Below are 57671 nucleotides of genomic sequence, written 5' to 3' on the forward strand. Positions count from 1 at the left end.
ATTTTCATTGACAATCAACAGGTGTTTCCTCTTTTGTCTACAAGCTGCAGCGCTGAGGTTATCCTCAGCGCTTCTCTTTTTGCTTAAAAAACTCTGGTTGTCGTCAAAAAGAGCTAATCAAAAACATAAAAACACCGCAATCCCTTGCGGTGTCTATGTTTTCTTATGGAGCGGACGACGAGATTCGAACTCGCGATCCTCGGCTTGGGAAGCCAGTTTGAGGTCACAATCCCTCAAATCCTCCTGTACCAACAGTCTACACGTTTTACGACATTTTTTTCGGCTTTAACAAGCTGTGCGGAATACCAACGCACAAGCAGGCCATTGTTAGACATTTCGTACTTTTAGACAATTTGAGGGAAATTAGTTTTCAAGTTTTGGTAATAGGTAGTTACTCTTCGTAAAGTTCTTCTTGTCTCTTAATACATTCTTCTTGATCATTTAAATATTGAATTAAATAACTTAATAGAATTAAATCCATTACAGGTTCATTGGTTGATATATCTAATAACTTATGTGTAACACCATGATATTGTCTTAGATGAATATTTTCTTGTATTAGCATTGAAGTAATAAAGAATTTTTCCTTAAACATCTCTCCAACTTCCCAAGCTACAACCAATCCAATATCATTTGAATTTTTAACACCACTCTGTATATCTTCAACTAAACCATCTAAAGAAAATTTATATTCTAGCACTTTAGGGTGGGAATGAAACCCGTCAGGATATTTATTAATTATTTCCGTAACATACTCTTTTTCAATGCCTAATGGATTTGTATTCTTATCATATGTATGGTTTTCTCCAGGCTCTTCGATTGATACTTTATATAACCCATCATATGTGAATCTTTCATTTGTAGACATTATCTGTATTCCCCTAATAACTCCACCAGCAATTAATTGATTAAACAATGCTATTACATCTTGCTCTCTTGTAGGTATTGAAGTTATTGAAATTTTTCTTAATGGGACAAAGAAATTATCATTGGCTAAAACCAAAGGATTATTATCCTCATGTTGAATCATTATCTTCTTCCAATTATCCAGGTTCTGTTCTCTCATTAAGTCTGGAGCCACACCTGTATTACTTCTAAAACACTTTTTCATTTTTTGTATTGGACCGTCTAAGATTTTTTTAGAAATACTTTTAGAAAAATCGGTAATATCCTTTTGGAAACCCTTTCGTCCTAAATCAGCACTACAATTATCAAAATGAACGACAACATGAGCTTGATACTGACGTCCAGTATTTCTATTAAGGGGAATCTGAACTAATTCACCTTGAGTCATATTATTAGCCGCTAACTGTACCCCCCCGTATAAAGCATTTACCCCGTTCCTTAACCCAATTTGTTCATTAATTTTTTGCCATATTTTTAATGAATATACATAACAAAAGTATACTATAGGCTTATAATTATTTAAAATGTCCATTTCATCTTTTTCTAATGTTATTTCATTTTCCAATCGAGTATAATCCCATTTATCATAAATTGCATTTAGATTCAAATATTTAGCAGGTAATTTATAATCCGATCCTTTCTTTTTATATAACTCATCACATTTAATTTCTATATCTGTAAATTTTTGTGTCTTATCAACAATATCATTTATCCATAAATACTTTATACCTTGCATTTCTGTATTAGTTATATGATTATTTTTATCTATAACAGTAACCATAACCTTAATCTTATCATTTTCTTTTATTGCCCCTAGCCCAGTCTTAATACGCAACATTTTTAACCAACTATCTGCTTTGTCTATCTTCATCCAAGACAAATCTTTCGGATATGTTGAAGAATCGTATTTTATGCAAATTGAAACCCCTCTATCGATCCCATGAAAAAAGGTATCAACCGTATCATCTTTATCAGGCAATACTGTTGGATTTCCTGCCGGATTTTCATCATCAAGCCATTTTCTTGCATTTAGCATTTTACCGATTGCCTCAAATGTTGGAGACTTCGTGCTTATTTGAATATAATTATAACCATATGCTAAATAAGTTGATCCAACACCTTTATGTCCACGCGTTTTTCCGCTTTTAAACGAAAAGTTCGGAGCAAGAAATTTTCTGTATTGTTGTTCTTCAAACCCTATACCATTGTCAGTTACTGCAATACAATTTTCTTTCATGTTTATTAAAATATTTATCATAGGTATATATTGGGTATTTTCATTTTTTGATCTTTCTTCTACCGCGTCTAATCCATTCTGTATCAGTTCACAGAACGGATCAAACCATCCAAAATATGAACTAAGAATATTTAAAATCTCTCTTTTTAAAGATTTAATTACAACTTCTTCTTTGCCATCATATTTTGCATTTAAGGGATCAAACCCTGTTTCAAACATATTTTATTCCACCCTTATTTATTATTTTTAGAGCATTTTTTTCCCGTAATCGCTCAGTTTTTAGAATTTTTCGTTATCCCTGCTGTATCAGTATTAATAATATTAACTTTCAACATGATTCCTTAATAATCCTGCTATAGTTACATTTCTATTAAAATTAGCTCTAAACTTTCAGAACGTCCGGACTCCCTACGTAAGTGTGACATTCGAATGGTGGCTAATTGTCTATCAAAATAGCACGCTTGCTTTAGTATAGTAAAGTGAGTAAGCAGTCGATAACTAGAAGTAATTACCCAGGTCGGTTGCTAGTCATATCTTGGGCATTGTTCAAAATTACTCCTAGTTAGTGATATTAATTCATAACCAATAAAATCTGGTCATTTGGCTGGTGATTACATCTGATAAATGTCTAAACTAAACCCACTGATCCAGTATAGTTAAATGTATTTATCACCCTGTCTCTAATAATATGGAAATACTTTTAAGATAGTTGCTTTGACTTTCAAGAAAATCAGGTAACACCACTACATTTTGAAGGAGGATTTTAATATTTTATAGAGAATTGAAACTAATCAAAGTAAAAAATTCTATGAAATGTATTGAAGGTGGATTAAATGGTAACTAATTCTAGTAACGGCTTTTTTCCTAATTTTTATCCAAATTCGTGTCCACCCACTGATGCAAGGGAAGAAAATTTCAAAGTCTATAGGTTAATTGAATCAAATATCATTCGAGAAAAGGATTTTATCCCGAAAGCAATTAGACGTAGGCTCTACACCCAAAGCACTTGTGAAGAACTAGCATTGTCTATTCTTGGAAGACCGGAAGACACACACATTGCGAGAAAATTTTTCTCGTTAATTGGAATGAAAAAATTAGATAAAGTAGCAGTTGGTTATATAACAAAACAAAGCGGAAGAATTAAGATGGATCCAAGTACTAATGTAGGTCAGTCTCATATTAACTGGTGGACATATATGGGGGTTCATCCTCATACCCTATTTAACGAGGTTTTGAGAATAGGGGTGGACATATAATGAATGGAGCACTTTTTACACCTCTAGGAAAATTAGAGATTATTGATATTCTTTTTAACTATGATGGCCCTAGAATTTTCACTTGTCACAATAGTGCTAATAAGTTCCTCGCTTTTTTAGTGGACGAATTAGAAGAAACCGACCTTTGGCTGTTTATTCCAGTTAATTACATGAGAGTTTCTGAAATCAAGAAGGGTTTACTATCTATCAGAGATGCGATTCGTAATGCTGAAGATGGGTATGTCTATGAAATACATCTACCCGTAGCAGAAAGTTTAACTTCAAGCGTTAAAATTTTGTCATGTATAGATATACCTGAGGAATATCTGCCTCAAGAAGATTCTATTATTACCATTAATAACAGAATAGAATGTAATAGAAATTTTACAGAGTTACCGGATCGACCTTTAATAACTCAGGAAGAAGCTTTAGATACGGGCAGAGATGTTTTAGACATTGCCATAATTGGTGAAAACCACTGTGAGATAAGTTGCCAAATCTTTGCTGATACTCTTTCAGCTATACAACATACTATATTCGCATTTGATCCGAGATGGCGGTCTATCAACGGTCGTCCGCCGATAAATGTTATTGAAGATAATACTTTACATGTTACATCATTATATAAATCTTCTTTTGGAATACGAATAAAGTCAAAAGAAACTGCTAACCTTTTCAGATATACTCCCGCAACTGCTACAATCAAACAATTGGCCGAATTATTTGGAGATAGTAAAGAAAGAGAACTTTTATCCGATAAACTAAAAACTATTAACAGTAAAGCAATTTTGAACTATAAAAAGTTCTTAGGAATCTTTCAAAACACCGAGACAGAACTTAATGTCGAATGGGCATCTCCCAACAAAGAGAAATTATCTGTTTTATTAACACATAAGCAAATAAGAGATGCATATGAATTTATCGACCAAACATTAGAGACAACTAGAATTATTAAGGTAGTAGGCACATTAGTTGCAGTTAACTTAAAAAGGAAAACATTTTATATTGAATCTGAAGATGGTAATGATTACTCAGGCGGTTTATCTAATGAAATAGTCAAATACGTTTCAAAAGGTTACAAATTCGAGGTCCCGATGCTAATTACGGCGGAAATAGAGAGCACGATTAGAACAAATATTAATACTTCTGAAGAAACAGTTGTTTATACACTCCAAGAGGTCTTTGCTAAAGAAGAATAAAGTGAAGAACGGAAAATTACAAGTGTCGTATAAATTGAGTTATACGACACTCAATGTTATAATAAAGCCCTAAACGTTGCAAAAGAGGTGCTCTAATGGACGAAAAAAGTGTCGTAAAAGTCATTGATGATTTTCTGGTTTACATTTTGGACAAAGGCAAGAGTCAATTGACGGCCAAAAACTATAGGCACTCACTAAAAATGTTCAACGATTGGCTCATCGACAACGATGGAAATCTGGCTAAACTTACTCGATTAGATGTTCAACTATTTGTCCAATACTTAGAGTCAAAGGGCAACAGTGCCAGTACGATCAATAACAGATTTGCTGCCATATCTCAATTTTCTCGTTTTATCGGAAGCTCCAATATAATCGAGAATATTCGATCACCACAAAGCCGACAAGCTAGGAATATTGCTCCTAAATCGTTAGAACATACTGAACGAAATAACCTTCTTCATGGAGTTGAGAGGAACGATAATCCCCGCGACATTGCCATAGTGAACCTACTTATTCGAACTGGCATACGTGTATCTGAGCTTGTTGCACTTAATCGATCAGATGTGGTAACGGGAGAACGGTCTGGTTCTTTCACAGTCCGTAACGGTAAGGGAAATGTATCCAGACGTGTTCCACTCTCAGCAGCGACCCGTTTATACTTGTCTAAATACCTCGATACTAGAGATGATAATGATCCAGCATTGTTTCTCTCGAATTTCCGCCAGAGGATCAGTGTGAGAGCGGTCCAACATATGCTGAGTAATTACGGTGTGCACCCTCATGCTCTAAGACATACCTTTGCACGGGAACTGGTTAACAAAGGAATTGATCTCTCCACTGTAGCTGATCTGTGTGGACATGCTGATATAAATGTTACCCGACGATATTCTAAGCCAACTGAAGAGGATTTAGAAGAGGCAATCGATAAGGCATTCTCGTAAAAGGAATGTCTTTTTCATTGAGGGGAATGCCACCCCAAGCTAAGAATTACCCCTACCCTTATAATACCCTGCGCCTATTGTACTCTGGAACGATGCACCACGATAAATAAATAAGGAGCGATAAGATAAGTCTTTACCTCATTCGATTTAACATGCGCATAATTGACGATGTGGATAGGCAAGAGAATGTGAGAAGGGACGTTTCATTCGTCGATACAGTTGTTAAGACGTTATAGGTTTTATTTTACGTGCCAACAATAAACACTAATGTTACTTATTGGTTATTACTGTGGGTACGTAAAACTTATAAAGACAATATCTATAATATGATAACTGATCAAATAATTGATTGCTACCCACACATTAATCTGGTAGAAGCCACCTAAGCTAAGAAATACCGCTATTCCATTTAGCGTATGCCTAGTGCAAAGGAAAAACTGATGTAGATTCTAAATATCACAGTGTTACCATCCGCGGTATCTATGGTTTATAACGGTACATGCCACCCTATTTATGTAAAAGTTACGTAAAGAATGTAACCAAACGGTTTTATGAATTTTTTAGCTCTTAAGATCGGACCCTCTGGTTATGATTAAAGTTGATTGAGTTAGTTGTATTCTAAAACTGAACAGCAAAATTAGGTCTTGTAATTAATGAATTTTCGGCTTATTTAAAAACACCAGGATTTACAAGTCACATTAAATAACAAATATTTTATCAGCGAACAATCCCCGAATCAAATAGGATAAGAATAATATTTTATACAAAGGACTTAGAAATACCGCCCCTCTCGCTGTGAACACGGTTCTTTCTGTATCATCCGATAACGTAAAGTTAATTAATTTATTTCTCATACAACTCTAGAGTCTTTTTTACTAGATATTGATTAAAGTCTCTATGTTCTATTACAAATATAAGTTCTTCTATACCTAAAAATTTCTGCTTCAAAATACTATAGAATTGCTCTCGTTCAAATTTATTTCGATTATTATTAAGACTACCAATAATTCCATTAACAATACCATAAACTCTCCTTTTGCTTTCAATTTCTAAATGCCAATTATCTATAATATTTTTTAGTATAGTTCTTGAATCGCGCTTATCTTCAATATTAAGTTTAAGGTCAAAAGAAGTTTTAAAATACCACCATTTTATTTGTAGATTTTTATCTTCGTATTTACCTGAGTCTTGGCAATATTCATTATACCAATTATCTAAATTCTCTAGTCTAGGAGGATATACATATGTTTCAAGCGATGTTAAGTAATCATAAGTTTCTGTTGGTTTAAATAATATTTTCATAATATATCCAGATGGTAATTTATCTAACAATAATCTTAAGCTAAAAGCAATACTATAGTTTTGCATATTAATTATTTCATTTAAAACTTTAGATAACTTATATTTTTCTAGATATTTACGAATACAGCTATCTATCACTTCTTCATCCAATATATCTTTATAGAAGAACCAATAAACATTTAAAATTTCATGCTCAATAAATCCATTTTGCAAAGAATTGAACGATACCCATTCAAGGTCGTCCTTTAGAAATACTGGTTGTAGTGTATCACCTGATTTTCTTTGATAATAATCCTCAATTTTATTTTCTAAATAAATTATAAAACCCTTAGGTAAAACGTTTATTAAGTTATATACTGCAGCTGAAAATGATACTTGGGCTTGTTCGCATATTATATTGATTAATCTTTTCATGTCAATTATATTCGTCTTCATGTTGACTAATTCTCTGAGCCAAGATTGAGGCATTAAGAGCTCAGCAGCAAATGTGTCCGCTTCTCTTTCCATTTGATAGTATTTACTTGAATCAATTCTTACGCCATCATTTGTGTGACATGATAACATTCCTGTATGATAAGGTATTTGAATATGTCCTAACTCGTGGGCTAGGGTAAATCTTTTCCTATTTTCAGAGACATTTTTTCTCAATATAATCAATGGTCTACCTTCACGATTTATACAGATAGCATCACCATCATAAGGAATGTAGTCTTCCTCTATATCTGCATATTCTTTAACAATCTTTTCAATATCAACTGGTAATGATAAATTTTTTACTTGGAAAAATCTCCTTGCACGTTTTCTCGCTATTTCTTCGTCATACATATACTAGTTTTCCTCAATTCTCCCTGTTCTTACCAACCAGTTATAAATAAACTTCGCTTCGCCAGGGGTTTTTGCCCTAGCTACCATTTTCAATCCACCATTATACTCTTGAGACAATACATCGTCTATATCCTTGTTTTCAACATGAGCAGTAAAAATATATTTAAGTATCTTATCATTTTCGACCCACATTCTATATTCTTTCTGACTCATACCTAAAAATTCATAAATTGTGGCTTCAATATCATTATCATGCCAAAAATCAATGTAGTCATCAATTTCTTCTAATAACGCATCTGCATTTATACAATCCTGTATAAAACTTTTCTTAGACATATAACTTCCTTCCTCTCACTGCATCTTTAATTATTTCACCAGTTATCTTGTCGGCAGATCCTAAATGTTTTCCACGTGCGTTAAATACCTCTATTTCCCCATGCAATTCATCCCATGTATATAGTCTCGTCCCATCTGTAGATTTCCATACTTTTCTCCCAGAAACAACCTTCCAGTATACACAATATTCTAAATAGTTCGGCTTAGTTAAAACTTCGTGCGTCAAACTATGTCCCCTCCTTCAATAATGTTAAATTCTACATAGTTCTCATAAATTCCTTCTATAATACAAATTTAGTATATAATTACCAAATCGCAGCTATCAATTCTTTGAGTTTGATCTCGTCTATTTCTCTTACCCTTGGCTCTTCTCTATGTTGTGGAATGCCATCAACTGGGTTTGCGCTCAATATGCCTTCTTGTACTGTCCAAGTGAAAAAGCACTTTAGATATTTACGTCTTATATTGTGTGTAACTGGAGCTAAATGATTTCCATTGGCAAAATAACGAATGACTGCCTTCTTGACTATGGCATAATCCACCCACCCCTCAGGAAACTCCTTAAAGAAATGCCCTAGGTGCCAATCGTAATCTTTTATCGTGCGTTCAGAAACACCCTGAGCTAATTTGAATAACGTAAAGTCCTTTATACACTCTTCTCGCGTTAAAAACTTCATTCCATCAAGTCTGAGCCCTGCCATTTAACATCACTCCTGCAAAATATTTATTGCAAGAAATGGGCGTTAACTGAGCCTCGGCGTAGTCAAAATCGCCTAGTCCGAGATACCACGTTCAGAGCCTCGGCCTAAACAAAAAAGCCTCACGTTTTCATTCGCTGAAAATCGTGAGACCCTTGCTATTACTGTTTGGAGCGGACGACGAGATTCGAACTCGCGATCCTCGGCTTGGGAAGCCAATGCTCTACCGCTGAGCCACGTCCGCCTGATTTATCAAGGGTTTCCGATATCACGAATATTTTAAGACCATCGGCTACCCCGCCTGTACATCTATATTAAAACATTAGATTACTTTAGTCAAGGCTGAGAAGAAATTCTTAACCCCTACACTTCATTGATAATCCTACAGGGTATTTTATCCAGAAAGTTATAGGAGAGTCTTGTTCAATCTAAGTCATGGCATCTTCACTAAGTAACCGTTCTTAAGATAATGGGACTCCTCGTAAGTTCGGTTATCTTCCATGACGCCTACACTTTTGATGGACGAACTAAACGGTTCTGAAGTTATCCCTTTACCTAATCAAATTTACTATGCTCTACACTTTCTACAACCTGGCAATGTCCTTCATGAATTCTTGGGTTATCAATTTACAACTGTAAGTTATGTTACTTCAGAACACCGTGTTCATATGCTGATGAAAGCTACTTAACTTCTAAACTTAGTGGGCCTACTTTTTCTCTGCTAAGAACAACCCCTCCTTCTGTAGATTTAATTACAGAATAAACTGGGAGAATTGCCTTTGGATTCTCCGAAAGTTGGGCTACTATGAGATTTTCTCCATAAATCCGTAGAACTACTTTATCTGGCTTACCGTGAATAACCAAGAACTCCTGTTGTTTAAAAGCCGATGCTTTTCCAGCACCATATGCAAAAAATAATATGAATGCAATAAAGAATGCTATCTTTAACGCTCCCACACCAATTAATTTAACCAATGGGTCAAGCATAGATGGAAACTTTTTGTCTATATTTTTTTGTGCTTCTAGCTTATTTAGATATCCCTTAGTTTTTCTTTGAGTTAATAACGGAAAGACAAGCACAAAGAACACAACACCTGCTAGCACCAGTAAAATCATAATCCATTCTTTCCAGTTAGCCCCAAACATTTTAACGTATATGATTAGAAGAAAGAATATCGGGAATAACCATTTTAGTTGCATTGCAAGAAGTCCGTTATTATTAGGGATAAATGTGTAAATGGCATCTCCTATTACAAAAACAGACAAAAGTATCCCTAATAGAATTAACCCAGCTGTAAAAATAGTCGTGATGTCTGGAGAAATAAGTTGAATTGGCATTCCAAAGTAATCTGCAAAGCCTTTCTCGTAGGTTAATGTGACTGCATATACAAACACGGGTGCAGTCCCTACAATAATACCCTCTGAAACCCAGTTCCTGTCTCTACCGCCAATGTTACTATTTGCCACAATCTTATTCCTTTCTTTTGAAAATCTACACATCGATTCCATGACATATAAAGGTATTTGAATGGCGCTCTTAAAATGGGGTATATACTTAACAACCTTTTCATAAGTCAAAGACCCTTCCCAATTTTGCCCATACTCTTTTTTGATTTTTGACTGGAAATTCCTTGTGGTAACTATATACACACCAACATCAATTCGGTCTAGACCTGAATACTAAGCCACTTGGAATTTAAGTAGGTCTATGCCTATGAACGAAGCATGTCCAAATTGAACCTCTATTCCAATCTTGTCTTTTAGAAAATCCAACTTTGCTGAAGGGTCATTTGGCTCGTTAAAGACAGATGGTTCGCTTTCCCACCCTTTGGCAGTAAATAATTCTTCAAGGACTTTATTGAAACGTGGTCTGGAAAGGTTTTTTTGCATCAATACTAGGACTGATAAGAATATCTTCATTTCTTGCTTAAGATTTAGACGACTAATTAATACCTGTTCTGCTAAACGATAGGAAAATTTATTTGCCCTTATCATTAAAACAATTCTTCTTAAATATTTCTTTGTTCCCTATTCCTTCGACAGATGGAATTAGTTTCCTCCCACAAATTGCGGAACTAACAAATGTTTACCAAGATGATACACAACTTTTCGTATAGCCTAGCAATACAAAAAACATATAACAGAACACCTTCAGGTTGAAACTACTGTACGCCATGGGAGCAGAATGCAATAATTTCAATGTAAAATGCCTTCTCCCTAAGGTAAAAAAACACTTAGTTGTGTATATTGTTTGGAAAACGTATTACATTGAAATTACTCTTCGTCTGCATTTGCTCTAATGAAGAATTCGTATAAATCATAGTTTTCTAGTTGACCTATGCCCGCTTGATTAGCAAATTCTGCCACACAATAACCCGCTTCAAGAGCATTATACTAACTTGATAAGCGTTTAGTTAGACTAGGTCATGATTATGTACAAAGAAGGCTTATCTTCCATTCTTAGCTTCGTATTCTTTTACCTTTCTGTAGAAGGTTGCCTTGCATAATCCGCTCAAATCCATTGCTTTAACTGCGGTAATCTCTTCTGCTCTCCATTGTTTATAAGCGTCTACGAACTTGTCTGAGAGTACTATTGTTACTGGTCTTCCTATGCCCTTACCGTTATTCCTTGCCTTCAATCTTGCAATGCCTTCAGCTTGTCTGGATTTAATCTTGTCCCTTTCCTTTTGAGCCATATACGATAGTAATTCAAACACTATGTTGCTTATCAAATTCTTCTCCAATGTATCCTTGCCCTTGGTGTTTAGAATTGGAGTATCTATCACGATAATTTCAATACCCATTTTAAGCAAGCTGTTCCATTCCTCTTTAATCATGGTCATATCTCTACCTAGTCTATCTAGTTCTTTGATAACGAGTGTATCGCCTTCTCTAAGTAAAGTATCCCTTAGTGACATATATCCAGTTCTATTGAAGTCTTTACCGCTTGCCTTGTCAACAATAATATCTCTCTCATTAGCAACGTACTCCTCTAACTCTATCAACTGCCTGTCTAAGTTTTGCTCCTTTGTACTTACTCTTGCATACCCATAAACCTTATTCATAACTCAATCCCCTCCAAAACATACAATTATTGTAGATGATAGTATCACATGTGTATCATAAGGTCAATGATAATAGTGAGGCGTTTAAGAAGCGTCTTTATTACCTTATGAGACGAATCGTGCGTTCTTAGAAGTGTTGGTAACGCTATATTCTCAAATGTGCCACATGTGTATCATATGGCATACCAATTGATACTGTTAATATTGAAAAAAAAATTACCCCCGTAAGGGGGGCAAAAATGAGTTATCTTATTTCTCTTCCTTCGTTATTAAATCTTTTGTTGCATGACCTGTCTTATTGAGATGGGGCTAGTTTACTCTTTTTTAGCATACATCAAACCTATTTCGGGGCGGGAGTAGTCATGAATCAAGCTCTAATAATTCAAATCACTACGGAGATAACAACGGACATAGGGGGCATATTCACTCTATACACCCGCAAACAGCTATATAATACCATTCGAGCGTAAAAATAGATGGCAACCTTATTTAAACCTGCTCGTATGTACTCTTCAACATCAAATTTTACATTAGCTTAGTTTCAAGGGGTACAATCATACCAGACTAACCCCAGACAGGCTCAAAACCCCCTTGTAGGACTCCAGTATCGATAATTTAAAGCTCTATACTTCCCATATTCGACTAAAGAAGTCTCTCTATACCCTTTCCATACTTGCTTTGCCTAGCTAAACAAACACAAACTATACAAACGAGTGTCCATGAGTGGCGTAGGCAGAAAAACACTATCGACTGAGGTAATTGAACTAGAATCTCCTTGAAATCTATCTCCTATGTCTTTCTAAATTATCCGTAAAAAAGTTTGGGTCATAGGTTGTAAAAGTCAGGGGTTATCGACATATAAGATGAGTGATATTAAAGCTTTGCTTCGGCAGGGCTTTTTTTATTTTCCTCAATAGTCTATAAAAATCCACTATTAGGAGGTGAAAATATGACAACAATGCTTCGTAATCGATTAAACGAGTATATGAGAACACACGGAACAACAAATGTATTCATAGCTAGGTCTATTGGTGTATCTGATAGTTTAATCTCACGTTTTAGAAAAGGTGAGCGGAACTTAGGGGAAAAACGAGCGCAGGCTCTTGAAAAACTATTAGAATCTTTAACCTAATAAGCAACTATAACCATTCAAGGACTAGGACTAACTCCTAGTCCTTTTTGTATTTAAGGAGGACTAACAATGAAAATCAAAGCCATATTTGACAGCAAGTGCTATTCTTCAAAGCCAAATGATGCAGGAAGAATTATGAATAATACATCTATCGAAAAAATGCAGGAGTATTCCATCAAAGAGATTAAAGAGAATATTCTTCAAGGAAAAACAATCAGACCGTCCAATTGTGGAAGCAAAGAAGAATCTTGGTTATCACAACAAATGTTCATGATAGATGTTGATGATAATTTAACAATTGAGCAAGCCATCGTGAGATGCGATGAGTTGGATATTACTCCAAACTTTATTTATACTACATTTTCTCATACAGAAGAACACCACAAATTTAGATTAGCGTTTGTCATAGATAGAGAAATCACAGATTTTCAAACAGCAAAAAGGATTCATTTGTATCTAATGAGATGTATTGGTGAGTCGGATGCCAGTTGTAAGAATCTAAACAAAATCTACTTTGCAGGTAAAAGCATACCATTTGATAGTGGTAATGTCTTAGATGCTTCTAGGCTTATCGAGCTATCTATGGATATTAGGGTAGAAAACATGAAAAGGTCTACGACTAAACCATATATAATTCCTGCTGTTAATTCTAATATGAGCCTTGCTACGCAAGCCATTGAGGAAACGGTGGCTAATAAATTAAGTGATATTCATATATCAACTAATATATTGTCCACCCAAAGCAACGAAGTTGCTCATATACCCGATAGACCAACCTACAACATAAAAGCAATTGCTGATAGAGATGTAGCATATCTAAAAGAAAAGATTAATAATAAGCCTATTGTATTTGAAAATGCGTCTGAGTTTTGGAGCTATGTATACCGTGAAATTGACATGGCTAACTTATTAGAGTTAAAAAAACCTTCGTCATTCAAATGTATATTTCATAAAGACAATAACCCGAGTGCGAGTATATTCCGTAACGATGAGGGAATCTGGCTTTATAGATGCAATAGTAGTTGTTGTAAATTAACTTTGAATGTGAAACAACTCATTGAAAAACTTGGCAATTTCAAAAGTGAGTATCGAGCTGTTGATTTCATCAAGAACATTTATAACCTATCTATTAAAGAAACCAATTGGAGTATCGAGCAAAAGGCTAACTTAGATAGCATCCTACAAAGCCTTACTTTAAACAAATTCGAAGAATTATGTCCACAGACTCATAAAAATATTCGTCATGTGAAAGAACTGTTCGTGGTAATGATTGGAATAGCAAAAGATAATGTCTATGGTGAGAATTACTCGAATTCTGACGGTGATGCGGTTTTCTTTGTTTCATTAAGCGAGCTTGCAAGAATCACTAAAGTATCATTTAGCCACTTAAATAGAATTAGTCAAAGGCTTACTGTATTAGCTTATCACGACTTAATTCGAAAACTCGATGACGATAAAATTCCTGCAACTATGCTTAAAAGAGCGCAGGCTATCTCTATTGATAAAGGAATTGAAAAAAGAGTGAACTTCTACTCAATTCCTTCTTGGGTATTTCAACATCTGAAGAATGTTGAAAATCAGGGTGAAAACTGGAAGAAATACGGATATACCATCAAAGCAACTTCCTATGAAGCATTCTTTCGTGCCGAGGGATTAACAGTAGCACAAAAGATGTACCCACAGCACAAGAAAACTAAATATAAATCTGTTGACTATGAAACAGGTGAAATTATCACAACCACACTTGATAGGACAACAAGTAAAGCCAGTAACCAAAGAGTCGAAAAGATTGTTAGCTCAATTAAGCATCTGATAACAGATAAGGGATGGACAACCGAAAAGGAATTAGCTTATTCATTATCAAAGGAATATAGATGGCAAGTAGTAGAAATTCAACTGCGGAAAATTCGTGGGGAGCTAGAAAATCTAGGATTTAAGAGAGTTCGGGCCAACAAAGAAATAAAGAATCTATTTGGGATAACCACTAAGGGTTATCCCTTTATTATTGTCAAAAATCAATAGCCTTTTATTTCAAGCCCTGAAAGGGGCTTATTTTTGTTTCTTGAGCTTTTAATAACGATAGGAGTGTAGTAAATGATAAAGAACCATAAATGCCTTGTGTGTGGAAATTCGCTTACTGGAAGACAAAAGAAATATTGTTCGCAAAAGTGTAAAGACACACAACGGACAATTTATTATCATGTTTGTGAGTATTGTCATCAAGATTTCACTAGTAACGAAAAAACCCAAAGATTTTGTAGTCATTCATGCGCATCATTCTATTTAATGCAATCTAGAGATGTATCTGGTTCTAATAATCCGAACTGGAAAGCCAATAGAGACGGTAGATACCCAACTAATAACGGTTATATAATTTTATTTAAGCCAGGACATCCCCTTGCAGACAAAAACGGAAGAGTTCTTGAGCATCGTTATATTGCTTATCAAACAGACCCCTTCCCTAAAAGTTGGGATGTCCATCATATTGATGGCAATAAGACAAATAACAGTCCTAAGAACCTTTTACCGATGCCCAAAAGTAAACACGCACAACTACACAATGAAAAAAGGCAGGAAGAAAAGTCCTGCCTTTAGTTATCTATTAGGGGATGTATGTCACTCTAGCCCTAAACATATGAACACTGGGTTCATATGTTTAGGGAATTATATCTGATTAAGTAACTCAACCTTTTTTCTTTGATACTCCTGCTCCGTTATTAAATCACCATTCCTAAGCTTCTTTAAATCAGAAAGTTTTTGATGAAGGTCAGATGAAGATTGACATTTTTCCTGAATTCGGTTGTAGTTTTTATTGGGGATTATTCCCATTAACTGGTCGTACATATCCCCAGCAAAATAGATATTAATTTCATTATCATCTTCAGAATAATGAATTTCGGTTATTCGCTTATCAAGAAGAGTATTCGTACTCTTAATGCTATCCATATCCTTTCTGCTTCCAATAATCGCTCCTGCCCCACCTGCCAGCATACCACCAATTATTGCTCCTGACAGTGAACTTCCACCACCGCCACCACCTGTAATCTCTAATTGATTGAACATTTCTCCTTCTACTCTAAAGCTAACAATATTGTCCAGAAGCAAGTAATGCTTACCAATATCATCTACTGGATTACCCGGACAATCTTGACAAAGAATAATCTTGTTATCTTCTATCCACATATAGAAACTACTATTTACATTTGAAAAACTTTTGGAGAATCCTATCCACTGACTTAAAAACCTTTCTAAAGCAGTATCAATAGGGGGATACCCAAAGTAATAATCTACCTTTGGAGCTGTAATACTATACTCCCATACATCATTACTTTCAAAAGTTCCCTCTCTACAAGGAATCCCGAATTCCTTTATAAAGGCTTTCCACACTTCAGTTCTTTCTTCCTTGAAACGTTCCTCTTTGCTTTTGAAGAAAAAGCCCATATATTAACTCTCCTTTTAAGACCATATTAAGGATAACATTCTCTTCATTTCCCCATTATCCTTCTGCATTCTATATTTTTCTTACTCTTTTACTCTTAGGAATAAGTCCATTCAATGGTGAAGCAAACGCATGCTGAGAACGCAAATCATCCTGAGATAAATTAACATACCTTTTAGTAATGGTTAAATCCGTATGCCCCATTGTTCTTTGCAAGGCAAATGCGTGTCCACCATTTCGTAAGAATAATAATGCAAAGGCGTGTCGTAAATCGTATGATGAAATTTTAAACCCTAACTTCTTTCCGTAACAATTCTCTAATCGATGAGTCCATGCACTTGTACTCATTGGTTTTCCTTCTGCTGTCGCAAATAAGGGAACAGTTCCCCAACTCTCTGGTCTAACTGATATTAGCTTCCTTACTCCTTCAGAAGTGAGCGGGGTAATGGGGAGCGTTCTACTTATACGTGTTTTAGCGACACTCGCAGGAATGTTTACCTCAAGTGACCGTAAATTAAAGTTTGCTGGATACAGCGACAAGGCTTCTTTTGGTCTAATTCCAGTATCTATGCTAAGACACAATAAGACATAATCCCTTAGTCCTGAATAGGTAGACTTATCTGGTGCATTTAACAAAGCCTGAAGCTTTTGCTCATCAATATTCCGTATTCTTGGCTCTTCTCTACGCTGAGGGATACTTTCAATTGGATTGACCGATATGATACCTTCTAATACAGCCCAATTTAAGAAGCAATTAAGGTACTTACGTCTTATATTGTGGGTGGCAGGTGCAAGCTTATTACCATTTGCAAAATATTGTAGTATTGCTTTCTGAAGAAGTATATCATCACCCCAACAGTCTGGAAATTCCTTTGTGAAATGAGTAATATGCCATTCGTAGTCCTTTATTGTACGTTCCGACACACCCTGAGCCTGCTTAAATATACTAAAATGCTCTAGACAACTTTCCAATGATAGACCTTTGTACCCTTGAATCTTCTTAATTCTTGCCATAAAAAAACCTCCTGCTATTGATTCAGGAGGGCAATTCGGGAACATCGGACTAACCAATATTCCATGTCCGATGGTCTATATTAGGAACATCGGACTAACAAAAAGAACTTCATTTTTTCCATTGATGGAAATCCTGAAGTCCTTGATATATCTAGGTTTGTTCGGTCAAACAGTTTAAAAAGAGCATCTCGGCTTGGGAAGCCAATGCTCTACCGCTGAGCCACGTCCGCATTATATGGAGAGTTTGTCCTTTTTATCATTGGACACCTTTTTCCTGACAAAGAGAATTATAAGCCGAAAGCTCACATATGTCAACTTCTAATGCCACAGGTTATTATACTACCGGGAAGCCGATATATTCCGATATGTATCCGATTTGCTGATCCGAAAGAGAATCAAACTCGGAGTTTTTAGCTGCAGTAAATACGCAAGTTCCCATGACCCAACCTAGCCGGTCATCGTAGAAATTCCTTCCTAGTTCTTGGCTTTCACCTTTCTCATTACAGATACACACAATGTTGTCTGTAATAGGTACGATTTCAATAGACTCTCCAACTATTTCTTGGAAGTCTTCAAAGGTACCTTCAATTTCCTTCAACTGTAAAGGCTGATTGATCGGTTCTCTTACTAATACTCTCAATCTAACTACCTCCTCTATTTTTTCTATGGACTTAGATATAAAGTCACTTCAGGTAAGAATACCTCAATATTTATAAATATTCCACCCTTAGTATAATAAAAGAACCTCTGGAACCTTAGTTAACCTTGGAAGGAGTCTGCCCAATTTGCGAGCTCCCCTCTAAAATTCTTGGATAATGTTAAGATCTTACAATAGGGTTGACTTCTGAAATGCTCCATGTACGGTACAAAACCGCTTTTAGCTGCTGGAATATCAATCTGGCCTGAATGTCCGATACATATAACCTTGCATGAATCATGTACTCGAGTAAATATCTTTCTTAGTTCTTGCACGGTGAAATTTTGGCATTCATCTATAATAATCGTCATATCCTTAAGATTAGTTCCTCTAAGAAAAAGCGGGGTTTTAGGATAACACCAAATGCTATCCATTACACGCTTCATACTTACTTTTCTACGTATAGCTTCGTTCACTAGCGCCTCTTCATTATATACACATTGAGCTGGGTTCTCATTTATTTCTAATAAAGCATCTATTAAGGGTTGATGATAAATGCTTTCCTTCTCAGACTGAGTCCCCGGTCTAAAACCCATTGCGGATTCTTGGACTGGATTAAAAATATATGTAAGGGGCTGCTTAAAAAGCTTAGCACATGCAACAGCCAAAGTTGTTTTTCCAGTTCCCGCCTTAGCATTAACCATTACTAATTGATAATCGAATATTGCATCAACATACTCACGTTGTTCCGCCGTCAGTCTAGGTGCAAACCCAAACAGCAAATTATTTTCCGCTAATGGCATAATCCCCACCATCCTTTTATGAATCCTTAAGTCCTTGTTCCTATTATTGTTATTGTTAATTCACCCACAATAACTGACAATTTATTTTCTAGTATTTCTAAAAATGTTAACTTAATTCAATAGCATTTGCAATCTATAACTCTTAGACAACTTTCACAAATAATAGATACACAAAAAAAGTCCTGATATTTCCTCTCAGGAAATTTACAGAACCTTAGGTTTCTCTATTTAATTATCACCTTAATTAACTACATCCATATGATGGTGCCTCAGGACGGAATCGAACCGCCGACACGAGGATTTTCAGTCCTCTGCTCTACCGACTGAGCTACCGAGGCAAACAAAATGGTGACCCGTACGGGATTCGAACCCGTGTAACCGCCGTGAAAGGGCGGTGTCTTAGACCGCTTGACCAACGGGCCATTATAGTTTGTGAGGCATTTAAAAGGCGCTCACAAATATGAATATTACACTAAGTATCTACTTTTGTCAACACTAATTCTTTAATTCTTATAGTTTATTTGGCAAATTTCTTACGCTTAGCAATGTCTCTTTATTTTAAAGATAAAACTATCAAATTTATTATACCTTTATAGGCTTTCAGACTACCAATTTAGGAAGTCTCTTGCATTTAAGAGGGTTTATTCCATTTAGGTAATCATTAAAAGCAACCACGTTGGGTATAAAGAAAGGCAAACTTCAAGTCAACATGACGCCCCCACTATAGATATAGAATGGGGGCGCTAAAAGGCTAGGTAAGCTTACAACTCATTTCACTAACACTTATTAGTCGACGCTAAATTTCTTCAAAGTTTCTTGCAGCTCTTCCGCCATATTAGCTAACACCTGGCTGGAAGAGGCAATTTCCTCCACTGAGGCTGATTGTTCCTCTGTGGCTGCCGATACGGTTTGAGTTTGTCCCGTGATTTCTTTACTCGTTTCATAGATCTCCGAAACGGATGCGACTATTCTTTCACTGCCTACAGCCATTTGTTGAATCTCTTCAGAGATTTCTTCAATCTGAGCGGTTACTACATTAATTAAGCCCGTTATTTCGCTAAAGGCTTGTCCTGCAGTTTCTGCTACCTCTGTTCCCAATTTGACTTGATGGGTACCTTCATTAATCGATAACACAGCCTTCTGTGTATCTTGCTGGATACCCGTAATCAGTGTGGCAATTTGCTTTGAGGCTTCTTGAGACTGTTCTGCTAACTTCCTCACCTCGTCTGCAACCACCGCAAAACCTCGGCCTTGTTCGCCGGCTCGTGCTGCTTCAATGGCTGCATTCAAGGCGAGAAGATTGGTCTGGGCTGCAATACCGGAAATGGTATCAACAATTTGTCCGATCTCCTTGGAGCGCTCTCCTAAGTTCGTAACCATATCGGCTGATCCGGTAACCGTTCTTTCAATGTTCATCATTTGCTGAATCGTCTTATCGATCGCCTGACTTCCTTCAGACGCTGAGTGTGCAGTCTTTTCCGATGACTTTACCACTGTTTTCGCATTCTCCAACATATGTTGGATTCCTGCTGACATCTCTTCTACGCTTGCTGAAGTCTCATTGACTGCAGTAAGCTGTTTCTCGGCACCTAAGGATACTTCCGTTATGGCTACAGCCACTTGGTGGGAGGCTTGGGCAGATTGCTCCGCTCCCAAACTCAACTGCTGAGATGAAGCAGCAACTTGCTTGGAAGACGATGATATATGTTCAACCAGCTCAATTAAGTTTTCCGTCATTGTTTTGAAGGCTTTGCCCAGTTGACCTAACTCATCCTTAGAATTAATACTAAGGTTCTCAACCTTAAGGTTTCCTTTAGCAATTTCATCGGCATTTTTGGCGATTGCTACAATATTATTTGTAATCTTCTTACTTAACATAGTCCCTAACATGAGTGATATTCCTATAGCAACGAACATGGATACTAGGGTAAAAATTATGTCTTGTCTAGCCTTTTGTTCTAATTCAAGTTGTTTGGCTTCAACAAGTATATCGATATTATCTACCCAATTCCCAGTTCCGATTACCCAATTATAGGGTTCAAATAGCAAGGTATAACTTCTCTTTGGCAAAGGCTCTGTTTCATTAGGCTTAGCAAATGTATAATCTGTATAACCACCACCAACTTGAGTTCCATTCTTTATGAACTCCTGAACAAAGGATACTCCGGCGCTATCTTTGGCTTCATAGCGAGATTTTCCTTCAGTATCTCTTCCCAGCAGAACAACGTTTATCCCCTCTGTGGTATCAATCCAAAAATAATTTCCTCCATCAAAGCGCAAATTTCTTACTAAATCCGCCGCTTTCTTCTTCGCTTCTTCCGGAGTCAATTCTCCTTTTTGCTGACTATTGTAGACATCCTGTACTAGGCTGTGGGCAGTCTGTACCTGCAGCATAATCGTCCGATCGAATTGATCGTACAAAGTATCGTGATACTGCTCAAGATTAGCTTTTTCCGCAACAACCAAATTATAAATGCTGTATCCACCGAGAATAGAACCCATAATAAGTGCTAATGTTACTAACATAGTAATAATTCGGTATTTAATTTTTGTCATCTCTTATATGTCCCCTTCATCCAAATAATTTGAGTCCCTTATGATAAAAAACGTTGCAAGAATTATTTAATTTTTAAAAACGAAAAAACCGCCCCCTTTAGACAAGGCGCGTTATAATCATAATTGGTAACTCGGCCATCTTTACCCCTAAGAGTAGAAGATCCGTAGCTTTGCGTCCTGAGCTTTCACTCAGTTTGCCTTGTCAATAACTTTATATAATTTAAAAAATCTTCTTCATATTTGCTTTTATTTGACTATAACATACAAAAAGCAAATATTATATATATTTTTTCAATTTTCATCAAATTTCTGTTATTACTTTTACGTTTCAACCTTGTCTTTACTATAATTAGATTAAATATGTATAATATAAAAAGACAGAGATCTAAAATTTTAATTTAGTCCCTGTCTTTTTATGAGCGCTATTTTAGGGTCGTAAACCCTTTTGAATGCCTTTTTTACCACTAAAATCATTATTTGGTGAGCCATCCGCGACTCGAACGCGGGACACCCTGATTAAAAGTCAGGTGCTCTACCGACTGAGCTAATGGCTCGTATTGGTACCACGAATTATGATTTTACACGTAATTACCAAATGTGTCAAGATATTTTTTGTCAAAATTCTAGGTATAGGTTTTCTATAAAAAACATGAACCCTTGCTATATCGTGAATTTCTTCAAAGTTTCTTGCAGCTCTTCCGCCATATTAGCTAACACCTGGCTGGAAGAGGCAATTTCCTCCACTGAGGCTGATTGTTCCTCTGTGGCTGCCGATACGGTTTGGGTCTGTCCCGTGATTTCTTTACTCGTCTCATAGATCTCCGAAACGGATGCGACTATTCTTTCACTGCCTACAGCCATTTGTTGAATCTCTTCAGAGATTTCTTCAATCTGAGCGGTTACTACATTAATTAAGCCCGTTATTTCGCTAAAGGCTTGTCCTGCAGTTTCTGCTACCTCTGTTCCCAATTTGACTTGATGGGTACCTTCATTAATCGATAACACGACCTTTTGTGTATCTTGCTGGATACCCGTAATTAGTGTCGCAATTTGCTTTGAGGCTTCTTGAGACTGTTCTGCTAACTTTCTCACCTCGTCTGCAACCACCGCAAAACCTCGACCTTGTTCGCCGGCTCGTGCTGCTTCAATGGCTGCATTCAAGGCGAGAAGATTGGTCTGGGCTGCAATACCGGAAATGGTATCAACAATTTGTCCGATCTCCTTGGAGCGCTCTCCTAAGTTCGTAACCATATCGGCTGATCCGGTAACCGTTCTTTCGATGTTCATCATTTGCTGAATCGTCTTATCGATCGCCTGACTTCCTTCAGACGCTGAGTGTGCAGTCTTTTCCGATGACTTTACCACTGTTTTCGCATTCTCCAACATATGTTGGATTCCTGCTGACATCTCTTCTACGCTTGCTGAAGTCTCATTGACTGCAGTAAGCTGTTTCTCAGCACCTAAGGATACCTCTGTTATGGCTACCGCCACTTGGTGCGAGGCTTGGGCAGATTGCTCCGCTCCCAGACTCAACTGCTGAGATGAAGCAGCAACTTGCTTGGAAGACGATGATATATGGTCAACCAGCTCAATTAAGTTTTCCGTCATTGTTTTAAAGGCTTTGCCCAGTTGACCTAACTCATCTTTAGAATTAATACTAAGATTCTCAACCCTAAGGTTTCCTTTAGCAATTTCATTGGCATTTATGGCGATTGCTACTATATTATTTGTAATCTTCTTACTTAACATAGTCCCTAACATGAGTGATATTCCTATAGCAACGAACATGGATACTAGCGTAAAAATTATGTCGTGTTTAGCCTTTTGTTCTAATTCAAGTTCTTTGGCTTCAACAAGTTTATCGATATTATCTACCCAATTCCCAGTTCCGATTACCCAATTATAGGGTTCAAATAGCAAGGTATAACTTCTCTTTGGCAAAGGCTCTGTTTCATTAGGCTTAGGAAAACTATAGCCCGTAAAACCTCCGCCATCCTGGGCTCCATTAGCAATCATCTCTTGGATAAAAAGGTTTCCGGCGCTATCTTTGGCTTCATAACGGGATTTACCTTCAGTATCTCTCCCCAGTAGAACAACGTTTATCCCCTCTGTGGTATCAATCCAAAAGTAATTGCCATCATCAAAGCGCAAATTTCTTACTAAATCCGCCGCTTTCTTCTTCGCTTCTTCCGGAGTCAATTCTCCTTTTTGCTGACTATTGTAGACATCCTGTACCAGGCTGTGAGCAGTCTGTACCTGCAGCATAATCGTCCGATCAAATTGATCGTACAGGGTAGTTCGATACTGCTCAAGATTAGCTTTTTCAGCAACTATTAAGTTATAAATGCTGTACCCACCGAGAATCGAACCCATAATAAGGGCTAATGTTATTAACATAAGAATAATTCGGTACTTAATTTTTGTCATTTCTGTATATCCCCTTCTGTCAAATACTTACTAGCTGCGGAACAATGACAAAACCTATCCAAGGCTACATATACAACTGTACCTAACTTACATGACTTAGCTATAAAACTAGTCATCTAGTCAGTGTTCTCTCCAATATAGCGATTTCGATAGTGTCATATTTCTCTTATGAATATATCACATAAAGTGCCAATATTATATACATATCGCCAATTTAATCCTAGTTTCGACACACTGTAACTATTTCCTTAATTTCAAAAATTTAGCTTGACTGTCTCTCAATTACTTACCTTGCTCCTCGAAATATCTTATTGTATCCTGTATCCTCACTAAGACAGCAAAAAGAGAAGCATATCAATGACACGCTTCCCTTTTCTAATTATTATTATAAAATTGAGCCAGTAGTAGTACTCCTAGAAAATCTCTCCGCGGACAATAGTTTGCTCACGCCCAGGTCCTACTGCTACTAAGGTTGCCTGCACTCCAGACAATTCTTCAATCCGCAGAATATAGTTTTGAGCTGCCTGAGGCAGTTCTTCAAAGTGTCGAACTTGAGTAATATCTTCGTTCCACCCGGGCATTTCCTCATAAACAGGCTGACATAGCTTGAATATCTTTTGGCTTTGGGGGAATTCACGGATAATCTGTCCATCAACACTATAGCCCACGCAAATTTTAAGTTTCTCAAACCCTGTTAGAACATCAAGTTTGGTCACTGCAAAATCTGAAATTCCACTTACTCGAACAGCATAACGAGCTATGACCGCATCAAACCAACCGCATCGTCGTGCCCGACCAGTCGTAGTTCCAAACTCGTGTCCATTCTTCCGCATTTCTTCCCCAACTTCATCTAATAACTCAGTAGGGAAAGGTCCTTCTCCGACACGAGTGGTATAGGCTTTAATAACCCCAATTACACGATTGATACGAGTAGGTCCTACTCCCGCTCCAATACAAGCCCCACCAGCAATCGGATGGGAAGAGGTTACAAACGGGTAGGTACCATGGTCTATATCCAGGAGAGTACCTTGTGCTCCCTCAAAGAGAACCTTCTCTCCTGCTTTAATGCTTTCATCAATGGTAAGGGAGCTGTCTGTGACCATTGAACGAATTTTTTCAGCATAGCCCATATAGGTATGATAAATCTCGTCAAAGCCGAGAGCTTCCTTGCCATAGACCTTTACAAACAGATTATTTTTTTCTACCAAATTCCGACGAAGCTTCTCAGCAAACTCATCCTTGTCTAATAGATCAATCACACGGATTCCAATTCGAGACGCTTTATCCATATAGGCGGGCCCAATTCCCCGCTTGGTGGTTCCGATTTTATGGTCCCCACGTGCCTCTTCTTCCAAGCCGTCCAGTACTCTGTGGTAGGGCATAATAATATGAGCATTACTGCTAATCACTAGTTTCCCTGTTTTAATACCACGCTTCTCTAGATAATCTAATTCCTCTAGCAATACCTTGGGATCAATCACTACACCATTGCCAATAACACATGTCTTATCTTCATAAAGGATTCCAGAAGGTATAAGATGGAGTTTAAACTCTTCTCCATTTGCAACGACCGTGTGACCAGCATTATTCCCACCTTGATATCTAACAACAACATTTGCTTTCTCTGCCAGGAAATCTGTTATCTTGCCCTTTCCCTCGTCTCCCCATTGAGAACCAATTAACACAACAGCAGCCATATAGATTTTCCTCCCATCTTTCCAGCTCTAATCTTCTAATCCTAGTCGCTTAAAGATATCCTCCACGTGACGCAGATGATAGCCTAAATCAAATAAGCCTTGAATCTCCACTTTCGTCAAATACTTTAGAACCCGACTATCCTCAGATACAACATCTATAAAATCCAGCCCTTGATCCCAGGCATGAAAAGCGTTTTGTTGAACCCAAGCGTAGGCCTCTTCTCTCATACATCCATGTTCAACAAGTGCCAAAAGTACCCGTTGAGATGATGTCAAGCCATAGGTCTTCTGGAGATTCTTCTTCATCTGATCATCACGAATTTTAAGTCCAGAAATAACCTTGGTCATCTGGCGAAGCATATGATCCAGCAAAATACAACTATCCGGGAGAATGATCCGCTCCACGGAAGAATGAGTCATATCCCGCTCATGCCAAAGGGCAATATTTTCCATTGCTGCTAGAGCATTTCCTCTTAACAGCCTCGACATTCCGGACACTTGCTCGCAAATGATCGGATTACGCTTATGGGGCATTGCAGAAGAGCCCTTTTGACCTTCTGCAAAGGGTTCTTCAACTTCTAGGATATCGGTGCGTTGCAGGTTTCGGATTTCTGTGGCTATTTTTTCGATAGAACCGCCAATCAGGGCTAAGGTAGTGACAAAATGGGCGTGTCTATCTCTTTGCAATATTTGATTACTTACCAGAGCATTTCCTAACTTCAGTTCCTGACACACAGCCTCTTCTATTTCAGGAGAGACGTTAGCATAGGTTCCGACAGCGCCTGAAATTTTTCCCGCACTAACTGATTCTATAGCTTGGTCAAGACGTTCGCTTTGACGGTCAATCTCGGCAATCCATAAGGCTAGCTTCAAGCCAAAGGTAAGGGGCTCTGCATGAATGCCATGTGTCCGCCCGACCATTACTGTATACTTACTCTCTAACGCTCGCTTAGCCAAGGCATCTCGTAACTCTTTTAAGTCTTTCTTAAGCAACAGCCCGGAATCTCTTAAGACAAGGCTTAATGCCGTGTCTTTAACATCGGAAGAGGTCAAGCCAAGGTGCAAATATTTCCCCGACTCCCCGATTTCCTCTACAACTGCTTGCAAAAAAGCAATTAGGTCATGGCGCACGATAGCTTCAATTTCTAAAACCCTTTTCGGATTAACTTTGGCCTTTTCCCGAATTTCCTTCATAGCTCCTTGAGGGATCTCCCCCCGCTTAGCCATAACCTCGGCGACTGCTAATTCAACTTGCAGCCAGCGGTCATATTCATATCCGTCCTGCCACAGTTTTCCCATTTCCTGATGCGTATATCGATCGAGCAACAAACTTCGCCCCCAGTCATTCTTAACCCCTTAGATGGATCTAAATTGTTATACTTAATTACTAACTATTCTTTAGCGACAATATCTCTGGCAACAACAATCCCTGTAGCCGAAGCCTGCATTAACCCACGGGTTATTCCTGCTCCGTCTCCTATGGCATATAACCTAGGTATGGTTGTTTCAAAATTAGGTGCAACTTTAACTTTAGATGAGTAAAATTTAACCTCTACCCCATATAATAGTGTGTTTTTCGAATACATACCAGGGGCAATTTTATCAAAGGCTTTCAACGTCTCAATAAGTGAAGTCAAGTAGCGTTCAGGGAGTACGTAACTGAGGTCTCCCGGAACAGCTGAACGAAGAGTTGGAACCGTTGTAGACTTCCGTAAGCGTTCCTCTGTGGTACGTCTCCCTTGTAAAAGATCTCCTAAGCGCTGAACCATAACTCCTCCACCTGTCAGCATATTAGCCAATCGGGCGATATATCGTCCATATTCTATTGGTTGGTTAAAGGGTTCAGTGAAACGAGTGGACACTAATAAGGCGAAATTCGTATTCTTAGTTTTTTTAGTCGCATCGGCATAACTATGTCCGTTTACAACCGCAATATTCCCGTCATAGTGCTCTTCTGAGACTACACCACCGGGATTGACACAAAAGCTCCGTGTCTTCAAATCATAGGTGTCTGAATAATATACTAATTTAGGTTCATATAGTTCACGGGTTAGATGATCAATTATAGAATTAGGAACCTCAACACGTACACCTATATCCACCTCATTGTTTTCTGTTACGACACCCAAGCGAACTGTCTGATCAGCAAGCCAATTCGCTCCGCCTCGGCCAGGGGCAGCAACCACATAGCGGGCATACACTTCATCAAGTTCTTCCTCGCTTCGACGTTGAATAACAGCACCTATAGCACCTTCCGAGTCGGCAAGGATATTCTTTACCTCAGCAAGTTCCCAAAAAATTGTATTGGTCTTTTGCATGAGATGTTCATACATACCTTTTAGGACATCGTAAGCCAGTTCCGTCCCTAAATGTCGAACTGGGCAATGAATCAAGGCAATATTGTGACGGGATGCCTCATACTCAATCTCTTCAACCCGACGGTTATCTAAACCATACACTGTTTCTTGAGCTCCGAAATGTCTGTAGATAGAATCAGCATAATCAATTAAATCCTGAGCTTGATCTTCTCTCATATATTCAACTAAACGACCGCCTACCGCTGGACTCAGAGACAGCTTTCCATCACTGAAAGCTCCTGCGCCAGACCACCCTCTGGTAATGGCACAGGGATTACAGCCTCCGCAAACTCCTGTAGTACGCGCAGGACACTTTCGCTTTTCAATACTTCGCCCATTATCAACAATTAGAATTTTCAGTTCCTTATTATGCTTCGTTAACTCTAAGGCCGTAAAAATTCCGGCCGGACCGGCTCCGATAATTAAGACATCAACATTATGTTTCAATGGTTTTCCCTCCTAAGAGCCGTTAATTTTTAGAATCATAAACAACCACATTCGCAAACAATTTCATCTTAACAATCTAGCCCCTCATTGTCAATGCAATTGTCGAACATTAATCTAAAAAATACAAAAAACATTCGACATTATGGAGTCGCTAATTGAACAAAAAAATATACAAAAACCCCCTGCGAAAATTCGCAGGGGGAGAATACGCCTTAAGCACTTTGATGTTGTCGATCAAGATTTACAAACTTTGTGAACTCTTTAAGAAACCCTAACTCAACAGCACCTACAGGGCCGTTCCGGTGTTTAGCAATAATCAATTCCGCAATTCCCTTTTTCTCTGATTCCGGATGATAATACTCATCTCGATAAATAAAAGAAATCACATCTGCATCTGCTTCAATTGCCCCCGACTCAAGCAAATCTGACATAATCGGTCGTTTATCTTGGCGTTGTTCAACTCCTCGATTAAGCTGAGACAAAGCAATGACCGGCACTTTAAGTTCACGAGCCAGACCCTTAAGAGCTCTGGAGATCTGGGCAACTTCCTGCTGACGGCTCTCAGATTTTTTTCCAACCGACAAGAGCTGAAGGTAGTCAATAATTATCATCCCTAAATCATGCTCAGTCTTTAGTCTCCGGGACTTTGAACGAAGTTCCGCCAAAGAAATACCAACGGTATCATCAATAAAGATTGGCGCATCAGAAAGGGGCCCCACTGCCCGGGTCAACTTAGGCCAATCCGTATCTAATAGATCACCCGTCCTTACCCGTTGTTGGTCGACCATAGCCTCACCGCAGAGCATACGCTGAACCAACTGTTCCTTAGACATTTCTAGACTAAAAATTGCCACAGGCACCTTAGCGCGAACTGAGGCATTTTGGGCCATATTTAAAACCAGGGCCGTTTTACCCATCGAAGGTCGGGCTGCAATAATCACTAAATCTGAGGGTTGCCATCCCGAGGTCATTCTGTCTAAATCGGTGAAAAAGGTAGGAACACCTGTGAGATTTCCTTTATTAGCGTAAAGGTGTTCAATTTTTTCAAAAGTATCTAACAAAACATCACGAATCGCACTAAAACCATCTTTAACTCGTTGTCTGGACAAATCCAGAATCAGTTTTTCTGCTTCATCTAAAAGGGTATGGGCCTCTTCCCCGGGCTCATAGCCCCGTTCCAGAATACTGCTAGTTGCTCGAATAAGCTGCCGAAGAAGGGATTTTTCCGATACGATCCGCGCATAATATTCGACATTTGCAGCAGTAGGAACGGAACGAGCAATTTCAGAAATTGTAGTTATGCCGCCGACTTGTTCCAGTCGCCCTTGGCGGTGTAACGCCTCAGCAACACTGACCAGGTCAACCGGGTCCCCCTTTTCCGAGAGATCCCGAATTGCTGAAAACATTAAACGATGAGTGTCTCGATAAAAGTCATCCGGTTGAAGCAGCTCAAAGACCGAACTTCCAGCCTCCGGATCAAGCATCATTGCTCCTAAGACCGCTTGTTCGGCCTCTAAATTCTGTGGTGGAACTTTTATCAGTTCCATATTTTCTCTCCTCCGGTTCTACTCAGCGGGCACCAGGCCTTCAGCCCACAGGCTCCGCCATAATTGCTTTTAGGCTTTGACCATTGTTAGCCAAGTATCCCTGCACATAAAAGAAGACAAAAAGGGCCTTTGGGAAAAGTTATAACTTTTCATCTTGTATAAAAATGTGGCTCATTGCCTCTTCAATGGTACTGACCGCTACAACTTCTATTCCTTGTAAACTTTGCGGTACATCCGCCATATTTTCTAATGGAATTAAAACCTTTCGAACTTCAACCTGCTTAGCACCGAAAATCTTTTCATAAATGCCGCCAACAGGTTTAACTTTGCCTTGGATGGAAATCTCACCTGTCACTGCCACATCTTGTCGAAGAGGCTGTTTTTTTAAAGCACTATAAATGGCTAGGGTGGTTGCCAGTCCAGCCGAAGGACCATCAATCTTCGCCCCGCCAATTACATTAACATGAACATCATAATTCCGGATATCTTCCCCTGTAAGGTCACGAATAACAGCGGCAGCATTAAAGACAGCATCCCGGGCCATACTTCCTGCTGTTTCATTAAACCGAATGGTCCCTTTACCTTCTAAGCCTGTAAAGGTAATCGCCTCAATCTCTAAAACAGAACCCAAAAAGCCTGCTACTCCCAGTCCTAACACTCTGCCGATTTCCACATTGCTTTGAACCTTACGGAAAATAAAAGGGGTAAGTCGGGCAGATCGCAGAACCTCATAAACATCTGCGCTTGTCACTCTTATCTCCTTTTGATCTGGGTTACGATACCTAGCAAGGCCATAGGCGTCTGTCAAAATACTATTGGCCTTCCTCCCCTCAATAACGTATTCACTAATTATCTCAGGGACATTGTCGTCTAAAATCACACCCAGCTTTTGACCTGCCTGGCGAATAATTTCTTGGACATCTTTCGGTTCCAAAGGGACAAAGAATACCTCAGAGCAGCGTGAACGTAGGGCTGGATTAAGCTCGCCAGGATCCCGGGTGGTGGCTCCAATGAGTACAAAATCTGCCGGAGCCCCCTCATCAAAAAGCTTCTTAATCCATTGTGGTATCTGCACATTACCAGGATCATAGTAAGAGGAATCAAAAAAAGCCCGCTTATCTTCAAGTACTTTAAGAAGCTTATTCAAAAGCAAAGGATCCATTTCTCCAATTTCATCGATGAAAAGAATCCCTCCATGAGCATCGCTTACTAAGCCCATTTTCGGTTCAGGAATACCTGTATCTGCTAAGTCATGCTTGGCACCTTGATAGATTGGATCGTGTACGGAACCTAAGAGAGGGTTGGTAACATCCCGAGGATCCCACCTTAAGGTTGTTCCATCTACTTCAACAAAGGGTGCATCCTTAGAAAAAGGAGAAAAGGAGCGTTTCTTAACTGTTTCCAAAGCAACCCTAGCCGCAGATGTTTTGCCTACTCCAGGAGGGCCATAAATAATCATATGTTGAGGATAGGGTGTTGCCAACTTTGCTAAGAGGGCCTGTACGGCAGCCTCCTGCCCAACAATTTCTTCTACTGCCTGAGGACGTAATACATCAATAGCGGATCGTTTAAGTGAAATAGTATTCATCTTTTCCAGAATAGCCAATTTTTTAAGAGTTTGAGCATTTTCGGGGCCGGTAGTTTCTTTAAGCACATTCATTTTAATCTCTTTGACGTAATCCTCATGACGTTCTTGCATCTTCTCGGAAACTACACGTTCCAGACGATCTTCAACAGCACGCCGTGCAATAAGGTCGGCAATTTGCTCTTCAACTTCATCTAGCAATTGGGGTATTTCTTGCAGCTTTGGTATCCTTTGATCCGTAGGATCATCAGAGACAATTATCCTTAATCCTGCAACACGCTCGGTCAGTATATCCGAGCGCATCAACGCCAATGCCTCCAAGCGACTTGCCTTAAGCACTAGCTTATCAGTTCCATAATAATTTGAAAGCAACACATAAAGTGCTTCAACTTCCCGACTCCACTCTTCCTCATCTTGTAACCGGTCTCCGTGATTTGCTTGATTTAACCATTTTGTCAAAATCCCTTTCATCAGGGGTCCCCTTTCACGAGAACAGATTATTTGATATCAGATGAATCGAATTTTAGATTGAGCTTACATGTACCTGAAGCTTTGCAATTACCTCAGGATGAACCTTTACATTAACTTCATAACTGCCAAGAGCTTTAATCGGTTCTTTCAGATCTAACTTCCGTTTATCTATTTCCACACCATGCTGTTTTTTTAAGGCATCGGCAATTTCTTTACTGGTTACTGAGCCAAACAAACGGCCGCCTTCACCGGTTTTTGTTTTTACTTCTACTTTCAAGGTACTTAATTTATTCCCTAATAAAACAGCATCTTCTTTTTCTTTTACTTTACGTCGCTCTTCAACAGCCTTTTTATGAGAAATATCGTTAATATTACCTGTTGTAGCTTCAACAGCCAATTTTTTAGGGAATAGAAAATTTCTTGCATATCCATCTGCAACCTCTAAGATCTGTCCTTTTTTGCCAGTTCCTTTTACATCAGCTTGAAGAATTACCTTCATGAAAACTCCCCCTTTATGATTCTTCCGGTAGACGACGGAAATTCACAACTAGATCGAACAATCCAAATATAATAATGCTTACAAAGCTAAACATGAAATAAATTAAATTCAAGAAAATTAATACCCATTTAAGGAGTCTGGGAATTTTCGGTGATTGCAACAGAAAAAGGTAGGCAGAAATTCCCAAGACAAGGGTTAAGGCCCCATAAATAACCATAAGATTAATCCCTAGCCCCCGGATAAAAGCCCAAGAGAATTGATCCCCTAAGAGATAACAGGCAATTCCTAAAACTGCACCCCAAACTGCATACCAGGGAAGACGCCAGTGAGTAAACGGAACCCATTCTAAATCCTTTCTAAAAAGGCGCCTCACAAAATAAAAAACAAAACCAAATTCAATAATCGCTAAAATCGCTGCAATACTCGGAATGACTAAAGCATACATTTCAATTCCCTGTTGCAAAATATCTCGGATTTGCACCTCGTTTATCCCTTGCTGTCCCATAATCTCCAGCATACCGGATGCTTGGTATTGTTCTATGGTTGTATTGATCATAGCACTTGCGGTATTAGCATCAATTCCCTGCACAATAAAAGGAAGGGTCTGAGCTACACCTAAGGTTCCTGCCAAGACAGCACTCCAAAAAAAATTCACCCGAACAGGCCACCCCTTTTGCCAGCCAAAAACTCCCAGTAAACCCGCCAGAGGTACGAAGCCCAGATAACTAATTGCGTTTACCTGATAGACAAGCAAGGCGGCGATATAGCCAAGGGTTAAAAAGATGGAGGCAGTAAGCATTCCTTTACGACGACCTACGATAAATACACTAAACAATAAAAATACTTCCCAAAAAAATCCCCAGGTTCCCATAGCGATTCCCACAACCGGAAAGGTCATCAGAATTCCTCTCGCCAAGTAATCTTGTGCCATTTCATCACTAATAAACATTATCTCCAACTTTCCCCATTAAAGTTAGTCCTCGGGAGCTAAGTAGCTTAATAATAAGCTCAAATCTCCCCATTGCTTTTCAAGACACATTTCATCCGTGATCTTTAAACTGTCTAAACGTTGCAATAACATACGATCAAGCCTTGAAAAATCAAAACCTAATCTTCTAGCTAACAAATAACTCATTCCTACAAGATCTGCTAAACCCTGAATCATTTCATCTTCTGATCCACTTAAAGTTCCATGATGAACAAGCCACTGTGCCTGAATTAGATTAACCTTTAGTTCATCAATAGCTTTTAATCCTTTAACCACATCTACTTCAATATCCAGAGATGCCCCCTCCTAATCTCCACCCATTTCAGAGGCCCCTACTTCTGTCTAAGCAGGAGTTCCATGCTCTGCATAATTCTCATCTCAGCTTAGCTGCAACAGTTCCCAATCTGCAAAACTGTCAGAGAATACAAACCATGCCTACCAGATACAGTTCGTGATAAACCTATAAATCTCCTGCAGTTCTGATTAATGAAAATTTAACCATTGCATAACAATGTTAAAAGTATAAGGCAAAAATACAAAAGGGAGCTCTCGCTCCCTTTCTTCTACTCTACACTATATGGCAATAAAGCAATACTGCGAGCTCGTTTGATGGCCAATGTTACTTGGCGCTGATGCATAGCGCAGTTTCCTGAAATACGACGAGGTAATATCTTACCACGATCCGTAACGTACTTACGAATTTTATGTGTCTCTTTGTAATCCATTGACTCTACTTTATCTACACAAAAACTGCACACCCGCTTACGTGGGCGACGTCCGCGTTCACGTTTCATACTAATTCTCCCCTTCCCCTATTAGAATGGGATGTCATCATCCAAATTTACTTCATGTCCAAAGGAACTATTTCCTCCAAAGGATCTCGATTCTGCGCTTCCGCCTCCACTGTCTTTCGGACTTAGGAAACGAACATCTTCAGCAATAACCTCTGTTACCCAGCGCTTTTGACCATCTTGTCCAGTGTACGAACGCACCTGAATTCGACCATCAACTGATGCCAGTTTCCCCTTAGCTAAATAATTAGCACAGAGTTCAGCTAGCTGCCGATAAACCACGCAATTAATAAAGTCGGTATCTCTTTCCCCTTGAGAATTCTTATAATTGCGATCAATTGCCAATGTAAAATTCGCAACTGCTACACCGGTTGGGGTGTATCGCAATTCGGGGTCTTTCGTCAAACGGCCTATCAAGATGACACGATTTAACATATATGCCCCCCCGCTCTATTAGTCGTCTTTTCTAACGGTTAAGAAACGGATTACATCGTCGGATATTTTCATAACCCGCTCAATTTCTTGAGATGTACGGCCTTCACCTTCGAAATTCATAAGGATATATTGGCCCTCTTTGTAATCATCAATTTCATAGGCTAACCGACGTTTACCCCACTTTTCAACCGTTAAGTTAGCTCCGCCATTGCTAGCAACGAGCCCGGCTAAACGATCTACAAGTGCCGTAGTTGCCTCTTCATCCAAATCTGGACGAATGATATAAAGTAATTCATACGCTTTCATATTTGCACCTCCCCTCGGACTAAACGGCCCCGACTTTACGGAGCAGGGATATTTAGACTACCAAGCAGAAATTATACCACTTCAAACTCTAAAAAGCAACATTTTAAGATAACTTACCACATTCATAGTTTTTCTAGTTAAAATACAGGGCTCATTCTATACCTTAGCCCGATACTCCAAATCACTTCTATTCTCTATACATTAAAGCGGAAATGAACAATATCTCCATCATTCATAATGTACTCTTTGCCTTCCAAACGAACTAACCCTTTATCTCTGGCACCATTTAATCCGTTAAACTCAACAAAATCTTTATAAGAAACCACTTCTGCTCGGATAAATCCGTGTTCAAAATCAGTATGAATTACCCCCGCAGCCTTTGGAGCTTTTGTTCCCTGATAAATAGTCCATGCTTTCACTTCCATGGGTCCGGCGGTGAAAAACGTCATTAAACCCAACAAGTGGAAGGCAACGCGAATTAAGCGATCTAAACCAGATTCTTCAAGCCCTAAGTCTTCCAGGAAAGCGACTTTTTCATCTGCCTCGAGTTCCGCGATTTCCGCTTCAATTTGTGCGCAGACAACAACGACCTCCGCACCTTCTTCAGCGGCAATCTTCTGAACTTGTTGAACATAAGGATTATCAGCCGCTGTAGCTAACCCACTTTCACTAACATTAGCAACATAAAGCACCGGCTTTAGAGTCAAGAGTGGGAATCCCTTCAGAATCTCCCTCTCATCATCTGTAAAGGTCAAGGAACGGGCCCCTTTGCCTTGATTGAACACTTCCTTTAACCGTTCTAAAAGTGTAATTTCACTTTGTGCCTTTTTATCCCCCGTTTTTAGGAGTTTGGAGGTTCGATCTGAACGTTTCTCTATGCTCTCCATATCGGATAAGATTAATTCTAGATCAATGGTTTCTATATCTCGCTTTGGGTTTACATTACCTTCTACGTGGACAACATTCTCATCTTCAAAACACCGAACCACATGCACAATTGCGTCGACTTCACGAATATGAGATAAGAACTTATTACCTAAACCTTCTCCTTTACTTGCTCCTTTAACAAGTCCGGCTATGTCCACAAACTCCACAGTCGCTGGAACAATCTTCTTCGGATTAACCATCTCTGCCAGCTTTTGCAAACGTGAATCAGGTACTTCTACCATTCCAACATTAGGATCAATGGTGCAAAAGGGATAATTTGCGGCTTCAGCACCAGCTTGTGTAATAGCATTAAATAATGTCGACTTGCCGACGTTTGGCAAACCGACAATTCCTGCATGTAACGTCATGTCAGACCTCCTCATAATACGCAAACAAACTATCTTAACCGATTATATGTGATGTTTTCATACACTGCAACCATTCAGCTCATTCAATCACGATACCCCAGATCTAAAATATAGTCGACCTTGGTCTCAGGTTCTATTTTTCATCAACCCGCTGAAGAATCTCTTTCAAATTTCGTTCGAGTTTGGCCCGGGGAATCCAGGCTTGATGCTGACATCCTAAACACTGTATGCGAAAATCCATTCCCGTTCTCATTACCTTCCAATCCAGACTTCCACAGGGATGAGACTTACGAAGTCGAACAATATCTCCTACATTTAATGGAATCATTTAGTGATACCCCCTGATCGAGATTCGAAATTCGAGGTGCGAAGTCCGAAGGAAGAACTTACCACGTTTTACTTCTCATCTCGAATTTTTGAGTTTCCTACCAAGTCGCTAGTTTGAGTAACTTAGTTTGATCTCCATACTAAACAAATGAACGAATAAACCTTAGTCTTTCGAAAGTAACTTTATCGAGTTCTTAGCCACTTGAGTCCTTAATGGGATTAGTCACAAAGACATTTTGTTGTGGTGTGCGAATTCCTTCTTTTAAGAATGCACTATGTATTTGCCTCCGCAGTTCTCTCTCCAAACTCCACTGTTCATTAGGCTGAGTAAAGGCAATTACTCTCAATACCGTATTTCTTTCACCAAACTGGATTACACCTTGTACCGTTGGCGGATCAATTATCTTATCACCAAACTCAATACCGACCTGTTCACAAACAGTATGCATTACAGCCATAGCCTTGTCCAAATCCTCATCATAAGGAACCTGAATATCTACCAAGGCCCTCATTTTACCTCTACTATAGTTGGTAACCGCTGTGATACTACCATTTGGAATAATATGAAGTTCCCCGCCCCAATCCCTTAGATGTGTTGCCCTAATCCCCGTCTCTTCGACTACCCCTGAGAATTGGCCGGTTTGTACATAATCGCCGACAGAAAATTGATCTTCAAAGAGGATAAAGAAACCTCCAATTATATCTTTAACAAGGCTCTGGGATCCAAAACCTAAGGCTACTCCTAAGACACTAGCAGAAGCTAGAAGAGTACCCGTATCAAAGCTAAAAAGATGCTTAAGAACATGAATAATAGCCGTAAAAGCGATTAAATAAAACGCCATACTCTTAAGCAACGAAAAGATCGTATTAGCCTTGCGTTCATCAAGTAGTTTTTTTCCTCTATGGTCTAGCAACATCCGGCGTAATAAGTAAATTGCTAACCCATAAGCAACACGGGCAATGATTAATACTAAAACTATATATATCAGAGAGTTTAAGATCGTCATTCCTAACTTTTGCCAATCAAAATCTAAAAAACTATTATTAATCCATAGACTATTCATGTTACTGTCTTCCTTTTAGTTGATGGATCAGCCGGAATATTTCAGAAATGCCTGGTAGCCCCGAATCATCATAACCAGGTCTGCTATAGAGGCTATTTCCCAAGGCGCATGCATACTCAGAATTCCGACACCGCAATCTAAGACCTCCATGCCATATATAGCCATGTATTGGGCTATCGTTCCTCCACCGCCTTGATCGACTTTTCCTAATTCTGCAGTTTGCCAACAAATCTTAGCATCATCAAAAATCCGCCGAACCTCCGCAACAAACTCCGCATTGGCGTCACTGGTATCATACTTCCCTTTAGAACCGGTATACTTACTGATAACCAGACCTCGTCCTAAAAAGGCAGAATTACGTTTATCCATAACCTCAGCATAATTAGGGTCATAGCCTCCTGTGACATCTGCTGAGAGAGCTTTTGCTCGGGCTAATGATCGTCTAACCAGTAATCCATCATATTTACCGCTTTGCAAGGTAATTAGTTCGGCAATGAAGTTCTCCAAATAACGAGCCTTCATTCCCGTGTTAGAGTCACTGCCAATCTCTTCTTTATCCGCAAATAGAACCAGTGTTGTCCACTCCGGCTGTTGAATTTCTGCAACTGCTTTCCAAGCTGCAAAGGAGCAAATACGATCATCTTGACCATAACCGATTATTAAGCTTTTATCCAACCCTGAATAGCGGGCTTTACCGGCTGGAACAACCTCCAGCTCTGCGCTTACAAAGTCTTCCTCTTCAATACCATATTTATCTCTGAGGATAACTAAGATTGCAGATTTCACCCGTTCTTCCCCTTCCCCCAAGGAAGGATTGTGCCCTAACAGAAGATTTAGGCCTTCTCCAGATACTGCTTCACTCAGCTTTTTGTTATATTGATCCTTTGCTAAATGCGGGAGTAAATCTGAAATTGTAAAAACAGGGTCTTCTTCATCCTCTCCAATAATTATTTCTACCTTCTGCCCGTTGCGCAAGAAGACAACTCCATGGAGAGATAGCGGTAGGGCCATCCATTGGTACTTTTTTATTCCTCCATAATAATGGGTTTTTAAGAAAGCCAACCCTTCCTCTTCATACAAAGGGTGCTGCTTAATATCTAATCGCGGAGCATCAATATGAGTTGCGATTAGTCGAAAACCCTCGCTCAAAGGTCTCTGGCCTGAAATTGCTAAGATACCTGCTTTTCCTCGAACTGCCAAACGAACTCTTTGACCAGGTTGAAAGCCTTCAAGCTTATCTAGAGGTATAAAACCTTCCCGTTGAGCCCAACTCTCAATAATCTGCCAAGATTCTCGCTCGGTTTTTCCTTTACTCAAGAAGGAAAGGTATTCCGTCACAGCCTCTCGTTCTTGATCTGATATCATTAGATCATCCCAGGCTAGTTTGACTTTTTTAGATCCCATTCAATCACCCCTAAAACTTAATTAACTTTAAGTTTTCGTCATTTTCGCCTCGTTTATCCGACAGATATGTCAAACTTAACTAGATTCTCTTAAATAAGCCTACTATATATCTTAGAACCATACTCCCTTACCCATTGAAAGTGGCTCAAGCAACTTTTCTTTAAGTTGAGCAGAAAACATCTGATCTAAGAGGTTAAATGTTTGGATCAAATGGGGATATAGGTAGGAATTTAGCACAAGTTCCATAAAACCATCATTTGCGCCGATATTTAGAAACGGCGACAATAATCCAGCTAATACTGACAGGCCAATAAGTGACCCTAGCCCGCCAAACAGTAACCCTCCTCCACGATTAAATGACCCACTCCAGCTTCCAAGTGGGCGCAGAAGAATAGCTACCAGTATCTGAATACATAACACCACAAAATAAAATACAAAGCCAAAAGCAAATAGGCTAAGTATACTCTCGGTAATTGTCCCTGCCAAACTATGGGTTACTTGTTCAAGAGTTTGAGGCATTTGTGTGCTGGACAAATCTGAAAAGGGGAAAAAACCACGCCATTCTTCAGGAATTATACCTAGAATATTCCCTAGTACTTGTTGCTGCAAAGTTTGCGCTTTCGACTCCACAGTAGGAAGTAATACACGGTAAATCATTGGCTCTATCCATTGTCTAAGTGGAAAATACTGTTCTGCAAGGCTCAAGACAGCCATGTATTTCCACGATGCTACTAAGAATCCTACGAGCCATATAAAAAAATTAACAATGCTTGTTATCAAACCTTTTTGGTAGCCATGTAGTGCTCCAAATAAGATAAAACCTATAATAAGTACATCGACTAGATTCACATAGTCCCTCCCTAATTGACCCTCGTCAGATTTCTAAAAGTTTATAAATAAAGCTTATTCGGGCTATATCCATAAAATCCTGCTGTATTAAATTCTTCTAATCTTAACTTTAACTAACCACAGAACCGATATATCAAAAGGCAGCTTCACGCTGCCTATAAAAAACAATTCCAACTTACTCCGGATTTATTTTTTGAAATAAAAGTACCTAATCCCTTTAAGATAACTCCAACCTATAACCCAAGATTTTAAAGTTTAAATTTTGGCGGGGATGTGTGCGAATCGAACACACCTCGGAACGTTCTGCGTCCCGACACGCGGATTTGAAGTCCGGGAGCAACACCAGTCACCATCCATCCCCATACTAACGACAATCATATTATCACATTAATCATCATTTGGAAAGCAAATCAGTCAAAGTCCCCAATAACTTGATGGTTAAAACTTATTGTATTTGTACAAAATACTTCTAACAAAGAAACCCATAATACCTATGAGTTTAAAGGAGGATTAAGCAATGAACCCTTCGGGAACTTCGATTTCAAACTTAACAAAGGAACAAATCGATGATCTGAAAGCATTAGAGCATAAGTTTAGCTCCATTACTGGTCAAGAGACTATCCTAATAGCCTATAAACCCCCAAGTAATGAAAGTCATTAAACCGCTCCTTTGTTATAATGGAAGCAGCTGCCTTCCAAATACTTCTCGACAATTTCATTAACTTGCTCTTCTCGCATAGTAAGGTGCATCAACTGATATGAAGCTTGCATTAGGCCCTTTACACACTCAAGAGTTAGGTCTGTAATATGTGTACATCCTTCCTTTAGGCCAACAGCAGCTTGTACTTGTCTGCGAACATTTTTATTCAGATTTATCCCTAGCAGCTTTTCAATTCGATTTTGAGTTTCAACACAATCTGTATGGGGCGCTCGACGGAATTCTCCCGTAGCTCCTGTTATTGTACGGCTCTTTATATCAACTTCTAAAGTTATACATAACTCATGATGAGTGTCAATGAAAGTACCATCCACAATCAGCATATCCTTGTCTTTTGAACGTACATTAATGGAAATAGAACGGTTAAACAGGTGCAATGCTTCCATCTCCTCATTTTTTTGGTAGTTTGATATCTACATTATATCTCTTTTCTTCAAGAAAGAAAGCACTGGGTGAATTCCTCTTCACTCAGTGCTTTCTTTCTTAACAATCTTTAAATTAAAAATTATTTTTTAATTTGATAACCTTTTTTATCCAAGGACTTTTCAACTTCGTCAACCTGATCCCCCTGAAGACGAGCAAGAATCTGAACCTTATTGTCTTTGAGATGATATACAGCTAAACTTCCAATATTGACCTCATGTTCCTTAGTCACAAGGGCTAAATCTGACATAACCCCAATTTGGTCCTTAGTCTCGATCATTACGCGCTGTCCGGGACTACGAAATCCCATAATATCTAAAAAGGCATCTAATATGTCTGAACCAGTTATTATCCCCACCACTTTACCGTCTTCAATGACAGGTAACCCACCAATTTTATGGTCTCTCATCATCAAAGCGGCATCCTCAATTTGAGTGTCTGGATGGCAAGTTATGACTTTCTTAATCGCAACTTCACGGATAGGCGTCTTGGCAATAAGATAGTTTAGTTCAAAAATACTTAATGTTGTTGCTGGAGAAGGAGAGACCTCACGGAGATCTCCATCTGTGACAAAACCTACAAGTTTACCCTTTTCTACAACCGGCAATTTACTAATCTTCTTTTCTCTCATAAGAGCCATTGAATCCGCAATAGATTTATCCGGGCCTACCGTAAAAACTTGAGCTGTCATAAATTGGCGAACATACATTTCTAATTACCTCCTTCTACAATTAAGCTTTAGCCAGCAAACACCAAGTTACACTTTGGTACCAAGCTAATGCAACTGGCAGCGCTTAGTAACCATTACGCCACGACCAAAATAGACCATAATTCCTAATGCATACCTAGTTTATAGTTGCAATGTAACCATAACCGAGGATGGCGAAAGGAAAATCCGAAAAGTCTACCATCATCCAATGATTTATATTAGCCTCCTAAGTAGGCCTTACGGACTTCTTCACTGGCGGCAAGTTCTTTAGAATCTCCGGAAAGAACTATCTTACCAGTCTCTAATACATACGCTCTATTAGCGATAGAAAGAGCCATATGGGCATTTTGTTCAACAAGTAAGATTGTAGTACCGCTTGAATTAATCTCTTTAATGATTGAAAAAATTTGTTTTACCAAGATGGGAGCCAAGCCCATTGAAGGCTCATCTAGCAGCAAAAGTTGGGGTTTAGACATTAGCGCCCTACCCATTGCCAGCATTTGTTGTTCTCCTCCTGATAAAGTACCTGAAAGCTGACTTTTTCTTTCCAGTAAGCGTGGAAATAATTCGTAAACTTTCTTCATGTCTTCTTTAACGCCCGCTTTATCCTTACGTAAGTAAGCTCCCAGTTCTAGGTTTTCAATAACAGTCATATTGGCAAATACACGTCTACCTTCTGGTACTTGAGATATTCCCTGGGCAACTATACTTTGAGGAGCAATACTAGCAAGGTCTGACCCTTTAAAGGAAACCTTCCCTGTCTTTGGCCGCAGTAAGCCAGAGATTGTTTTGAGACAAGTGCTTTTGCCTGCACCATTTGAACCGATAAGCGTCACAATTTCCCCTTGATTAACTTCGAGGGAGATACCTTTAAGGGCGTGAATTGCACCATAGAATACATTTACATCTTCAAGGACAAGCATCAGACAACCTCCTCCCCTAAATAAGCCTCGATGACTTTGGGATTACTCTTGATTTCATCTGGTGTGCCTTGCGCAATAATCATTCCATAATCTAAAACATAGATTCGTTCGCATACGCCCATTACTAGGGACATATCATGTTCAATTAACAAAATAGCTAAATTGAATTGTTGACGAATCCAACGAATGAGATTCATAAGGTCGTGTGTCTCTTGAGGATTCATCCCCGCTGCAGGCTCATCGAGCAATAAAAGCTTAGGCTCTGTACCTAAAGCACGAGCAATTTCTAAACGGCGTTGTTCACCATAAGGCAAATTTTTAGCAACTTCTTCAGCCTTATCCTCCAGATTAAAGATCTTGAGAAGTTCCATCGCTTTACGATGCATTTCTTCTTCTCCAGCATAATAACTTGGTAAACGTAAGAAGGCACTAAGGGTACTATAGGAACTTCTTTGATGATATGCTATCTTAACATTTTCAATAACAGTTAGATCACTAAAAAGACGGATATTCTGGAACGTCCTGGCCATCCCACTTTGGGTAACCTGATAGGGTTTAAGCCCTCTCATATCTTTACTCTGAAATTTAACGCTGCCCTCCGTTGGCTCATAAACTCCAGTCAGTAAATTAAAAACTGTGGTTTTTCCGGCACCGTTTGGACCTATTAAACCGATCAATTCTCCGTCGTTAATCTCAACATTAAGGTTTGATACGGCTTTTAAACCTCCAAAAGACTTGGAGAGTTTGTCAATCTTTAGAAGAGGCATTCTTATCACCCTTCTTTCCGAGGAAACTTAAGCTAAATTCTTTAGTCCCTAGTAATCCCTTCGGTCTAAAAATCATCATTACGATTAAAAGTACGGCTGTTATTACTAGTCTCCACTCTGGCCAACCTGATAATGCAGCGGAAACCACTGTCATTACCACAGCACCCAGAACACTACCCGTTAAACTTCCTAAGCCACCGAGTACAACCATAACTAGAATATCAAAAGACTTTAAAAAGCTAAAGGTTAGAGGTTGAATAATATATAGGTAATTAGCATAGATTCCGCCTGCCAGTCCGGCAAAGAACGCACCAATTGTAAAGGCCATAATTTTATATTTTGTTGTATTAATACCCATTACATCCGCTGCAATTTCATTCTCCCGAATAGAAATACACGCTCGACCATGGGTTGACTTAATAAAATTTCTAATAATTATAATACTTAAGACCGTTAGCCAAAATGCCCATGTCCAAGTAATTGTTTTCGGCACTGAAAATCCTGAAGCCCCTCCAACGTAGCTTGTATTTAAAAAAACAATTCTTACTATTTCTCCAAATCCTAAGGTTGCAATCGCCAAATAGTCTCCCTTTAGTCTTAAAGTAGGGAGACCAATTAAAAAACCGGCTACGGCAGCTGCCACTGCCCCAGCAATCAAGGCCAATAGAAGAGGTCCATGAAATTTAACAACGACAATAGCTGCTACATAAGCTCCGATCGCCATAAAGCCTGCATGCCCAATTGAAAATTGGCCTGTGATCCCATTGATTAAGTTTAGGCTTGTTGCAAGAATTATAAAGATACAAACCTGAATCAAAGTGAGGGCAACAAAAGGGGGTAAGATGTCCATGAAAATACTTCCCTGAACGATGGCATAGACAAGTAGGACACCCACTAAAGTTAGGACACTTTGACGATTAATCCGCTTACCCATGATTCCACCTACACTTTCTCACGGATGTTCTTACCAAAAAGCCCACTTGGCTTAACAATGAGAACAAGTATTAAAATTAAAAATGCTACTGCATCGCGCCATGTCGACGCTCCTAAACCACTAACAAATGATTCTGTAAGCCCTAAGAAAAATCCTCCTACCATCGCACCGGGAATAATACCAATTCCCCCTAAAACTGCTGCAACAAAGGCCTTAAGCCCTGGAATAATACCCATTAACGGATTAATTGTATTAAAGTATACTCCCATCAAAACCCCTGCAGCGGCTGCCAGAGCGGAACCAATTGCAAAAGTTGCCGAAATAGTGTTGTTAACATTAATACCCATCAATAACGCTGCTTCAGTATCGAAAGAAACTGCCCTCATGGCTTTTCCAATCTTTGTATACTTAACAATACCATGCAGCAGAACCATAAGGACAATTGAGGTGACAATCATAACAATATCACCATATTTAATGATGATACCACCTACATTAAAAATTGTATCGGGAAAAACAGGAGGATAAGTGCGCATCTGAGGAGATACAACTAACATGCCCCCATACTCAAGGAAAAAAGAAACTCCAATCGCTGTAATTAAAGATGCAATTCGAGTAGCATTACGCAGCGGTTTATAAGCAATCCGTTCGATTAATACCCCCAGAATCGCACTAACAGTCATTGCAATTAGCAATGCCGGAATAAACGACATATGCAATGTAGTTGTTGCAAACCAACCTGCATAGGCTCCGACCATCATTACATCACCATGAGCAAAGTTTATAAGCTTAATGATACCGTAAACCATGGTATAACCGAGAGCAACTAAAGCATAAATACTTCCTAGAGAAAGTCCGTTTACGATCTGCTGCAATACTTGCTCAGTTACACTTCCCATATTCTCAACTCCTTACTCCCGAATAGTTTTTTCGATTTATCAAATCCGAGACAGCCACTTCTTGTCAATATGTGTTTCAATTTATAACCCTGGACAGAACACTAAAATATAAATATTTTAAACCTTTACATTGGCATTTGCCGAAGTCTAATACAAAAAAGAGGGAGGGGTTGTCCTCCCTCCTTAGCTTTTTGTGACAATTCTTCCAAGTTGATAGATTATTTTGGGTTAACTTTTGTCATGAATACGCTTTTGCCATCTTTAAATTGTAGAATTGCAGCACTCTTAACTGGGTTATGAGTTGCTGGATCAACATTCAATTCTCCACTTATCCCTTGGAATCCCTTCATGGTTTCCAAAGCACTTCTCAATTTTTCGGGTTCTGTACTGCCGGCATTCTCAAGAGCCTTAATTAAAAGATTTGCTGCATCATATCCAAGGGCTGCGAATGTGTCAGGCTCTGAATTATATTTTCCTTGGAAATCTTTAATAAATTGAGCCATTCCTGGATCATCCATAGCTCCATGATTGACATAGTAAGTATTCTCTAAAGCTGCAGCACCTGCTACATCGACTAGTTGAGGGGAACCCCAGCCGTCTCCGCCTACGAATACTTGCTTCATTCCCATTTCACGTGCCTGCTTAACAATTAAGCCTACTTCCTGATAATATCCAGGAACAAAGACTACATCGGGATTAGCGGCTTTAATTCGTACTAAGGTTGCTCGGAAATCTAAATCACTGCCTGCTACATACTGTTCTGTGGCAACAACTTCTCCGCCTGATTTTTTAAAGTTTTCTTCAAAGGAGGTAGCAAGACCTTTAGAATAATCTCCCTTTTGATCTATGAAAAGTGCGGCTTTCTTTGCTTTAAGGGTATCTGACGCGAAGTTAGCAGCTACCTGCCCTTGGAAGGGGTCAATGAAGCAAGCTCTAAAGATCCAAGGCTTTACCTTCCCGTTTTCAAATGTAACACTATCTGAAGTACCTGTAGGTGTAATCAGAGGTACTTTGCTATCGGTGACTACTTGAACAGCAGCTAAAGTATTACCACTTGTCATAGGCCCAAGTATTGCAACAACTTTGTCTTGAGTCGCCAGCTTTGTTGAAGCTACAGTCGATTCCCCAGGGTCTGACTTATTATCCGCAGATACGTATTCCAGCTTCTTTCCTAAAACTCCACCCTTAGCATTTTGTTGCTCAAATGCAAGCTTAATGGCCTTCTCAGCGTATTGTCCAAAAGCAGCTGCTCCACCACTTAACTCAAGGTTACCCCCAACTTTTATAACCTCAGCTGACTTTTGCCCCCCAGTTGCTCCGCAACCGGTTACAAGGGAAAGACTTAATAAAGCTACAGTTGCTACTGAAAATAGTTTTCTCATCTTTCTACCCCTCTCTAATATTGACCCTTTTTTACTTCTGTTTATCGGACATAACTGTGATTCCTATAGTGATTTTTTAGGATTATTTCTGATTAATTCACCCCCAATTATAACCCTCAAGCACCTCTGGATATAGTACAAGGTCTAAGTCACCCAATCAAAAACTTATATGATTGGGTTTAATGTAAGGCTGTTAGATAACAACCCTCTAGTTCTATATTCTATATATTATAAAACAATTTGACAAGCTATTAGAGTACAATGTGTAACGAATTTTATAAACAATTTCATGGTAAATGATAGCAAACATCTCATTATGGTTTATTTCTATAGTTTTCTTTAAAAGCATTCAGCTAAATTGTAGAACTTTGATAATATTGTAATATTTTTCTATTAGCCTCTGAGTAATTCATTTGTTTTTCTAACCTTAAAGTTATAAAGCAAAAAGCAAAATGAGTAATCAGCTTAATCTTTATCTTTAAGCTAATTACTCATTCATCAATCTATATTTTTCCCAGAATTCTCTTGTCTCCCTTTCGTTGAGTGACACGTTGTTGGTCAAAATACTCTAACAAAGGAACTGTATATTTACGGGAAGTCTCCCATAATTCTCTAACATCAGCTACCCCAACTTCTCCTTTTAATCCTAACAATTCTATTAAGTTCTGCCTTGCCTTTTGAATATCTTCACTTTTAAAGTAAAACCCGCTAATAAACACCCATTCCCCCTGATCACATAAGTATCCTGCATATTCTTGAATCTCAGCTTTTCCTATTCCACACTTTTCAGCAGCTGAACCTAATTCAGGAGGCGTAAGTTTGATAGTTTGCCAAAGAGATCTTAAGTCATTTAATTTCTTCATAATTGAGAGAGGAATCTGTGCACCTTCATTGGTTTGAACCTTGCTCCCGGAGATTTTATAATACTCTCGGGCACTTCCTTGTTCTAATATCATCTGCCAACGTCTATGATTCCACAATATTCCTAGGCGGGTCTTTAATTCCTCTCTACTAATTCCACCTCGTAACGGAAATTCCTGTTCATTTGCTCTTACAACTTTTAAGAGTTTTTCTCTCCACGTTTCAGCAGCTTTTTTTGCCCAATAAAGAGCAGCATCATCCTCTGACCAAATCTCTAGCCTTTCCTGTTCCTCTAGCGATTTCAAGTTCCCTACTAAATCATCAAGGTTGACGTGTAATCGATTTGCCAAATCTTTAGCAGATCTTGGTTCATCCATCTCTCTCTCTAAAAGATCAAGGGGATCTCCTTGATCTTTGATCCTCAGTTGTGCTAATACACTTTCTTTAAAGCGTTTCAATTTAAGCCCAGATACATCTAATATTTTTCCTCCTGCTATTGTGAAAGTAGGAGAGTAAAATCTTAAAACAAACCGGTCTCCTGGTGCTGCAAGAACGGGCTCTTCTAACAATATCTGAGCAAACCCCTCACCTCCAGGATTAATTTCCTTATGTTCCAAAAGGTGCAGACGTCCCAATATCTCCGTTGTCCCAATATGAAAGCGAACTCTCTGCCTCTGCACTAAAGGTTTCTCTGCAGTGGCAAGGTTTGTTACTTTTAAATCCAATATATTTCCGACTTTAAATGTCTTTGGCTTTACGAGTACTGAGCCCCTAACTACTTCAGATACATCTACCCCGGCTAGGTTGACAGCTACCCTCTGTCCTGCCCCAGCAAAGTTAACTTTTTTATTATAAACTTGTAATGAGCGAACTTTAGATAGTATATTACTAGGCTCTATTGCCAACTCTTGCCCCAATTCTATAGTCCCACTATGAAGAGTGCCTGTCACAACCGTCCCAAAACCCTGAATGCTAAATACTCTATCAATGGGCATTCTCACTGGGCCGGTTGATTTCTTACTTTCCACTTCAGAAAGCAAATTATCAATAATATCTCGAAGGTCGTTAATACCTTGACCAGTTAACGATGAAACACGACATATTTGAGCTTGATTGAAGGCTGTATCTTTAAGTTTATTATGTATCTCTTCATCCATGAGATCAAGCCACTCGTTATCAACAAGATCTGCTTTATTTATGACAACAATTCCTCTGGGAATTCCCAACAATGTCAATATATCTATATGTTCTTGAGTCTGAGGCATTATTCCCTCATCAGCTGCAATGACCAATAGTACAACATCCATTCCGCTTGCTCCCGCCAACATCTGACGGACAAAACGTTCATGGCCTGGAACATCAATCATTCCAACTTGACGGCCGCTTGGAAGTAACATATGTGCAAAACCAAGTTCTATTGAAATACCTCTTTGCTTTTCTTCTTTTAATCGATCAGTATCCATACCGGAGAGAGCACGAATTAACTCAGTTTTACCATGATCTACATGTCCGGCTGTTCCTACTAAATAATGTCTTTCACCCATTTTAGTTCCCCTTAAGCTATTTGCATATATATTTTATATCTTATTTGGTTTACTAGTCCTATTTACTATAGCAAAATTGTAACTTGTTTAGCAAACTCAATTTTATCTTTTTAGCCAATAATACATAATTACAGGCAAAAATACTAAGCCTAGGTATCCAAACAGAGGATAAACGATCTGTACAATTTGTGAAAATTTCACCCCAGATAATGGCAGTAACAATACAAATAATGCTAATGTCGCTCTACCATAGTTTAAACGACCTGAATCAACAACTCTGCTTATTAGACTAAAGCCGTTCCCTACGGCTGCAGTAATCATAGCTAACCACAAGACTACAACATAGAAAAAAGCCGGCCAGTCACCTAACTTGCCTGCAATTCCAACCATCGGAATTTCAAGGCCTAATATATCTGGAAAGCTTAGCAAAGATACACCTATGGCTAAGGCAAACAATCCTAAAGCAATTCCTCCAAGCAAAGCCCCTAACCGGGCACCTGCTTTCTGTACATCTCGTCCAAGAGATGCAAATACAACCATTGCTAATGTAACGTTAAATGAGACATATAGGATGGCCGAGATAAACCAGTTACTAACAATCGGGTTTTGGAGGATTATTGAAGGTTCATTTCCCCCTGAGCCTGCAAGAAGTGTCGCTACTGTGGCAATTCCTAAGCAAAAAATGAACTTTAATGGAATGAGTACAGAATTAATCCAAAGTACTCCTTCACCCCGATACCACAAGGCTAATGCGATCACACTTGCCGTCAACACGATTCCTAACCATCTTGAGAAGCCAAAATACTCTTGAAAGAGAGCCCCACTACCAGATATCATCGCGAGCATACCTACGAATAAGAGAATACTTACAAGGATATCTGCCCAGCTTCCTAGTCTTGGGCCCAGCAAATTGTTGAAGAAACCTTCATAGGATGTTACTTTCCAACGACTCTGTAAATCAAGCATACCCCAACCTAGGAGAGAAAAAAGAAACGAGCTCAGCACAACTCCTACTAAACCCCAATATCCAAACCGTGCAAAAAACTGCTGTATTTCCTGACCGGAGGCAAAGCCAGCCCCCATCACCGCACCTACGTAGGTTGCAGCCACTTGAAAAGATGTTTTCCAACGCATGATTACTCCCTCCTCGCCATCATGCTTATGGCTAGAAATGGGATATCATGCATAAAAGATCATCTATTTGGTAAATAATTTAATGAATAGCTAAATTTTTTACTAAATCAAGTAAGGGGGCTGCTTGTGAGTTTATTTTCATTGCTTACTGAAACTCAAAAAATCAAAGCCCATGTGGATGATTATACTGCAAAAGAGAAACTTGAAACCCGTCTTTCAGATCTTTTTGTTTCTACTCAGAAACGCCCCGCTGTTATTTTATGTATAGGGACAGATCGTTCAACGGGAGATGCTTTAGGGCCATTAATTGGCACACAGCTCTCCCGTCTAAAACTCCCTGATCTTAATATCTATGGTACATTAGATAATCCCGTACATGCTACAAACCTCGAATCAAACGTTTATAACATACAAAGTATTTATTCAAATCCATTTATTATTGCAGTAGACGCTTGTTTAGGGCGTCTTGACTCAATCGGCTGTATTACTCTTTCTGATGGGCCATTAAAGCCTGGAGCAGGCGTAAATAAAAATCTACCTGAAGTAGGTGAAGCTCATATGACCGGCATTGTTAATGTTGGGGGCTTTATGGAATATATGGTTTTGCAAAACACTCGTCTCAACTTAGTTTGGAGACTGTCCGAGAATATTAGTTCTATAATTACTCGTTCATATTTGAAAGTACGAAGGAACAAACTAAGCACTTAATTAAATTTTCTTTCCGTTCATTGCTTTTAATACCACATCTTTTTCCTCATCTGAAAGTGAATATTGGGACTGTCCGCCACTTATTGGTTTTGCGTATATTCTGGCCTCTTCACGACTATGGATCGAACTTAATACTAAGCCATCTCCTTCTTGATTTAAGAAGGCAACTGCAAAGCTCAAGTCACTTCCAACATCTTCAAAGGCTCTAAAACGCTGTATTTCTGCTCGATCGATACTAGCTCTTAATTTTATTTCAATAGGGTCAAGCCTTTCATTGCATTTTTCGAGATTTTGCTCTAAGTCTGTTACTTTTTGAATATATTTATCAAGGAGTATATCCATTTTTTGACCGTTCATAAATGTCTGTAGACTTATATATGATGCCTGAAACTTCTTCATCTTACTATATAGTGAAATCGTAATAATTAGAATAACTGTAAGGAAGGCTAATACACCCATAGCCAACCAATTTATCGACATTACATCTTCGATCATCACCAATTTGTCCCTGGTATTAGAATCATATCGGCTTTGATTCCGCCTTGACGACTAAACAAAGCGGTAGATCATATTTAATGATCTACCTAAAACCAGGTTTTTCACTTCCTTTCAAGTATAAATTTCATTTATGTTTACTTATCTCCCCTACATACCTAAATGGAGATGTGTAAAAAGCATTGCTATTGGAATCGCCAAGAACAACCCCGGTAATAGATTACCCACTTTAATCTCTTTTATTTCTAGAATATTTAGGCCTATCCCGACAATCAGAAGTCCGCCAGTCGCTCCCATCTCATTTATTATCTGGGAAGACAAGACTCCTTCTAAGAGACCTGCTGTGACCGTAAGTAATCCTTGATAGACAAACACTGGAATTGCCGATGCTAGCACTCCAATTCCCATTGATGAAGCAAAAACAATTGCGGTTATTCCATCCAACATTGATTTGGCGTAAAGTATTGTATTGTGTCCTGTTAAACCACTCTCTAAGGCACCCATAATTGCCATTGCTCCGACACAATAAATTAGGCTGGTTGTTACGAAGGCCTTGGTAAAATCTCCTCCTCGTCCATTTTTTGATAGCCTACCTTCAAGCGACTGCCCAAACTGTTGTAGTCGCAGTTCTATGTCAATTATCTCGCCAATTATCCCACCTAACACTAAACTTGCGATAACAATCAACGTGTTCTTAGTTTGAATGGCCATTGATATCCCTATTAATAATACTGCCAGCCCAATTCCTTGGATTACTGTTTTTTTCATTTTCTCTGGTAATGCTTGTCCGAACATAAGACCTATCAATCCACCTATTAAAATTGCCCCAGTATTTACAATAGTTCCTAACAATTATATCCCTCTTCCTTTTATTGACTGATTAAATGTTCCACGTGGAACATTTAATCAAAGTAGTGATACTTGCCGCTACAAGGCAGTACCATCAAGATATGAAAAATAGGGTTCCTCGGGGGGAGGGCGGATTGCCCATCCTTCATGACCGGCTAATATCTTCACACGAATTAGCCTACTTGCAGAACAGCGAGTGAAAACCTGCACACTGTTTCTACTCATGCTTGTAGGCTTATGCTCTTCATTGGTTCACTCCAGTTAGAGCGAACCCGCTTGTTTTAGGCAAATTATTAAAATACATTTTGGAGCTATTTCGCTAGATTTCATCACTCAACCATAGCAGTACCGGCAAATAATAATAACTAAGTAATCCCATATTAACGTCCTAAAAATTCTAAACAACTTACATGAAATCCCAAACTTGTTTCCACTTACAACAATCTTGGCTTGAGGCGCACTTCTCAGAAAAGCGGATTCTTCAATGTAGTCAAGCTGAGGTGAGGGAAGATGGGTTGTCATCCCCTTAGCCGCCGCAGTACTTGTCCATGGATGGACTATGCCGCTGTGCCCGAAGCCACTGTCTTCGCACTTATTAGCCTTCTTGCAGAACGACATGGAGCGCAGCACAAGGGAATGATACACGATGTTTTCAGTGCTACATGCACCATGGATGGCATAGCGTGCGGGCAAAAAAACTCAAATTGGATGTGCTCGGGAACCGTCCAGCCAGCTAGACGAAACTCTGAGACCCGTGCAAACTAAAGCTCACTCATCACACAGGGTTAACTCAGCTGAAAATTGTTCACCCCATTGCTAAACAGAAGTCCTACTACATGCTAAGGATATATATTTCAAGAGTGGGTGCCCATGCCGCTTCAAAGTCAAGAGTCAACTTATTTATAAAGAAAACCCGGCTTCGCCGAGCCTGCGAAGGCGAAACCGTTGGTTGCACTTATGCTTAGAAAGTATATAACGCAAGTTTATACTTTCTGGTAGTATAATAAAAGTTAACTCTCGGTAAATTTTCAGGATAACATTATAATATAAATTACATAAACATATTATTTGAATGCAGTCCGCTTATGGCTTCTGCAATTTACAACGGATAAAGGGGGGTGCCACCCATCGCCCTTAAGAAAGCTAAACCATAGAGTAACTAGATGTTCCACGTGGAACATCTAGTTACTCTATGCGGATGTTCCATAGCTCTAGTAACCTGTTCAATTCTTCTTCCGAAAAAAACTGAACCTCGATGCTACCGCGTTTAGTATCACCCTTAATGTTAACTTTTGTTTGAAAACAGCTCCTAAGATGATCTTGCACTTGGTTTAGTAAGGGACTGAACTCCCGAGTATGTCGCACCTTATCTGATTTCTCCGAAAGTCTGTTGATCAAACTTTCAGTATCTCGAACAGACAGTTGTTCTTTTGCGGCTTTTTGAGCAGTTAAGACTTGTAAAGTTGTATCTTTAACACCCAGCAACACCTTAGCATGGCCTAATGAGATAGAGTTACTTCGAATTAAATCAAGAATAGCATTTGGTAATTGTATTATCCGTAGAAGATTAGTTATTGTTGATCGAGCCTTGCCAACACGTTGCGCAACTTGTTCTTGGCTCAATCCATATTCCTTAATAAGTTTCTCATAGGCCAGTCCTTCATCAACAGGAGACAGATCAGCACGCTGTATATTCTCAATTAATGCTCTCTCGGCCATTTCTTGATCACTGCACTCTTGAACAATACACTTTATAGTAGATTGTCCGGCAATCTTTGCAGCACGCAGACGTCGTTCACCGGCAATCAAGATATACCTGTCGCCGGAGGATCTAACCAGAATAGGTTGTAACAATCCATGTACTCGTAAGGAGTCTGCAAGATCATTTAGTCCTTGAGGATCGAATTCCCTTCTCGGTTGCTCAGGATTAGGGTCAATAATTGATACCGGGATTTCTTTAATACCTTCTTCATTACCACCTAAATCATCTGATAGGAGTGCTTGAAGTCCCCGACCAAGTCCCTTCTTAGACACGTTCTAACACCTCCTTAGCTAAATCACGATAAACTTCTGCTCCTCTAGACCGGGAATCATAAGTATTGATTGCCTTACCATGACTAGGTGCCTCGCTGAGTCGTACATTACGCGGAACAATATTACGAAAAACTTTTTGCGGAAAGTACTTTTTGACTTCATCAACTACTTGAATCGATAGATTGGTACGAGCATCAAACATTGTTAAGAGGGCTCCCAAGATATTTAGTTTTGGATTAAGATGTTTTCGAACACGATCCAAGGTATTCATTAGTAGTGTTAACCCTTCAAGTGCATAATACTCGCATTGGATCGGTATGATTACATCCGTAGCAGCAGTGAGCGCATTAATTGTTAGAAGCCCTAAAGAAGGAGGACAATCAATGAAAATAAAATCATAATCATTTTTTACGTCTTCAATAGCCCTCCTTAATTTCGCTTCACGTGAAATTTGAGAAACAAGTTCAATTTCTGCACCGGCAAGTTCAATTCGTGCAGGTACAACCTTCAATCCTTTTTGCTCAGTTTTCATAATAACCTGTTCTAAAGGAACATCATTGATAAGAACGTCATAAATACATCGAGTTAACTTATTTTTGACGATTCCCATACCACTAGTAGCATTACCTTGTGGATCTAGGTCAACAAGTAAGACACGTTTTCCTAGTTCCGACAGACAGGCACTCAAATTTATCGCTGTTGTAGTTTTAGCGACACCGCCTTTTTGATTAGCAATAGCGATTACATTAGTTATCAATAGCCAGCACTTCCTTCTTACACAATACAATACTACCTCATGATCTTAGAAACAAATTATTCTATCGACGAAACTGGTTCAGGTCATTGAAATCTTAAATACAGATAACAATTAAAGAATCAAAATTGTGTACTCTCTGATAGTATCAAACCAAACCCAATAAAAAAAGCGCTTTTGACGCTTTTTTACAAATTAAAAATAATAATCTTATAAAATTATGCTCCAACTGAAATAATTTTTGGTAAGGGTGAGTACCGACTTTGATTAAGTGTTTCTGTATTTTGGATATTACCATTCAACTTAATAGTTCGGAAGGATTTAACCACATATCCGGGCTGACCCTCTTGAGTGGTACGTGAAGCTCCATGGGCAAGAGTTTCATCGACTAAACGTTGTTCTTCAACTGGAATAACTGACTCGATCTTACTCGAAATAAGTACTTCTTGTCCTTGAACAACCTTTCCATAGAGTTCAATTGTTACCGAATTACTACTTACCTTTGTACGAACAAGTAGATACCCACCTGTATTATTGTTAAACTTCAAGTCGAGATCTGGGTAAGCAACTGTGGCATCTTGCCCAAGTGGTACGTATGATATAGCTAAATCATGATTGCTTCTCTGCGTAACAGGCAAATTAGCTAATAATCCCGTATTATAAAGAGTACTGGATACTTGACATATTCCGCCTGCTAATCCGGGAACAAATTTACCATTAACGATTATATAGGCATCTTTATAGCCAGCCTCAACAGTTCTTTCACCAACAATCTTGTTAAAGGATAAAGTTTCACCTGGTTTTATAACAGCCTTATCCATAGCTCTAGCAGCAATACGAACATTTTCTGATCTTGCAGTTTGAGAGGGATCAAAGCGAGTAGTGTAACTGGCCAGTAACCCAGTAATTTTTTGTTCTTCTAATTGGGCAGCAGTTACAATTGGAAGTTGATCTTTATACTTTACCGTAAACTCTGGCAGTTGGGAGAAAATATCGATATCTTTGATCCTATCAACTAAATCATCGGTATCAATGACTCTTCCAACGACTTCCTTTTTTATAACCATTGAGTTATAAGGATTTATATCAAAGGATGCATCTATGGCAGGCTTATTAAATTCTCCTAAATCTTTGTTAAGTCGTTGTAGTAATTTTTCGTCGTCCCATTCCTGTGCCAATCCCAAATTAATGCCCTCAGAAGTTTTCATCTTAGCTAATACTTTATTTATAATTGTGCCTCTTCTGCTAACTTGATAAGCTTCCTCTAATGCGGCATCTGCAGAGACAGTTAAGCCTATATCCTCTAATTTAACTTCTTTTACTTGTTCATCCACGGTAAGCTTTACGGTTTGCCCAATAAGACGTTCAACTTCCAATTCCATTGTTTCCTTGGCTTGATCCATTGTCATATTACCTACATCAACATCAGAAATTGTGACTCCATCAACAATTAGATGCTGATCCCAGGTATATATCGTAGCCGAGAGAGCAACAACTACTAAGAAACTTATTATAAGTCCTAATGATATATAAAATCTTTTACTCTTTTTAAAATCGAACTTATATCTTTGTCTCTTTGCACTGCTTCGACGTCTTCTGCTGAGGTCTGTCCCCGAAACTAGATTAGCATTATCTCTTCTAAACCTTTGATTTTGTGAATCTTCCAAATTGCCACCCCCTACTAAACCTACACCCTGCAATACAGCACTTTATTATTAAATTCGACGTTCTAATCCTATTTCCTTCACTGTCCGTCATAAAAAAGAGCCTTACACTCAAAAAGAGTAATGCCCTAGATAAAATTATTTCTAAATAATAGGATTCTTACTAGGAGTTCCTGCCTTGCGCGGGTATTGGGATGGAGTTTTTCCAACTTTACGAACTAATATTACTGCTCTATGTTCTGCACTATGACCTAAATTATACTTTTCAATTCCTTCGGTTTTCCCGTTTAGAACCAACAATGCATTTTTTGATTCAGCTAGCTCTTGATCTGCATTCAAGCCCTTAGCAGCAATGAATCGACCATTAACTTTAAGAATAGGCATAGCATACTCTAACAAAATAGGTAAACGTGCTACAGCACGTGAACAAACTGTATCAAAAAAACCTCTATATTGTTGATTACGTCCAAAATCCTCGGCTCTGGCATGATTTGTAACTATTTTATTTAACTTTAAGGTCTTAATAACAAAATCAAGGAAATCTAATCTCTTCTTCAACGAATCAACAAGCACGACACTTAACTCAGGAAGCAAAATTTTAAGTGGTATTCCGGGAAAGCCAGCTCCGGTTCCCAGATCTGCAAAATGCTCCCCCTGAATATATTTGGCAAGAACCATAGAATCAATGAAATGTTTTAAAATTACTTCCTCGGGGTCTGTGATTCTTGTCAAATTGAGTTTCTGATTCCACTCGAGTAACAGGTCTCCAAACAAGCAGAACTGATCTATTTGAGATTCTGACAATTCATATCCTATATGATTATAGGTTAACCCCCTAATAAGGGTTGAATACTCACTGAACACGTTATTTCTCCCTTCGGCGACGTTGTTCTAAGGAGACCAATAATACAGAGACATCTGCCGGACTTACTCCTGTAATTCGGGAAGCTTGTCCCAAATTTAAAGGGGTAACTTCCATTAGTCTTTGTCGCCCCTCAGTGGATAAACCACGGATATCTTCATAACTGAGATTCTTAG

Annotated in this window: 52 protein-coding genes, 5 tRNA genes, 1 pseudogene and 1 riboswitch (1 of these 59 running past the window's edge); of the genes and pseudogenes, 8 read left to right on the top strand and 50 right to left on the bottom strand. The window is 38.8% G+C overall.

The window, feature by feature from the left end; genetic code table 11:
• Positions 1-391: 391 nt before the first annotated feature.
• Positions 392-2362 carry an ATP-binding protein gene (locus tag DP73_RS09925; protein WP_034599230.1) on the bottom strand — a complete coding sequence of 657 codons (1971 nt, stop codon included), beginning with the start codon at positions 2360-2362 and terminating at the stop codon, positions 392-394.
• A gap of 614 nt (positions 2363-2976) precedes the next feature.
• Here DP73_RS09925 and DP73_RS09930 point away from each other — a divergent pair.
• The 3 genes from DP73_RS09930 (at position 2977) to DP73_RS09940 (ending at position 5539) form a co-directional block, all read left to right on the top strand.
• Complete coding sequence (locus DP73_RS09930) at positions 2977-3399, top strand: hypothetical protein (protein ID WP_034599232.1); 423 nt, start codon at positions 2977-2979, stop codon at positions 3397-3399.
• Positions 3399-4598 (top strand): DUF6575 domain-containing protein, encoded by a 1200-nt coding sequence (locus DP73_RS09935; protein ID WP_034599233.1) that lies wholly within the window; start codon positions 3399-3401, stop codon positions 4596-4598. The genes DP73_RS09930 and DP73_RS09935 overlap by 1 nt, the downstream gene beginning before the upstream one ends.
• Before the next feature lie 95 nt (positions 4599-4693).
• Positions 4694-5539 carry a tyrosine-type recombinase/integrase gene (locus DP73_RS09940; RefSeq protein ID WP_034599235.1) on the top strand — a complete coding sequence of 282 codons (846 nt, stop codon included), beginning with the start codon at positions 4694-4696 and terminating at the stop codon, positions 5537-5539.
• Between the two features lie 843 nt (positions 5540-6382).
• Here the strand turns inward: DP73_RS09940 and DP73_RS22015 are convergent.
• The 7 genes and pseudogenes from DP73_RS22015 to DP73_RS09975 all read right to left on the bottom strand — a co-directional run bounded on the left by DP73_RS22015 (position 6383) and on the right by DP73_RS09975 (position 11765).
• Positions 6383-7666, bottom strand: a complete 1284-nt coding sequence (locus DP73_RS22015; protein ID WP_052090538.1) for an ImmA/IrrE family metallo-endopeptidase — start codon at positions 7664-7666, stop codon at positions 6383-6385.
• 3 nt (positions 7667-7669) lie between these two features.
• Entirely contained in the window at positions 7670-8002 is a 333-nt protein-coding gene (locus DP73_RS09950) for a hypothetical protein (RefSeq protein ID WP_034599237.1), read from the bottom strand.
• The gene (locus DP73_RS09955; RefSeq protein ID WP_034599239.1) at positions 7995-8228 is read right to left on the bottom strand and encodes a colicin E3/pyocin S6 family cytotoxin; all 234 of its coding nucleotides are present in this window, start codon (positions 8226-8228) and stop codon (positions 7995-7997) included. Before DP73_RS09955 ends, DP73_RS09950 begins: the two co-directional genes overlap by 8 nt.
• Positions 8229-8307: 79 nt before the next feature.
• Positions 8308-8703: a hypothetical protein gene (locus tag DP73_RS09960; RefSeq protein ID WP_052090540.1), complete on the bottom strand. Its 396-nt coding sequence runs from the start codon at positions 8701-8703 to the stop codon at positions 8308-8310.
• Positions 8704-8869: 166 nt separating this feature from the next.
• Positions 8870-8944 (bottom strand) — tRNA-Gly (locus DP73_RS09965).
• Between the two features lie 437 nt (positions 8945-9381).
• A pseudogene (locus DP73_RS22490) lies at positions 9382-10695 on the bottom strand (BglII/BstYI family type II restriction endonuclease).
• A gap of 452 nt (positions 10696-11147) precedes the next feature.
• On the bottom strand, positions 11148-11765 hold the full coding sequence (locus DP73_RS09975) for a recombinase family protein (protein WP_052090541.1): 618 nt from the start codon (positions 11763-11765) through the stop codon (positions 11148-11150).
• Positions 11766-12714: 949 nt separating this feature from the next.
• Between DP73_RS09975 and DP73_RS09980 the strand changes: the two genes are divergently transcribed.
• From DP73_RS09980 to DP73_RS22020, 3 genes are all read left to right on the top strand, one after another.
• Positions 12715-12897: a helix-turn-helix domain-containing protein gene (locus tag DP73_RS09980; RefSeq protein ID WP_034599240.1), complete on the top strand. Its 183-nt coding sequence runs from the start codon at positions 12715-12717 to the stop codon at positions 12895-12897.
• Between the two features lie 69 nt (positions 12898-12966).
• A complete protein-coding gene (locus DP73_RS09985) occupies positions 12967-14919 on the top strand; it encodes a hypothetical protein (RefSeq protein ID WP_034599241.1) in 1953 nt (650 codons plus the stop codon).
• Positions 14920-14991: 72 nt separating this feature from the next.
• Positions 14992-15492 (top strand): HNH endonuclease, encoded by a 501-nt coding sequence (locus tag DP73_RS22020; protein ID WP_052090543.1) that lies wholly within the window; start codon positions 14992-14994, stop codon positions 15490-15492.
• Positions 15493-15561: 69 nt separating this feature from the next.
• On the opposite strand, the gene DP73_RS22025 is transcribed toward DP73_RS22020, so the two are convergent.
• The 26 genes from DP73_RS22025 to DP73_RS23425 form a co-directional block, all read right to left on the bottom strand.
• Positions 15562-16338, bottom strand: a complete 777-nt coding sequence (locus DP73_RS22025; RefSeq protein WP_052090544.1) for an SHOCT domain-containing protein — start codon at positions 16336-16338, stop codon at positions 15562-15564.
• 70 nt (positions 16339-16408) lie between these two features.
• Positions 16409-17350 carry a site-specific integrase gene (locus tag DP73_RS10000; RefSeq protein WP_052090546.1) on the bottom strand — a complete coding sequence of 314 codons (942 nt, stop codon included), beginning with the start codon at positions 17348-17350 and terminating at the stop codon, positions 16409-16411.
• A 334-nt stretch (positions 17351-17684) separates the two neighbouring features.
• On the bottom strand, positions 17685-17990 hold the full coding sequence (locus DP73_RS10005; RefSeq protein ID WP_034599242.1) for a DUF3846 domain-containing protein: 306 nt from the start codon (positions 17988-17990) through the stop codon (positions 17685-17687).
• Between the two features lie 119 nt (positions 17991-18109).
• Positions 18110-18790: a PhoH family protein gene (locus DP73_RS10010; RefSeq protein ID WP_014905325.1), complete on the bottom strand. Its 681-nt coding sequence runs from the start codon at positions 18788-18790 to the stop codon at positions 18110-18112.
• Between the two features lie 262 nt (positions 18791-19052).
• A tRNA-Phe gene (locus DP73_RS10015) sits at positions 19053-19128 on the bottom strand.
• A gap of 8 nt (positions 19129-19136) precedes the next feature.
• Positions 19137-19212, bottom strand: a tRNA-Glu gene (locus DP73_RS10020).
• A gap of 364 nt (positions 19213-19576) precedes the next feature.
• Positions 19577-21346 carry a methyl-accepting chemotaxis protein gene (locus tag DP73_RS10025; RefSeq protein ID WP_034599243.1) on the bottom strand — a complete coding sequence of 590 codons (1770 nt, stop codon included), beginning with the start codon at positions 21344-21346 and terminating at the stop codon, positions 19577-19579.
• Positions 21347-21468: 122 nt separating this feature from the next.
• Positions 21469-21555: riboswitch (cyclic di-GMP riboswitch) on the bottom strand.
• A 269-nt stretch (positions 21556-21824) separates the two neighbouring features.
• A tRNA-Lys gene (locus DP73_RS10030) sits at positions 21825-21900 on the bottom strand.
• A gap of 106 nt (positions 21901-22006) precedes the next feature.
• Positions 22007-23773 carry a methyl-accepting chemotaxis protein gene (locus DP73_RS10035; RefSeq protein WP_034599244.1) on the bottom strand — a complete coding sequence of 589 codons (1767 nt, stop codon included), beginning with the start codon at positions 23771-23773 and terminating at the stop codon, positions 22007-22009.
• Positions 23774-24186: 413 nt separating this feature from the next.
• Positions 24187-25470 (bottom strand): adenylosuccinate synthase, encoded by a 1284-nt coding sequence (locus tag DP73_RS10040; RefSeq protein WP_034599245.1) that lies wholly within the window; start codon positions 25468-25470, stop codon positions 24187-24189.
• A gap of 27 nt (positions 25471-25497) precedes the next feature.
• The gene (purB, locus tag DP73_RS10045) at positions 25498-26799 is read right to left on the bottom strand and encodes an adenylosuccinate lyase (RefSeq protein WP_034599247.1); all 1302 of its coding nucleotides are present in this window, start codon (positions 26797-26799) and stop codon (positions 25498-25500) included.
• Positions 26800-26861: 62 nt separating this feature from the next.
• Positions 26862-28274, bottom strand: a complete 1413-nt coding sequence (locus DP73_RS10050) for an FAD-dependent protein (RefSeq protein WP_034599248.1) — start codon at positions 28272-28274, stop codon at positions 26862-26864.
• A gap of 212 nt (positions 28275-28486) precedes the next feature.
• Positions 28487-29821: a replicative DNA helicase gene (dnaB, locus tag DP73_RS10055; protein WP_034599249.1), complete on the bottom strand. Its 1335-nt coding sequence runs from the start codon at positions 29819-29821 to the stop codon at positions 28487-28489.
• A gap of 139 nt (positions 29822-29960) precedes the next feature.
• Positions 29961-31877: a Lon family ATP-dependent protease gene (gene lonC / locus DP73_RS10060; RefSeq protein ID WP_034599250.1), complete on the bottom strand. Its 1917-nt coding sequence runs from the start codon at positions 31875-31877 to the stop codon at positions 29961-29963.
• 52 nt (positions 31878-31929) lie between these two features.
• On the bottom strand, positions 31930-32376 hold the full coding sequence (gene rplI / locus DP73_RS10065) for a 50S ribosomal protein L9 (RefSeq protein ID WP_034599251.1): 447 nt from the start codon (positions 32374-32376) through the stop codon (positions 31930-31932).
• Positions 32377-32389: 13 nt separating this feature from the next.
• Complete coding sequence (locus tag DP73_RS10070) at positions 32390-33325, bottom strand: DUF2232 domain-containing protein (protein WP_034599252.1); 936 nt, start codon at positions 33323-33325, stop codon at positions 32390-32392.
• 24 nt (positions 33326-33349) lie between these two features.
• On the bottom strand, positions 33350-33640 hold the full coding sequence (locus tag DP73_RS10075; RefSeq protein WP_014905335.1) for a MazG-like family protein: 291 nt from the start codon (positions 33638-33640) through the stop codon (positions 33350-33352).
• 287 nt (positions 33641-33927) lie between these two features.
• A complete protein-coding gene (gene rpsR, locus DP73_RS10080; protein WP_014905336.1) occupies positions 33928-34158 on the bottom strand; it encodes a 30S ribosomal protein S18 in 231 nt (76 codons plus the stop codon).
• Positions 34159-34179: 21 nt separating this feature from the next.
• Positions 34180-34590, bottom strand: a complete 411-nt coding sequence (ssb, locus tag DP73_RS10085; protein ID WP_014905337.1) for a single-stranded DNA-binding protein — start codon at positions 34588-34590, stop codon at positions 34180-34182.
• An 18-nt stretch (positions 34591-34608) separates the two neighbouring features.
• Positions 34609-34896 carry a 30S ribosomal protein S6 gene (gene rpsF, locus DP73_RS10090; protein ID WP_014905338.1) on the bottom strand — a complete coding sequence of 96 codons (288 nt, stop codon included), beginning with the start codon at positions 34894-34896 and terminating at the stop codon, positions 34609-34611.
• A 194-nt stretch (positions 34897-35090) separates the two neighbouring features.
• Entirely contained in the window at positions 35091-36191 is a 1101-nt protein-coding gene (ychF, locus tag DP73_RS10095) for a redox-regulated ATPase YchF (protein WP_034599253.1), read from the bottom strand.
• Between the two features lie 133 nt (positions 36192-36324).
• Positions 36325-36519 (bottom strand): DUF951 domain-containing protein, encoded by a 195-nt coding sequence (locus DP73_RS10100; protein ID WP_034599254.1) that lies wholly within the window; start codon positions 36517-36519, stop codon positions 36325-36327.
• A gap of 193 nt (positions 36520-36712) precedes the next feature.
• Complete coding sequence (locus tag DP73_RS10105; RefSeq protein ID WP_034599255.1) at positions 36713-37582, bottom strand: mechanosensitive ion channel family protein; 870 nt, start codon at positions 37580-37582, stop codon at positions 36713-36715.
• A 27-nt stretch (positions 37583-37609) separates the two neighbouring features.
• Positions 37610-38986 (bottom strand): aminopeptidase, encoded by a 1377-nt coding sequence (locus DP73_RS10110; RefSeq protein ID WP_034599256.1) that lies wholly within the window; start codon positions 38984-38986, stop codon positions 37610-37612.
• Between the two features lie 111 nt (positions 38987-39097).
• Complete coding sequence (locus DP73_RS10115) at positions 39098-39835, bottom strand: CvpA family protein (RefSeq protein WP_034599257.1); 738 nt, start codon at positions 39833-39835, stop codon at positions 39098-39100.
• Between the two features lie 263 nt (positions 39836-40098).
• Positions 40099-40196 (bottom strand) — tRNA-Sec (locus DP73_RS23425).
• A 156-nt stretch (positions 40197-40352) separates the two neighbouring features.
• Between DP73_RS23425 and DP73_RS23430 the strand changes: the two genes are divergently transcribed.
• The gene (locus DP73_RS23430; protein WP_165574398.1) at positions 40353-40496 is read left to right on the top strand and encodes a hypothetical protein; all 144 of its coding nucleotides are present in this window, start codon (positions 40353-40355) and stop codon (positions 40494-40496) included.
• Here the strand turns inward: DP73_RS23430 and DP73_RS10120 are convergent.
• The 9 genes from DP73_RS10120 to DP73_RS10160 form a co-directional block, all read right to left on the bottom strand.
• On the bottom strand, positions 40493-40930 hold the full coding sequence (locus DP73_RS10120; RefSeq protein WP_034599258.1) for a DUF2889 domain-containing protein: 438 nt from the start codon (positions 40928-40930) through the stop codon (positions 40493-40495). The genes DP73_RS23430 and DP73_RS10120 overlap by 4 nt on opposite strands.
• A gap of 128 nt (positions 40931-41058) precedes the next feature.
• On the bottom strand, positions 41059-41685 hold the full coding sequence (locus DP73_RS10125) for a CBS domain-containing protein (protein WP_034599259.1): 627 nt from the start codon (positions 41683-41685) through the stop codon (positions 41059-41061).
• A gap of 218 nt (positions 41686-41903) precedes the next feature.
• A complete protein-coding gene (locus DP73_RS10130) occupies positions 41904-42608 on the bottom strand; it encodes an ABC transporter ATP-binding protein (protein WP_034599260.1) in 705 nt (234 codons plus the stop codon).
• Positions 42608-43375, bottom strand: coding sequence for an ABC transporter ATP-binding protein (locus DP73_RS10135; protein WP_034599262.1), 768 nt, complete (start codon positions 43373-43375; stop codon positions 42608-42610). The genes DP73_RS10130 and DP73_RS10135 overlap by 1 nt, the downstream gene beginning before the upstream one ends.
• Positions 43356-44309 (bottom strand): branched-chain amino acid ABC transporter permease, encoded by a 954-nt coding sequence (locus DP73_RS10140; RefSeq protein ID WP_034599263.1) that lies wholly within the window; start codon positions 44307-44309, stop codon positions 43356-43358. Before DP73_RS10140 ends, DP73_RS10135 begins: the two co-directional genes overlap by 20 nt.
• 8 nt (positions 44310-44317) lie before the next feature.
• On the bottom strand, positions 44318-45208 hold the full coding sequence (locus tag DP73_RS10145; RefSeq protein ID WP_034599264.1) for a branched-chain amino acid ABC transporter permease: 891 nt from the start codon (positions 45206-45208) through the stop codon (positions 44318-44320).
• A gap of 218 nt (positions 45209-45426) precedes the next feature.
• Positions 45427-46590: an ABC transporter substrate-binding protein gene (locus DP73_RS10150; RefSeq protein ID WP_034599265.1), complete on the bottom strand. Its 1164-nt coding sequence runs from the start codon at positions 46588-46590 to the stop codon at positions 45427-45429.
• Between the two features lie 503 nt (positions 46591-47093).
• Positions 47094-48995, bottom strand: a complete 1902-nt coding sequence (selB, locus tag DP73_RS10155; protein ID WP_034599266.1) for a selenocysteine-specific translation elongation factor — start codon at positions 48993-48995, stop codon at positions 47094-47096.
• 102 nt (positions 48996-49097) lie between these two features.
• A complete protein-coding gene (locus DP73_RS10160; RefSeq protein ID WP_034599267.1) occupies positions 49098-50129 on the bottom strand; it encodes a membrane protein in 1032 nt (343 codons plus the stop codon).
• 126 nt (positions 50130-50255) lie between these two features.
• Here DP73_RS10160 and yyaC point away from each other — a divergent pair, with 126 nt between their 5' ends.
• Positions 50256-50837, top strand: coding sequence for a spore protease YyaC (yyaC, locus tag DP73_RS10165; RefSeq protein WP_034599268.1), 582 nt, complete (start codon positions 50256-50258; stop codon positions 50835-50837).
• On the opposite strand, the gene DP73_RS10170 is transcribed toward yyaC, so the two are convergent.
• The 7 genes from DP73_RS10170 to mnmG form a co-directional block, all read right to left on the bottom strand.
• Entirely contained in the window at positions 50838-51332 is a 495-nt protein-coding gene (locus tag DP73_RS10170; RefSeq protein WP_242865733.1) for a DUF4446 family protein, read from the bottom strand.
• 150 nt (positions 51333-51482) lie between these two features.
• On the bottom strand, positions 51483-52184 hold the full coding sequence (locus tag DP73_RS10175) for a DUF554 domain-containing protein (RefSeq protein WP_034599270.1): 702 nt from the start codon (positions 52182-52184) through the stop codon (positions 51483-51485).
• Between the two features lie 1182 nt (positions 52185-53366).
• A complete protein-coding gene (locus tag DP73_RS10180; protein ID WP_034599271.1) occupies positions 53367-54215 on the bottom strand; it encodes a ParB/RepB/Spo0J family partition protein in 849 nt (282 codons plus the stop codon).
• On the bottom strand, positions 54208-54969 hold the full coding sequence (locus tag DP73_RS10185) for an AAA family ATPase (protein WP_165574400.1): 762 nt from the start codon (positions 54967-54969) through the stop codon (positions 54208-54210). The genes DP73_RS10180 and DP73_RS10185 overlap by 8 nt, the downstream gene beginning before the upstream one ends.
• A gap of 218 nt (positions 54970-55187) precedes the next feature.
• Complete coding sequence (locus DP73_RS10190; protein ID WP_052090548.1) at positions 55188-56636, bottom strand: VanW family protein; 1449 nt, start codon at positions 56634-56636, stop codon at positions 55188-55190.
• Between the two features lie 141 nt (positions 56637-56777).
• Entirely contained in the window at positions 56778-57497 is a 720-nt protein-coding gene (gene rsmG / locus DP73_RS10195) for a 16S rRNA (guanine(527)-N(7))-methyltransferase RsmG (protein ID WP_034599274.1), read from the bottom strand.
• A 1-nt stretch (position 57498) separates the two neighbouring features.
• Positions 57499-57671: the end of a tRNA uridine-5-carboxymethylaminomethyl(34) synthesis enzyme MnmG gene (mnmG, locus tag DP73_RS10200; RefSeq protein ID WP_034599277.1), read on the bottom strand. It continues 1729 nt past the right edge of the window; only the last 173 of its 1902 coding nucleotides appear in the window; its start codon lies off the right edge, out of view; it ends in the stop codon at positions 57499-57501.

Origin of the sequence: Desulfosporosinus sp. HMP52, assembly GCF_000765145.1 — a bacterium.
In the GTDB taxonomy this organism is placed as follows: domain Bacteria; phylum Bacillota; class Desulfitobacteriia; order Desulfitobacteriales; family Desulfitobacteriaceae; genus Desulfosporosinus.

What these genes read in the sequence shown, in the direction of transcription:
- DP73_RS10070 (WP_034599252.1), bottom strand. Translation starts at nt 33,325, where the DNA reads ATGTTTATTAGTGATGAAATGGCACAAGATTACTTGGCGAGAGGAATT.
- DP73_RS10000 (WP_052090546.1), bottom strand. Translation starts at nt 17,350, where the DNA reads ATGGCAAGAATTAAGAAGATTCAAGGGTACAAAGGTCTATCATTGGAA.
- rpsR (WP_014905336.1), bottom strand. Translation starts at nt 34,158, where the DNA reads ATGAAACGTGAACGCGGACGTCGCCCACGTAAGCGGGTGTGCAGTTTT.
- DP73_RS10130 (WP_034599260.1), bottom strand. Translation starts at nt 42,608, where the DNA reads ATGCTTGTCCTTGAAGATGTAAATGTATTCTATGGTGCAATTCACGCC.
- DP73_RS10135 (WP_034599262.1), bottom strand. Translation starts at nt 43,375, where the DNA reads ATGCCTCTTCTAAAGATTGACAAACTCTCCAAGTCTTTTGGAGGTTTA.
- DP73_RS10150 (WP_034599265.1), bottom strand. Translation starts at nt 46,590, where the DNA reads ATGAGAAAACTATTTTCAGTAGCAACTGTAGCTTTATTAAGTCTTTCC.
- ychF (WP_034599253.1), bottom strand. Translation starts at nt 36,191, where the DNA reads ATGACGTTACATGCAGGAATTGTCGGTTTGCCAAACGTCGGCAAGTCG.
- DP73_RS09985 (WP_034599241.1), top strand. Translation starts at nt 12,967, where the DNA reads ATGAAAATCAAAGCCATATTTGACAGCAAGTGCTATTCTTCAAAGCCA.
- DP73_RS10140 (WP_034599263.1), bottom strand. Translation starts at nt 44,309, where the DNA reads ATGGGTAAGCGGATTAATCGTCAAAGTGTCCTAACTTTAGTGGGTGTC.
- rplI (WP_034599251.1), bottom strand. Translation starts at nt 32,376, where the DNA reads ATGAAGGTAATTCTTCAAGCTGATGTAAAAGGAACTGGCAAAAAAGGA.
- DP73_RS10035 (WP_034599244.1), bottom strand. Translation starts at nt 23,773, where the DNA reads ATGACAAAAATTAAGTACCGAATTATTCTTATGTTAATAACATTAGCC.
- DP73_RS22020 (WP_052090543.1), top strand. Translation starts at nt 14,992, where the DNA reads ATGATAAAGAACCATAAATGCCTTGTGTGTGGAAATTCGCTTACTGGA.
- DP73_RS09930 (WP_034599232.1), top strand. Translation starts at nt 2,977, where the DNA reads ATGGTAACTAATTCTAGTAACGGCTTTTTTCCTAATTTTTATCCAAAT.
- DP73_RS09925 (WP_034599230.1), bottom strand. Translation starts at nt 2,362, where the DNA reads ATGTTTGAAACAGGGTTTGATCCCTTAAATGCAAAATATGATGGCAAA.
- selB (WP_034599266.1), bottom strand. Translation starts at nt 48,995, where the DNA reads ATGGGTGAAAGACATTATTTAGTAGGAACAGCCGGACATGTAGATCAT.
- DP73_RS10125 (WP_034599259.1), bottom strand. Translation starts at nt 41,685, where the DNA reads ATGTATGTTCGCCAATTTATGACAGCTCAAGTTTTTACGGTAGGCCCG.
- DP73_RS23430 (WP_165574398.1), top strand. Translation starts at nt 40,353, where the DNA reads ATGAACCCTTCGGGAACTTCGATTTCAAACTTAACAAAGGAACAAATC.
- DP73_RS10100 (WP_034599254.1), bottom strand. Translation starts at nt 36,519, where the DNA reads ATGATTCCATTAAATGTAGGAGATATTGTTCGACTTCGTAAGTCTCAT.
- DP73_RS09950 (WP_034599237.1), bottom strand. Translation starts at nt 8,002, where the DNA reads ATGTCTAAGAAAAGTTTTATACAGGATTGTATAAATGCAGATGCGTTA.
- DP73_RS10160 (WP_034599267.1), bottom strand. Translation starts at nt 50,129, where the DNA reads ATGCGTTGGAAAACATCTTTTCAAGTGGCTGCAACCTACGTAGGTGCG.
- DP73_RS09960 (WP_052090540.1), bottom strand. Translation starts at nt 8,703, where the DNA reads ATGGCAGGGCTCAGACTTGATGGAATGAAGTTTTTAACGCGAGAAGAG.
- rpsF (WP_014905338.1), bottom strand. Translation starts at nt 34,896, where the DNA reads ATGAAAGCGTATGAATTACTTTATATCATTCGTCCAGATTTGGATGAA.
- lonC (WP_034599250.1), bottom strand. Translation starts at nt 31,877, where the DNA reads ATGAAAGGGATTTTGACAAAATGGTTAAATCAAGCAAATCACGGAGAC.
- DP73_RS10170 (WP_242865733.1), bottom strand. Translation starts at nt 51,332, where the DNA reads ATGATCGAAGATGTAATGTCGATAAATTGGTTGGCTATGGGTGTATTA.
- DP73_RS10145 (WP_034599264.1), bottom strand. Translation starts at nt 45,208, where the DNA reads ATGGGAAGTGTAACTGAGCAAGTATTGCAGCAGATCGTAAACGGACTT.
- DP73_RS09980 (WP_034599240.1), top strand. Translation starts at nt 12,715, where the DNA reads ATGACAACAATGCTTCGTAATCGATTAAACGAGTATATGAGAACACAC.
- DP73_RS10010 (WP_014905325.1), bottom strand. Translation starts at nt 18,790, where the DNA reads ATGCCATTAGCGGAAAATAATTTGCTGTTTGGGTTTGCACCTAGACTG.
- DP73_RS09975 (WP_052090541.1), bottom strand. Translation starts at nt 11,765, where the DNA reads ATGAATAAGGTTTATGGGTATGCAAGAGTAAGTACAAAGGAGCAAAAC.
- DP73_RS10025 (WP_034599243.1), bottom strand. Translation starts at nt 21,346, where the DNA reads ATGACAAAAATTAAATACCGAATTATTACTATGTTAGTAACATTAGCA.
- DP73_RS10040 (WP_034599245.1), bottom strand. Translation starts at nt 25,470, where the DNA reads ATGGCTGCTGTTGTGTTAATTGGTTCTCAATGGGGAGACGAGGGAAAG.
- DP73_RS22025 (WP_052090544.1), bottom strand. Translation starts at nt 16,338, where the DNA reads ATGGGCTTTTTCTTCAAAAGCAAAGAGGAACGTTTCAAGGAAGAAAGA.
- DP73_RS22015 (WP_052090538.1), bottom strand. Translation starts at nt 7,666, where the DNA reads ATGTATGACGAAGAAATAGCGAGAAAACGTGCAAGGAGATTTTTCCAA.
- DP73_RS09935 (WP_034599233.1), top strand. Translation starts at nt 3,399, where the DNA reads ATGAATGGAGCACTTTTTACACCTCTAGGAAAATTAGAGATTATTGAT.
- DP73_RS10110 (WP_034599256.1), bottom strand. Translation starts at nt 38,986, where the DNA reads ATGGGATCTAAAAAAGTCAAACTAGCCTGGGATGATCTAATGATATCA.
- ssb (WP_014905337.1), bottom strand. Translation starts at nt 34,590, where the DNA reads ATGTTAAATCGTGTCATCTTGATAGGCCGTTTGACGAAAGACCCCGAA.
- DP73_RS09940 (WP_034599235.1), top strand. Translation starts at nt 4,694, where the DNA reads ATGGACGAAAAAAGTGTCGTAAAAGTCATTGATGATTTTCTGGTTTAC.
- DP73_RS10105 (WP_034599255.1), bottom strand. Translation starts at nt 37,582, where the DNA reads ATGAATAGTCTATGGATTAATAATAGTTTTTTAGATTTTGATTGGCAA.
- dnaB (WP_034599249.1), bottom strand. Translation starts at nt 29,821, where the DNA reads ATGGAACTGATAAAAGTTCCACCACAGAATTTAGAGGCCGAACAAGCG.